Origin of the sequence: Clostridium sp. N3C (genome assembly GCF_900095445.1) — a bacterium.
GTDB lineage: Bacteria > Bacillota > Clostridia > Clostridiales > Clostridiaceae > Clostridium_AU.
Genome location: NZ_FMJL01000027.1, coordinates 1 through 49,406 on the forward strand (window position 1 = coordinate 1; position 49,406 = coordinate 49,406).

Consider the following 49,406-nt stretch of genomic DNA (forward strand, 5'->3'; position numbering starts at 1 on the left):
TGCCCTTTTGCCATTGTAGACACTTCCTTCCCTTTTTATATTTTAAGGTGTTCGGATTTTTGTGTCTACACTAATATACTAACACCAATGCACATTTTTCAAATAATTTTGATTGCTATGATTTTAGTACTTACTTATGGAATTATACTAGCAGTAAAAAGAGGTAAAACGGGAGCCATATATTGTCTCACTGGTGGGGGTATATTTTTTCTGGCAGTTTTCAATGACGTAATGTATGCTTCACAAATTATAGAAACACAAAATTTAGTATACATAGGCATGGTAGTCTTTGTGTTTTTACAGGCTATAGTATTGGCTAAAAAATTATCCAGTGACTACAATATGGTAGAAAAGTTTTCCGAAAAACTTATTAATCTAAACAATCTAAAGGATGAGTTTCTAGCTAATACCTCTCATGAGTTGAGAACACCTCTAAATGGAATTATTGGTATCTTAGAATCTATGTTAGATGGAGCAGTAGGAGAATTAAATGGACAGCAAAAATATAATTTATCCTTAGTGGTAGCTAGCGCAAAAAGGTTATCAAATTTAGTTAAAGATATTTTAGATTTTTCACGATTAAAAAATAAGGATATAACTCTTAATAAAAGAGCTGTAGATATAAAATCTATGGTGGATGTAGTTATTGAATTTATAAAAGCAGCTAATACAAATGATAATATTGTTTTCATTAATGAAATAAAAACAGAGGAAGCCTTGGTTTACGGTGATGAAAGTCGTATAGAGCAAATATTAATTAATTTAATTGATAACGCTGCAAAGTTCACAGATAAAGGTAAAATTACTATTTCTTCAAGGAAAAAAGGTAACTTTATTGAAATATCAGTGTGCGATGAAGGCATAGGTATACCTGAGGAAAAATTAGAGGATATCTTTAAATCTTTTGAACAAATAGATGGCACTATTGAAAGAAAATATGGTGGTACCGGATTAGGTTTAAGTATTACTAAGTCTTTAGTAGAACTTCACGGTGGTGAAATTTATGTAAGGTCTACTTTAGGTAAGGGGAGTGAGTTCTATTTTACTCTTCCAATATTTAAAGGAAATTCAAATAACCAAGTTATTAAGATTAAAGCTGAAGGAAGAAAAGAAAAAAACAAGACCTTAATTATGAGCTTACTGAAGTAGAAAGAACAATTGACTTTGAAAATAGTTTTAAAATATTAGTGGTTGACGATGAAGCTATTAATCTTCAAGTATTAGATAATCAGTTAACCATGAAGGGATATGCAGTAATTAAAGCTCGGAATGGAGAGGAAGCATTAAATATAATATTTAATGAAAATCAACCGGTAGATTTAATAATCTTGGATATAATGATGCCTATAATTTCTGGATTTGATGTATGTAAGAAAGTAAGAGAAAAGTATAGTGCAACAGAAATTCCTATTCTCATGCTTACGGCTAAGGACGATCCCAAGGATATAGATAGTGCTTTAAAATGTGGAGCAAATGATTTTATATCCAAGCCTTTTGAAAAAAACGAGTTAATTGTTAGAGTTGAGACTTTGATAAAGTTAAAATCTTCCATGGAGTTTTCTAAAATTAACGCTAGGCGATTGGAAAATGAATGGATTACAAGAGTAATGGCAGAAAAACTTAATGAGTTTACTCAGGAGCTTACTAGCAGTTTAGATGTTCAAGAGTTGGCGGATAAAGTGGTTGTTAATCTTAATAAGCTTATTCCTTTTGAGAAAGCAGTGGTTGTGGTTGAAAATAAAGGTGGGGTGTATATCTCCGCTTTGAAAAGTGATGGTAAAATAGCTAGGTATAATAGAAAAGTGTCCGGTATAAATGAAATCAAAATTTATGAATCGGTTGTTTTAAATAAAAAACCTATGTTTTTGGAAAGTGCTAATGGTAAGGTAAAACTTGTAATTCCAATAGTTTATAATAATAAGACTAAAGGAATAATAATTTTAAGAAATAAGGATAAAAACATTTATACAGACTACGTAGAAAAAATAGCTATAAACATAGCAGCTCAAACAGGAATAGCCTTTGAAAATGCTAGATTATTCTCTGGCTTGAGAGAATTAGCAGATGTTGATGGATTAACAGGACTTTATAATAGGAGACATTTCTTTGAATTAGCTCAATATGAATTTGATAAATGTAAAGCTAGTAATGAAAAAATTGCTTTAGTTATGATGGATATAGACCATTTTAAATCTATTAATGATACATATGGTCACAGTTTTGGCGATGAAGTATTAAAAGAGTTATGTAGTCGTTGCAAAAGGAATATTAGAAATAAGGATATCATAGGAAGATATGGAGGAGAGGAGTTTATTTTAATAATGCCACAGATTGAAGAAGATTCTTTAGTAGCTATTACAGGAGGCTTAAGAAGAGCAGTGGAAGAAAAAAACTTTGTCTATGATGATATTTCTGTAAAAGTAACAATGAGTGTTGGTGTAGCGTTAATACATGATAGCATAAGCAATCTAGAGCAACTAAACCAAATAGCAGATCAGGCTTTATATGAAGCTAAAAGGAATGGACGTAATCAAGTGGTTATAAAAAATCTTACAAATTAAAAGTGAAAATAGTCTGTGCAAACTTCAAGAAGGATATATTATAATAATCCAAAGGAGGTTGCACAGACTATTTTATATAAAAGTTATTGAAAATTATTCTTTTCTAGTTGTTGTCTAAATTCTTTTACGTTTTCTTCAATAGTGTTGTTTTTAAATATAGCAGAACCGGATACTAATATATCTGCACCGTAGGAAGCTACCCTTTGGCAGTTATAAACAGTAACTCCGCCGTCAACACTGATTTCGTATGTATAATTATGTTCTTCTTTAATCTTTTTTAATAAGGCTATTTTGCTTAATGTATACTCAATTAAACTTTGGCCTCCGAAACCTGGATTAACGCTCATTACTAGGACGAGATCTACTTTTGAAAGTATATGTTCCAGTGATGAGATTGGAGTGGCAGGATTAATTGCTATACCTGCTTTAACTTGGTAGCTTTTGATCTGATCTATTAATCTATCTATGTGTATTTCGCTTTCTTGGTGCACTGTTATGTAGTCTGCTCCAGCTTTTACAAAGTCTTCGATGTAGCGAGAAGGTTTCTCAATCATTAAGTGAACATCGAAAGGAATACTGCTATATTTTTTTATAGATTTTATTACGGGCAAGCCTATAGAAATGTTAGGTACAAAGTTTCCGTCCATAACATCTATGTGTAATAAATCAACCTTAGCTTTTTCTAGTACTTTTAATTGATCTCCTAAATATGCAAAGTCTGCAGATAAAATGGATGGTGCTAGTTTAATCATTTTAAATTCCTCCAAGTTAATAGTGTACTGTATTTCAATTAAGATTATAGTATATTATGCTTTTATAATACAAGATTTTAATTTATAATTAAAGGTATCCTTAAGAATGGTATATAATAAAAGCATATAGGAAAATAATAAACCAATGGATTATGGACAAAAAAAAGTTTCTTTAATACTATTGATATTTATAAGTAGGAAGGTGTGTTGAATTGACTTATGATGTGAATGATAGTAAAAAGATAAAAAATAAAGGTAGCTTTATTTCTGATTTTGTAATACCAGTGGTAGTAGCACTTATTTTAGCCTACATACTTAATAGATTTGTCATATATAAAATATATATACCTTCGGGCTCCATGTACCCAACTTTACAAATAGGGGATCAGTGTTTTGCTACAAAAGTTTTTAATAAAGAAAAAATACAAAGAGGAGATATATTAGTTTTTTATTCTGAAGAGTTGCAGAAAAGATTGATTAAGCGTGTAATTGGTCTTCCTGGAGAAACGGTAGAAATAAGAAGTGATGGTCAAGTGTACATAGAAGGAGTTAGGCTTGAAGAAGAATATGTAAAAAATCCCGGTGGTCCTGCAAGAGCTTTCAAAGTGCCAGAGGATCATTATCTTTTCTTAGGGGATAATAGAGCTGAGTCAAGGGATGCTCGTTCTTGGGAAGAACCGTACATAAGTAGGGATGATATAGAAGGTAAGCCTTTTATAAGAATATTTCCTTTAAAAAAGTTTGGGATAATAAAATAATTGGTCTATTTACTTTTAACAATGAATGGGGGTATTACTGTGAAGGAAAATGATATTCATAAGGAAAAGGAAGAGGCTATAAGTGAAAGTTTGCAGGAAGCCTATGAAAGAGCTTATGAAGAAGAAAGACTAGAATATTCTAAGGAAGTTATAAAGTCAGAAATTCTTAATTATATATCAAAAAGAAAGGAATTTACTCAGTATATATTAGATTATAGAAAGAATTTGCTTGATGAGTATAGGGATGATGAAGATAAGGTAGCAGAGTATTTTGATCATGAAAGATTCGTTAAGGAAGAGACTTTTAAAGTAATAGATAGAAGGCTAAAGGAACTATTAATTTTAGAGAATTCACCTTACTTTGGAAGAGTAGACTTTACTGAAGAGGATAGTGAAGATAAGGAAACTATATATGTAGGAAGGTTTGGTATGACTCCAGAGGGAAGCTATGAACCTTTAGTGGTAGACTGGAGAGCACCGGTGGCAGCTCTTTTTTATAGTGGAAAGTTAGGGAAAACTACCTATAGGGCACCAATGGGAGAAATAGAGGCAGATGTTAAACTTAAGCGTCAATTTATTATAAAGCGTGGTAAGCTAACCGGTATGTTTGACAGTGCAGTGGAAGTAAAAGACGATATTCTACAGATGGTATTAAGTGAGAATTCCTCTAAGAAGCTAAAGGATATAATCATGACTATACAGGAGGAACAGGATAATATCATAAGACAACCAAGAACTAAAACTGTAGTAGTAAATGGTGTGGCGGGAAGTGGTAAAACCACAATAGCTTTACATAGAGTGGCCTATTTATTATATAACTATAGGGATATATTACAGGATAAAGTTCTTATACTAGGACCTAACAGTATATTTATGGAGTATATTTCTATGGTGCTTCCAAGTCTTGGAGAAGTAGGCGTTAAGCAAAGAACCTTTAAGGATTATGCACTGGAAATTTTAAATATGGAAGACAGTGATCTTCTATCCTTTAAAGATTATATGGAAAAAGTAATGCAACAGGATGATGACTTTATAAAGGAAATAACATATAAAAATTCTGCAGAGTATGTGAAGGAACTAGATAATAAGATCAATGAGTTGGAAGAGCAATATTATAAAATTCAAGATGTTTATCTTTTAGATAAGTTGGTAATAGATTCAAAAGAAATAGAGGAACTATTTAGGATTCATTATAAAAATATGCCTCTATTTAGAAGAAGTAAAAAGATTAAAAGAATTATATTTAGCAAAATTAAAGATATTAGAGACAATATGATTAGAGAAATTCAAAGTTACTATAAAAAATTATTAAACTCTATGTCACCAGAACAGCTAAATATTAATGGTAGTCAAATAGATTTTATGAGGAGAAGCAAAATAAGAGAGGTTTTAAGAGCGTCATTAGATACAAAGGCTGCTATGAAATGGATAGATAATCCTTCTATAGTAGAGGTTTATAATGAAATTAATAGTGGAAAGAAATTTATTTACGATGATTTAGCACCCTTGTTATATTTGAGTTTAAAATTGAAAGGAAATCTAATAAAAGAAGATATTAGACATGTTGTAATAGATGAAGCTCAAGACTATAATGCTCTTCAATTTATGGTTATTAAAGAGCTTACAAAATGTTCATCTATGACTATAGTAGGAGATGTTAATCAAAGATTAGTACCTTACAAGGGTAATATAGCTATGACGGAATTGAGTCATATATATAAAGATTTTGATGTGGAGGATTTTTCACTAGAAAAGAGCTATAGATCTACTAAAGAAATTATGGAATTTGCCAATAGCTATCTTAAAGAAAATAAGGTTGTTCCTCTAGTTAGAGAGGGAGAAAAGGTGGATGTAATAAACTTTAATGATAATAGTGAATTAGAAGCTATAGTAGAGAAAAAACTTCAAGAATTTAAAGAAAAGGATTATGAAAGTATAGCTTTAATTGCTAAGGATATGAAAACTATTGACAAGATAGGTGCTACACTTAGAAATAATCTTAATATTAAAGTAGTGGAAGATGAGTATCAAATATTTAGTGGCGGCACAGTTATGATGCCTTCTTATTACGCAAAAGGTTTAGAGTTTGATGCAGTAATAATATTAGAGGATAGCAGTGAAGATAATAGTAATGATGAAAATATTAAATATGTTATGAGTACTAGAGCACTTCATAATTTAACGGTACTTAGAAAAGTTTAAATGCAAAAACACGGTTTAAGGGGGGCTTAAACCGTGTTTTTGTTGTTGGGGATTAATTTTTATTTTAAGTATAAGAAGTTCTCATAAAATGAATTGCTCCTTATTTAAATTAAATTTTACTATAATTAAAATTTAAATTCAACATCTTTTTTTAAAAATTAGTTTCTTATTATAAAAGAGTGTAAAATAATGTTGAAGATTTAAATAGATTTGATTTATAGTAAGGTTATATTATAATATAAAGAGTTGTAAAATACATAAGAAGAAAAGTTAGTAGTTAAGTTTTCATCTATATAACAATAAGTTTAGATAGTGAATATCAGTATAAATAAGTAGAATAAGAGGTGTATGTATATGTATCCGTTAAAATTTTATAGTATTTATTTTGAAAAAATTTGGGGTGGCCGTCAATTAGAAGCCTATAAGGATGATATGCCTGCTGGAAATATAGGAGAGAGTTGGGATGTTGCCTGTCATGAGGATGGTACCAGCATTATTGCCAATGGAAGTTATAAAGATATGCCCCTAGATAAGCTTATAGAAGAAAAGGGAAATGAAGTAGTAGGAACTAAAATAGATAAAGATAGATTTCCATTGCTTTTAAAACTTATAAATTCCAATGATAAGTTATCTATACAGGTGCATCCTGATGATGAGTATGGATATAGGGTTGAAAAGGACTCTGGTAAAACGGAAGCTTGGTATGTAGTTGATGCTAAAGAAGGAGCAGAACTTATAGTAGGAGTAAAGAGTGGCTGTACAAGGGAGCAATTTAAAAAGGCTATAGAAGAGGGAAACTTAGAGCAGTATATGAATAAGGTGAAAATTAAAAAGGGAGATACTTACTTCATAAAAAGTGGATTAATGCACGCTATATGTGAAGGGGCTATCATAGCAGAAATTCAGCAAAATTCCAATACTACTTACAGAGTATATGACTATAACAGAGGTAGAGAACTTCATGTAGATAAGGCCCTTGATGTAGTAGATTTTAATTTAAGAGGAAATAAAAGGGAAGGGTTAAAGGTAGAAAGAGAAGGTTATAGCAAAACATATCTATGCTTAGCAAAGGAATTTTCTCTTGAAAAGTATGAGGTAAGTAAAGAATTTACTGAAAGTAGCGATCTAGAAAGATTCTATATCTTTACTTGCGTGGAAGGTTATGGAACGTTAAGCTATAAAGATGGTTTTGAGAGTATTAAAAGAGGAGAAAGTGTATTGATTCCTGCAGCTTTGGGTGAATACTCCTTTAAGGGAAATATGGTACTATTGAAAAGTTATGTGCCAGATTTAGAAAAGGTTGAAAATGAGATACTTCAAGTTATTAAAGGATAAGATAAGTTCTAATAAAAAGTACTTAATGAATAAGGAGTAAGAGCATCAACTATTCATTAAGTACTTTTTCCATAGAATAAAATATGTTAAAATATACATGCGAATTTAGTTATTAAAAGTAATAAAATACATAATAGAAGCTATTTGGAAAAGATAGAATGAGGGATATATATGGAATACAAAGTGAAAAGCAATAAACCTATGGAGTTTATTGATATAACAAATATAGTAAGGGAAGCCGTTGCAAAGAGCGGGGTTATGGATGGTATTGTTGTAGTTTTTGTGCCTCATACCACAGCAGGAATTACAATAAATGAAAATACAGATCCTGATGTGTGCTTTGATTTTTTATCTGATATAAATAAAGTTTTTCCTGGAAAAATAGAACATAGACATTTAGAAGGTAATTCCCATGCCCATATTAAGGCTTCATTAGTTGGTTCTTCAGTTACGGTAATAATTGAGCAGGGAAAGTTGAAGCTTGGAACTTGGCAGGGAATATTTTTCTGTGAATTTGATGGTCCAAGAAACAGAAAAATTTATATAAAGACCATAAAATCAGAATAAGCGGCCTAAGCCGCTTATTTTTACCATTCAGAAAAATCTCTGTCCACTGTAATAATGCAATTGTATTTAGGATGTAGTTCTTGAACCTTTTTATTAATATCTTCCTTTAATTTAGCCTCATCTTTATGGGTGAGTTTACCATTGGTAGCTATCACTACGTCAAATATTATGTTTTTAACTTCTCCTTCACCTACAATTCTCAAGTCGTGTATGGATTTAATATTTGGTAGGCTATGTATGGCCTCCTCAATTTGATTTTTTGTTTTATTTACTTCTTCATCGTTAACATTAATAGGATCCATATGAATTACCAATACTATATTTAATTTTTCAGATATTTCCCTCTCTGCTTCGTCTATAATGTTATGTATTTTTACTATGTTAATATCGGATGGTACTTCAGCGTGTATAGAAGCTATGCATTTACCGGGGCCGTAATTGTGAATTATTAAATCATGAACTCCACTTATATATTCATAAGACATAAGGTTATCTTTTATAGCTGAAGCTAACTGCGGATCTGGAGCTTCTCCAAGTAAGGGATTTAAAGTTTCTTTAACTAACTTATATCCATTATATAGGATTAATAAGGCTACTACTATTCCAATATAACCATCTAGAGGAAAGGATGTCCACAAAGATAGCAAGAGGGAAAAGGCCACAACACTGGAGGTAACTACATCTCCTAAGGCATCAAAGGAAGAAGCCTTTAGTGCGGAGGAATTTATTTTATTTCCAATAGTTTTATTAAAGCTAGATAGCCAGATTTTAATTAATATGGATAAAAGCATTAAAACAAAAGGAACAGTTTCAAATACCACTTCTTGCGGATTTATAATTCTATTAAAGGAGGATTTAATAAATTGAATACCTACAAACATTACCATAAAGGAAACCAGTAATGCAGAAATATACTCAATTCTACCATGGCCGAAGGGATGTTCTTCGTCTGCTGGCGCTTTGGAAAGTTTAAAACCTATAATGGTAATTAGGGAGGAGGCACTATCTGTAAAATTGTTAAAGGCATCTGCCGTTACCGCTATACTTTTAGTAAAAAGGCCTACTAGGAGCTTTATAATAAAAAGAATTATGTTGGCAACAATACCAACTATTCCAGCTAATGCTCCGTAATGTGATCTTACTTTATCATTTTTTATATTATCACTGTTTTTAATAAAGGTCTTTATCAATAATTTAGTTAACATCTACTCACATCCTTTTATTAGCTATTGTTTAATTATATAATATTAGTATATCATAAAAGTTATATTATATATTTTGAAAATGTTGTGGAGGTGCTCATATGAAAACTAATGAGGAATATGCTAAAGAGCTACTGGAATTTATAAATGAAAGTCCTACGCCTTATCATGCAGTATTAACTACAGAAGGCAGATTAAAAAATAATAATTTTATAGAATTAAAGGATAGTGATAAATGGAACCTAACTAAGGGGGGAAAATATTATCTCAAGGTAAATGATTCCGCTATTTTTGCTTTTGTAGTTGGAGAAGGAGAAATTGAGGAAACTGGTTTTAAAATAATAAGTGCTCATACAGACTCACCGGGATTTAAAATAAAGCCGAAGGCTGAAATTATAACAGAAGGTAAGTATATAAGCTTAAACACAGAAGTTTATGGAGGTCCTATTCTTAACACTTGGATGGACAGACCTCTCTCTATAGCTGGAAGAGTTACGGTAAATAGCGATGGATTTTTACCAAAGAAATACTTTGTTAATATAAAAAAGCCTTTACTAGTTATTCCTAATTTAGCTATACATTTTAATCGTAGAGTAAACGAAGGAGTAGAATTAAATCCACAAAGGCATACCCTACCTTTACTTACGGTATCAAGAGATAAAGCAGAAGAAGGTTTTCTAAGAAAATTGTTAGCTAAGGAAATTGATGTTAAAGATGAAGATATACTAGATTATGATTTGTTTTTATACGAATATGAAAATGGTTCAATAATTGGAGCAGAGGATGAACTAATATCTTCTAGCCGATTGGATAATTTAGCTATGGTTCATGCAGGTTTAGAGGCTTTAATCCATAGCCCTAAAGGTGAAAGCACTAAAGTGGTAGCCTTCTTTGATAATGAAGAAATAGGAAGTGCTACAAGACAGGGGGCGGATTCAGAAATACTGGTACATTTACTAGAAAGAATTGTAATAGGCTTAGGAAAAGGAAGAGAGGAATTGTTTAGAGCCTATGCTAATTCCTTTATGATATCTGCAGATCTAGCTCATGCTGTTCATCCTATTTTATCAGAGAAATATGATCCGCTAAATAGGGCTGTAATTAATGGAGGACCAGTAATTAAAATCAGTGCAGCTCAAAAGTATACCTCTGACAGTGTTACAACAGGAGTTTTTGAAATGATATGTAAAAGGGCTGGTGTTCCTGTACAGAAATTTGTTAACCGTTCTGATGAAAGAGGAGGTTCAACTATAGGTCCTATATCATCAACTCATTTACCAATAAGATCAGTGGATATAGGAACACCTATACTAGCTATGCATTCCGTTAGAGAATTGGGAGGAGTAGATGACCAAGGATATGTAATTAGGGCCTTCTTAGAGTTTTACAAAAAATGAAAAAAACTGTTGCAGAATATGAAGGGTTTATGTTAATATAAATGTGTTAAGATACAGCAAAGGCGCTTCTTTGCTGTATTTTTGTTAATATGTCAAAATTTAGATAAATGAACATAGCACTGTTGCTAAGGATAATATATTAGTAGTGTGTCTGTGAATATTTATATTTTATCTAAGGGGGCAGAAATTCTATTGTTTACTATGTTAAATCTTGTATTTATGCTTAAAAACGAGGATGGGGGAATGTAAAATGAAGTTATTTGGTAATATGAAAATTGTAGACAATGAACTTACCATAGGCGGTATAAAATGTTCTGATCTTGCCAAGGAATATGGAACGCCTTTATATGTATATGATGAAGATCTTATCAGAGATATCTGTAGAAGATATATGAAAGCCTTTTGCGGTGAGAGTAGAAATAATAGAGTAGCTTATGCAGGAAAAGCTTTTCTAACAATGGCTATGTGTAATATTGTTAAAGAGGAAGGTTTGTGTCTAGATGTAGTTTCTGGAGGAGAACTCTATACTGCATATAAGAGTGGCTTTCCAATGGAAAAGATATATTATCATGGCAATAACAAAACTCTAGATGAGATCGATATGGGAGTAAAATTAGGAGTAGGTAGATTTGTAGTTGATGGTTTTTCTGAAATTGAGCATATAAATAAAGCTGCAGAAAAATATAATACAAAGCAAAAGGTATTGCTTAGAGTTACTCCAGGTATTGAGGCTCATACTCATGACTACATTAAGACAGGACAGATAGATTCAAAGTTTGGTTTTACTCTATTAAATGATAATGTACTAAATGTAGTTAAAGAAGTTATGAAGGCAGAAAATATCGAATTAGCAGGTTTCCATTGCCATATAGGTTCTCAAATATTTGATACACAACCTTATAAGGATGCAGTAGATGTGATGTTATCACTAATGCAAAATATTTATGATGAGACAGGATATATGCTTAAAGAATTAGACCTAGGTGGCGGTATTGGTATATATTACACCGAAGCAGATAAACCTCTTGAATTAGAAGAGTTCTGCGGTGCTATTATAGATGCTTATGATAGAAAGTGCAAGGATCTTAGCATTGAAGCTCCAATGCTTACTATTGAACCAGGAAGATCTATTGTAGCAAATGCAGGTATTACCTTGTATACCGTTGGATCAATAAAGGAAATACCTGGTGTAAGAAAATATATATCTGTAGATGGAGGAATGACAGATAATATTAGACCAGCTCTATATGGTGCTAAATACGATTGCCTATTAGCTAATAGAGTTGAAGATAGGGAAACAGAAGTGGTAACTATTGCTGGAAAGTGCTGTGAGTCCGGAGATATCCTTATAAAGGATGCTACTTTACCTGTTGCAAAATCTGGAGATTTACTAGCAATACTAACTACTGGAGCTTATGGTTTCTCCATGGCAAGTAACTATAATAAGATTCCTAAGGCTGCAGTAGTAATGGTGTCAGAAGGAAAATCTAGATTGGTCTATAAAAGAGAAAGCTATGAAGATCTAATAAAGAATGAGTTAATTTAGGGATGTTTTATTTCTATAAGGGATGGAAATAAAACATCCCTTTTTATTCCTAATAATTTTCTATTTCTTGGGCAATAATAATCAAAGTGAAAGGAAAATTATGACCAAGAAAGGGAGAAAGGTATGATATATGTATATTTAGCAGTTATTACACTTGCCTTAGCACTAATTATTTACCTATTTTTTAATGAAGAAGATAAAGATGAAAATATCATGGAAGATTTTCCTAATATATATGTTAACAGTGAGGAATTAGAGAGGCATGCTGTTCAAATATCTACACACTTTTCTGAGACAAAACGGATAAATTCAAAAAGAAAATTAATAAAAAGCCTTGATAAGAGTTTTGAAGCTATTATAACGGCTTATGAGTTTATTGAGAAAGAACTTGATCATAAACAGGACATGGTACCTGCAGCAGAATGGCTTCTCGATAATTTATATTTAATTCAAAAAGAATATAAGGACGTTAAATATAGTATGCCAGAAAGCTATTATAAGAACTTACCAGTGATTAGCAAAGGCATTATGAAAGGATACCCGAGAGTTTATCACATAGCAGTAGAAATAATATCTCATACTGATGGAATGATAGATGAAGAAAGAGTAGAAAGCTTTATAAAAGCCTACCAAAGGAATACTATATTAACCAGTGGAGAACTATGGGCCTTGCCTATAATGCTTAGAATTGCCTTGATTCAAAATATAAGTCACATAGTAGAAAAGATAGTTTATGCAATAAAAGAAAAAAGAAAAGGAGAACTCGTGGCAGACAGAATCATTAATGCCTTTGCAGAAAAAAAACTTAGTCAGGAGATAGAAGTGTTAAAAAACACACAATTTACATTTTCATCCCATTTTGTTGAAAGAATTATAAAGGTTATTAGGGATAACGGTGTAGATAGTGATGAGGTATATAAATGGCTTAATGAAAACTTAGAAGCTAATCAATCCAGCATAGAAAAAACTATTAACAGAGAGCATAGAAAGCAAGCTAACTATCAGATTTCTTTAGGGAATAGTATTTCTTCTATTAGAGCTTTATCAGGAATAAGTTGGAAGGATTCCTTTGAAAGGCTTAGCTACGTAGAGCAAATTTTAAAAAATGACCCTGCAGAAGTTTATTCAAATATGGATTTTGAGTCACGAGATAGTTATAGACATAGTTTGGAATTAATAGCTAGAAAGGCTAAGGTAGGAGAAGCCTTTGTAGCCAAAAAGGTGATAGAATGCGCCAAGGAAGCAAAGGAAAGAGGGGGAGAGGACTACCAAGCTCATGTAGGATACTATTTAATTGATGATGGTATTAAATATTTAAAGAAAAAAATAGATTATAAGCGGTCTTTGACAGATGCAATTACAGATGGGATAAAAAGTAAACCTTTATTATTCTACTTATTAGTAGTTATCTTAGGAATTGCATTAATTGAAGTAGTTGCTATATCTACAAGTTTATACAGAGATTTAAATAGGGACTTATGGAGATATATAGTTGCTGCAATAGCAGTGCTTATTCCTGCCAGTGAAATTGTTATATCCATATTAAATTGGAGTATAAACTCTTTAACCAGACCTAGCTTTATTCCTAAAATGGCATTGGAAGATGGTATACCAGAGGAATGTGCTACAGTAGTGGCAATTCCAACTTTAATAAATAGTGAAAAAAGGGCTCTAGAATTACTAGAGGATTTAGAAATATATTATCTATCCAATTCAGAAGATAATTTATATTTTGCTTTGCTAGGAGATTTTTGTGATAGTGATAAAGAGCAGGAAGAAAAAGATTCTCATATTATAAATGCTGCTTTAAAAAGAGTTAGGGAGTTAAATAAAAAGTATGGTAAAGATGGAGTAGATAAGTTTTATTTCTTATGTAGACGTAGGCTATATAACGAAAAACAAGGTTGTTGGATGGGTTGGGAGAGAAAAAGAGGAAAACTTATGGAGTTTAATGCTTTATTAAGGGGGGATAAAAATACCACATATAATGTAATTAGCGGGGATATCAGTAGACTACAAAGGGTTAAATATATAATAACCTTAGATAGTGATACTGTTTTGCCTAGAGAGGCTGCAAAACGAATGATTGGAGCCATGACCCATGTGCTGAACAGAGCAAAGGTTGATAAGGGAAAGAAGAAGGTTCTTAGAGGATATGGAATTATGCAGCCAAGAGTTAGTGTTGGTAATGTTAATGCTAATAAGACACCTTTTTCAAGAATATTCTCTGGAGAAACCGGTATAGACATATATACCACTGCCGTATCTGATGTATATCAGGATCTCTTTAAAGAAGGTATTTTCACTGGAAAGGGGATTTATGATATAGATGTATTTGAAGCAGTTTTGAAGGATGAAATTCCAGAAAATACAGTGCTTAGCCATGACTTACTAGAAGGTAGCTACGTAAGGACTGCATTAGTTACAGACATAGAATTGGTAGACGGATATCCAGCATACTATAATGCTAGTTGTAAGAGGCTACATAGATGGGTTCGAGGAGATTGGCAGTTGATTCCTTGGATTACTAAAAGGAGTCCTTTGAATAAATTATCTATTTGGAAAATATTAGATAACTTAAGAAGAAGTCTTTTAAGTCCATCTATAATTTTGCTTATAATTTTAGCTTTCACTGTGTTACCTAATTATGGACCTTGGATAATTATAGCTTTCCTCTCCATAATGTGCCCTGTATTTTTTGACGTTTCAGAAGTGGTTATGCTTCCTAGCAAAAGCATAAGCTTAACAGGAAAACTAAAAAACAGTCTAATGGCTGTAGAGCAAGTCTTTATGCTTTTTTGTTTCCTGCCTTATATGGCATACTTAATGTGTGATGCTATATTTAGAACCCTATACCGCTTATATATAAGTAAAAAAAATCTTTTAGAATGGCAAACAGCTGCCGATGCAGAAGCACAAAGCGGCAAGACTTTAAAGTCCTATATAAAAGGCATGTGGGTTGGAAGTACTTTAGCTGTGCTTATATTAGTATTGGCTTTTTTTAACTCCCCTTCCTGGGGCTTAATCATGCTTCCATCTACTATTCTTTGGTTTGTAAGTCCTTATATTGCTTACTATATTAGCCAAGAATATAGTAAGGAAGTTTATAACTATAATAAAGAAGATGAAAGGTTATTGAGAAGATTAAGTAGAGAAACTTGGGCTTATTTTGAGGATTTTGTTAATAAAGAGAACAATTGGCTACCGCCGGATAATTATCAAGAAAATCCTCCTAATGGGGTGGCTCATAGAACATCACCTACAAATATTGGTATGGGCATTACTAGCAATCTTTGTGCTCATGATCTAGGGTATATAACTTTAAGTGATACTATTGAAAGAATCGATAAAACTTTAACTGCTATTGAAAGTTTAGATAAATTTAAGGGGCATTTATATAATTGGTATGACACTAAAAGTAAAGAGCCACTTTATCCAAGATATGTATCCTCAGTAGATAGCGGTAATATGGTGGCATATTTATGGCTGGCAGCTAAAGCCCTTGAGGATTATATAAACGAACCATTATTAAAGGATAATTATAAATTTGGCATAGAAGATACTATAAGGTTAGCTTCTACAGAAATAAATGAAAAGACATCTATAAAAAATCCTTACGAAGATATTTTGAAGGATCTTGAAAAGATTGATATGAATATTAGCAGTTGGAAGAGCTTTTTAATGAAATTGTGGAGTAAAGTTATAGATATTGAAAAGAAAACCAATGATAAAGGACTGTATTGGAATGCTAAACTTAAAAGTAGCTGTAGCAAATACTTAGGAGAAATTCAAAGGTATGCTCCTTGGGTAGACATCTTAAAATCAGAGGAATTGATGGAAATTAATGAGCTTCATGAATTAGAAGCTATTCTAATCTCAGTTCCTTTTAGTAAAATGAATGATTATTTAAATAATATATATGAAAAAATCCAAGCTTTAAGTAAGGATACAGGGGGAAAGAAAGAAGCCATATTGGAGCTAATAGCTAATAGTAGAAAGGAAATATATGACCAATGTTTAAAGACTAAAAATATTATAGGTAGATTATATAACTTTGTTAAAGCTACAGATTTTAAAGTGCTCTATGATAAAAAAAGACAACTGTTTTCCATTGGCTATGATGTAGAAAAGGATACCTTAAATAATAGCTACTATGATTTGCTAGCCTCCGAGGCCCGTTGTGCAAGTTTTATATCAATAGCTAAAGGGGATATAGAACAAAAACATTGGTTTAAATTAGGACGTTCTATAACGGTAATGGGTAAATATAAAGGCTTGGTTTCTTGGAGTGGTACTATGTTTGAATATTTTATGCCGCTACTTATTATGAGAAGCTATCCAGATACTATTTTAGATGAAACCTATAGGGCTGTTATAGAAAGTCAAAAGAAATATTGCAAGGAAAGAAATGTACCTTGGGGAATATCGGAATCTGCCTTTTATTACTTTGACAAGGCTATGAATTATCAATATAAAGCTTTTGGTGTACCAGGGGTAGGATTAAAAAGAGGTCTTTCAAATGAACTGGTAGTAGCTCCTTATGCAAGCGTAATTACTTTGCAAAAAGATTTAAAGGGTAGTTTAAATAACATTAGAAGATTAATAAAGGAAGGTTTGGAAGGCAGATATGGACTTTATGAAGCTATAGATTTTACAAGGGATAGATTACCTAAGGGCAAAAGTAAAATGGTGGTAAGAAATTACATGGTTCACCATCAAGGCATGAGCTTAATGGCTTTAAATAATGTATTAAGAGAGGATGTGCTAGTTAGAAGATTTCATAGTATACCAGAAGTTAAAGCTACTGAGTTACTACTTCAAGAAAAGATGCCTAAGACTGTAGTTTATGATAGAAAGCTAAGCTTCAATACTTATGAAGGAACTAAGACTAAACCTAGTCTTTTTGTAAGGTCCTATAATACTGCTCTTACAGAAAGTCCTGAAACTCACATACTATCTAATGGAAGTTACAGCACTATGATAACCAACAGTGGTAGTGGTTATGGTAAAAGAGATGAAATGACTGTATATCGTTGGAGGGAAGATGCTACCGATGATAGTAATGGTATGTTTATCTTCGTAAAGAATCTTAATAATGGTCAGTACTGGAGTACCACTTATCAACCATGCAAAAGTGAGGGAGAAGAATATAATGTTATTTTCTCCATGGATAAGGTTGAGTTTAAGAGAAAGGATGACCAGATTGCTACTCATACAGAAATAACTGTAAGCGTTGAAGATAATGCAGAAATAAGAAAAGTGACTTTGACTAATCATAGCAATGATCAAGTGACCTTGGAGATTACTTCCTATTGTGAGGTTACCTTAGCTCCATATAATGCAGATGTGGTTCATCCTACCTTTAGTAATTTGTTTATAAGTACAGAATACGATGATTCTAATGGATGTATTTTAGCTAATAGGAGACCGAGAGCAAAGGGGCAAAAGCAACCGTGGATGATGCAGACTATTGCCTTGCAGGGAGAAGCGGTAGGAAATGTACAATATGAAACCAGTAGACTAAACTTCATAGGTAGAGGCAGAACCCTTTATAATCCTATAGCTATGGATAAGGATGCACCATTGCATAATACGGTAGGAGCTGTTTTAGATCCAATAATTAGTATGAGAAGGAGAGTGGTGCTAAATAGTGGTGAAAGTTGTAAGATAGCCTACACCATAGCGGTGGCAGATTCAAAAGAAGAGGTTATAGCTTTAGCAAAGAAGTATAGAGAATTCCCTAATATTAACAGGGCCTTTGAGCTAGCTTGGACTGAGAGTCAAGTACAAATGAAGTATATGGGCATTAAGTCCACTCAGGCTAACTTATATCAAATAATGGCTTCTAGAATATTGTTTATAAACGAGCAATTAATACAGAGACAGGACTATATTAGAAACATTAAGAAGCATCAAAAGGATTTATGGCCCTTTGGTATTTCTGGTGACTTACCAATAGTTTTACTGATAATAAGGCATGAAAATGATTTGGATTTTGTAAGGCAGCTTATTAGTGCTCATGAATACTGGGCAATGAAAGGACTGAAGGTAGATTTAGTAATACTAAATCTTGAGGAAGTCTCCTATTCACAGCCTTTGCAACATGCAGTAAGAGACTTATTGGCACTGACAAAAGGTAGTTCAAAGAACAAAGGGGGAGTTTTTGTCCATAACAGGGCTACCATGGATGATGCTACTATAGAATTCCTTATGGCAATAGCCAGATTAGTTATAGATTCTGAAAAGGGAAGTTTATCTCAACAAATTAATGACGGTTGGGATACTAAGGTTAATTTGATAAAAATTCAGAATCTGGACGATAATGAGCTAGACAAAGAAGCAGTTAGCTATATGAGAGGCAGGGCTGCAGAAAATAAGCCTATAAGAAAAAATGAATACGGAAATAAAGATAAAAAAGACTTAAGTAAAGATAGTATAGGTAAATTTAAGTGGAAGTTGAAGCAAGCTTATTCAGTAGAATTTAGTAGGGAAATCACAAGTCTTAACAGAAAAATTATGAAAAAATATTATGATCCTGAAGATCTATACTACTTTAATGGCTATGGAGGCTTTAATAAGGAAAACAATGCTTATGTTATAATTCTTGATGAATTTAAAAGTACACCAGCACCTTGGATAAATGTAATTTCAAATGACAAATTCGGATTCCATGTTTCTGAAAGTGGCTCTGCTTACACATGGAGTGAGAATAGTAGAGAAAATAAAATTACACCTTGGTCTAACGATGCTATAACAGATAGACCAGGAGAAGCTCTATTTATAAGAGATGAAGAAAGCGGAGATTATTGGAGCATAACTCCAAAGCCAATAAGGGATAATGGTAGGTATATTATAGAGCATGGTTTTGGTTACTCTAAATTTATACATGAAGCCTACGGCATTGAAGGTATTGAAACCATGTATACTCCTATGAATGAAAGGTGCAAAATAATAATTGTAACATTGAATAACGTTAGCGGAAGGAAAAGGAAATTATCTCTTACCTATTATGCTCAATTAGTTTTAGGTGTAGTGCCTGAAAATACGGCCCAATATATAAGCACTACTATTGATCAAGAGCATAAGTATATTTATGGTGAAAATTCTTACAGTGAGCATTTTGGAAAATTCAAAGCTTTTCTTCATATTTCTGGAGGCAAAGAAGAAAGCTTTACTGGTTCAAGAAAAGAATTCATTGGTAGAGGAAAAAGTATTTTCTCTCCTGAAGCAATGAGAAAGGAACAACTTTCCAATATAAGTGGAGCTGGAATAGATCCTTGCCTTTGCAAAAATATTAAAACAGATCTAGGTCCTGGTGAGGAAAAAAGCTTTATTGTAATTTTAGGCCAATATGAAAGCTTGGAGGAAATTGAAAGTTGTATAAAAAGTTTTGGTAATATTCAACAAGCTGCTGATAGTTTGGAGCAGACCTTAAATTACTGGCAGCAGTTCCTAGGACGTATAAAGGTGAACACACCGGATAAATCTATGGATCTATTACTAAATGGATGGCTTATGTACCAAACATTAGCTTGTAGGTATTGGGCTAGAACTGCTTTCTATCAGTCTGGAGGCGCTTATGGTTATAGGGATCAGCTTCAAGACTCTATGAACATAGGAATTATTGACAGCAAGGTTACAAGAGAGCAAATATTAAGAAGTGCTGAAAGACAGTTTACGGAAGGTGATGTTCAGCATTGGTGGCATCCTATTGTAGATAGTGGAATAAGAACAAGATTTTCCGATGACCTTCTTTGGTTGCCTTATGTAACAGCTAATTATATTAGCAGTACTGGTGATTATTCAATACTAGATGAAACCGCTGGATATCTGGAGGATGAACCCTTAAGAGAAGGTGAGGACGAGAGATATACAGTAGCTAGAAATAGTCCGAAGGTAGGAAGCATATATGAACATTGCCTAAAGGCCATAGACAGAGCTTTGAAATTTGGACCTCATAATATTCCACTAATGGGTAGCGGTGATTGGAATGATGGAATGAGCACCGTAGGAAATGAAGGAAAAGGAGAAAGTGTATGGCTAGGATGGTTCTTGTACAGCATTCTCCATAGTTTTAAAGAAATATGTAAGTATAAAAAGGATGAAGCTAAATACGAAGAATACAAAAATCAAGCAGAGTTTATTAGAAGAAATATAGAAGAAAATGCTTGGGATGGTAGCTGGTATAGAAGAGCTTATTTTGATGATGGTACTCCTTTAGGATCTATTGAAAATGATGAATGTCAAATAGACTCCATTGCTCAGTCTTGGTCTATTATTAGCGGTGCCGGTGATCCTAATAGGGTAAAACAGGCAATGTCTTCTGCGGAAAAGTATTTAGTAAAAGAGGATAAGGGTATGATCTTGCTCTTAACTCCAGCTTTTAATAATTCTTCTTTAGAGCCTGGTTATATAAAGGGCTATGTACCTGGAGTTAGGGAAAATGGTGCCCAATATACCCATGCGGCGGTTTGGTTCATATTAGCTGAAGCTCTACAAGGAAATGGAGATAAAGCTTGGACCTATTTTAATATGATTAATCCAATAAACCACTCAGAAACTACTTTAGAATGTGAACAGTACAAGGTGGAACCCTATGTAATGTGCGCAGATGTATATAACAGAGAACCTCATTATGGAAGAGGCGGTTGGAGCTGGTATACTGGAGCTTCTGGCTGGATGTATAGGGTGGGAATAGAGGCTATCCTAGGTTTAAAATTAAAGGGTCAAAAAGGCTTTGTAGTAGAGCCAGCCATACCCTATAGTTGGGAAGAGTATAGTATTGAATTTACAAGAGAAAATTGTAAATACTATATAAAAGTAAAGAGGGCTGAAGATAAATATGTTAGCTTGGATGGTAAAAAACTTCCAGATACTATTATTCCATGGTTAGATGAAGGGGAGCATCAAGTTTTAGTTATGATTTAAGAAGTATATTAATATAGTTTTTTGTAAATATTAATAAAGGTATTTACAAAGATTGTCCTATTGAGGTAAAATATAATAAAAGATATCTACAAAAAATAATTATCTATAATATAAGGAGGTTATTATATGTCAGCAAAACATGAAATATATAAATGTGAGGTATGTAAAAATATTATAGAGGTAATTAATAATGGTGATGGACCATTATATTGCTGTGATCAGCCTATGAAGGCTTTAAAAGAAAATACAGTGGATGCAGCTACAGAAAAGCATATTCCTGTAGTTGAAAAGGTTGATGGTGGAGTTAAGGTTACTGTTGGTTCTGTTGAACATCCAATGACTGAAGAACATTACATCATGTGGATAGAAGTTATCACAGATACTAAGACTTATAGAAAGGACTTAACACCTGCTGATAAACCAGAGGCATTCTTCCAAATTGATGAAGAAGTTAGAACTGTTAGAGAATACTGCAATTTACATGGACTTTGGAAAGCTTAATCCCCTTCTATCTATTGACAGAAAGAACATAAAGTTATAATATTTTTATAAAGAGTATATTTCTAAAATCGGTGAAGAGAAGCAAGTAGATTTATAAACAGACTTAAAGAGAGTCACGGTTGGTGGAAAGTGATAGTTATGTATAAATCGAATGGGTCTCTGAGATTTAAGATGAACTTTAAGTAGTCTCATACGGTGCTCCCGTTACAGAGTGTGGAATTTCTATTCCGAAAGAGGAGAAGTTTAACTTCTTGAATTAGGTGGTACCGCGATAATTCGCCCTATGGATTTTCCATAGGGCTTTTATTCTTAATAAAATACAGGAGGGATTTAAGTGGACGAAAGAAAAAAAATAATATTTAGTGGAATACAGCCATCAGGATCTCTAACTCTTGGAAATTATATTGGAGCTATTAAAAATTGGGTCAAGTTACAGGATGATTATGAATGTCTATATTGTGTTGTAGATTTACACGCTATAACTGTAAAGCAGGATCCTAAAGAGTTAAGACAAAGAACCTTGGAGGTATTAGCTATTTATATTGCTTCTGGCTTAGATCCGGAAAAAAATACTTTATTTATACAATCTCATGTGCCAACTCATTGTGAAGCAGCTTGGCTTTTAAACTGCTTTACTTACATGGGTGAGCTAAGCAGAATGACACAGTTTAAGGATAAGTCTCAAAGATATGGAGATAGCATAAGTGCTGGTTTGCTAAATTATCCAGTATTAATGGCAGCGGATATTCTATTATATAATGCAGACTTGGTACCAGTAGGAAAGGATCAAAAGCAGCATATTGAGTTAGCTAGAGATATAGCTAATAGATTTAATAATTTATATAGTCCTACTTTTACAATTCCAGAGCCTTATATAGCAAGCACAGGGCAAAAGATTATGGATCTTCAGAATCCTAACAAAAAGATGTCTAAATCAGAAGAAAATCCAAATGGTTATATTCTAATTATGGATCCTCCAGAGGTAATTAGAAAGAAAATAAACCGTGCAGTAACAGATAGCATAGGTGAAGTTAGATATAGTGATGATCAGCCAGGAGTTAAAAACCTTATGAATATTTTGATATCTTTAACAGGGGTAACTCCAGAGGAAATAGAAAAGAAATATACAGGCAAGGGTTACGCAGAGTTTAAAAAGGATGTAGCGGAGGCTATAGTGGCTGAGTTAGAACCTATTCAAAATAGAGTAAGAGAGATCTTGGCAGACAAGACTTACCTTGAAAATATATATAAGGCAGGAGCGGAAAAAGCATATCATATGTCTATTAAAACCCTCAGAAAGATGCAAAGAAAAATTGGCTTTATACCTCCAGCTAGATAGAAAGCCAAAAGAAAAAAGCAGCAGTTTTTATTCTGCTGTCTTTTCTTTTGGCTCTTTGTTTATTTTAATATATATAAGAAAACCTAACCATAATAGTATTCCTATTATGCTAACTAATTGAGCTACTCTGAAGGGGCCCAACCATAAACTGTCTGTTCTCAATGCTTCTATAAAGTATCGTGCTATAGAATAAAGTCCCATATAGGAGAATATTACGATACCTTTTCTTTTGCTTTTTTTCAAAAGTATTAGTAATATGATACAAACCAATAGGTTCCAAAGAGATTCATATAAGAAGGTAGGGTGGTAGTAAGAGCCATTGATGTACATTCCTTTTTGAATAAATGCTGGGAACTTGCTTATAAATTCTTTAGTTACTTCTCCTCCATGAGCTTCGCCGTTCATAAAGTTGCCCCAGCGTCCAATGGCTTGAGCTAAAATAATGCATGGAGCAGCAACATCTGCCATAGCCCAAAAGTCATATTTTTTGTGTCTAGTGTAGAGGTAGGTTGTAAGTATAGCAAGTATTAGTCCACCGTGTATAGCTAGACCACCCTGTCTTATATTAAAAATATCCCAAAGATTATCTTTGTATTGTTCAAATTCCATAATTACATAATATAATCTAGCACCAATTATTCCAAAAGGGAGAGCTAGGATAACTACATCAAATAAGGAATCAAAGTCTACATCTCTCCATTTACAGGTGAAGGATGAAAGATATACAGCCGCAATCATTCCTATGGAAATTAAAATACCATACCAGCGAATGTCTATGCCGAAAATAGTAAAGGCCACTGGGTTCATATATATCAACTCCTAATATTTTTTACCTATATACTATAATAACCGATTTTGTAGAGTTAATGAAGAAATAAAGAAAAATATTAGTTTTAAATTTTACTTACCTAGTATGAATTTTTCTATAACTTCAGCAACACCATCGTCATTATTGCTTGATGTTATATAATCGGCAGCTTCTTTTACCTGTGGAAAAGCATTGTCCATGGCTACACCAAGACCAGCGTATTTAATCATTGCTATATCATTATCTGCATCTCCAACAGCAATTATTTCTTCCTTAGCAATATTTAAATGTTCACTAAGAACAGATAAGCCTATACTTTTATTAATTCCTGGTTTTAAAAATTCAAGAAAAATAGATGCGCTTCTCATAATGGAATAATCAGCAGAATATTCCTTTGGCATATTTTTTTCTAACTTATCTAATTTCTCTGGTTCATCTACAATCATTACTTTTATAATTTTATCATCATATTTGATATTATTAAAATCCTCAACCTGTACTTGGATTTTATTGATTTCTGCTTCTACATCGGTGTATTTATTTGCTTTAGGGGTTATTAGTCGTCCATTCTTATCGAAGGCGTGAATGTTCAGATCATGTTCCTGACTTAATTTATATATTCTATGAAGGTCTTTACCAGTCATAAATTTTTGAAAAAGCATATTACCAGATTTACCAGTTTGAACTGCGGAACCATTAAAGGTTATAGCATATTCATCATCTTCATTCAGACCTAAATAATCAAGATAATTACGTATACCCATAACTGGTCTACCTGTAGATAATACTACTTTTACGCCACGCTCTCTAGCTGCTTGTAATGCGTTAAAAGTTCTTTCAGAAATTGTTTTATCCTTTCTAAGTAAGGTACCATCCATATCTAAGGCAATTAGTTTGTACATCATTATATCCTCCTAAAAATGCAGTTGTATAATTTTCATGAAACTGTTATAATTTATAAGGTTTATAAATAACATTTTATAAATCATAATGGGATTATATCAAATTTAATATATCTTTTAAAGTGTAGATAGTAAATAGATTAATTGGTAAATATATAAAATAAGTATAGATATAAAGCTTTCTATTAAAAATCAATTTGAAGAAAGAGGAGATACACTATGGTATTATGTCCAGTTTGATATATTAAAAGTGTATATAGTAACTAGATTGATTGGTATATATAGCATAAATGTAGATATGAAAGCTTTCTACTAAGAAAATCAATTAAAGAAAGAGGAGAGAAACTGTGGAGGATTTGAAAAGAGAAATAGAGAGAAGAAGAACCTTTGCCATAATATCTCACCCCGATGCTGGTAAGACAACACTTACAGAAAAGTTCCTTTTGTATGGAGGAGCTATAAGATTGGCTGGTTCTGTTAAGGCACGAAAAGCGTCAAGACATGCGGTTTCTGACTGGATGGAAATAGAAAAGCAAAGAGGTATATCTGTAACTTCATCAGTTATGCAGTTTAACTATGATGGCTATTGCATAAATATATTAGATACACCAGGACACCAAGATTTTAGTGAAGATACTTATAGAACTTTAATGGCAGCAGATAGTGCTGTAATGGTTATAGATGCAGCTAAAGGTGTGGAGGAGCAAACTAAAAAGCTGTTCCATGTTTGTAGCTTAAGAGGAATACCGGTATTTACCTTCATTAATAAGATGGATAGAGAAAGTAGAGATCCTTTTGAGTTGCTAGAGGAAATTGAAAATGTTCTAGGAATTAAATCTTATCCAATGAATTGGCCAATCGGTTCCGGTTCAAACTTTAGAGGAGTCTTTGAAAGACAGGAAAATACTATTCAAGTTTTCGATGGTGGAAATCATGGTCAAGTAGCCGTTGAATCTGTAAAAGGTAATGTAGAGGACGAAGTATTTAAGGATTTGTTAGGAGAAGAACTTCACAATAAGCTTATGGAAGATATTGAGTTATTAGATATAGCTGGTGATGAATTTGATCTAGAAAAGGTATCTGTTGGAGAATTGACACCTGTATTTTTTGGTAGTGCTTTAACTAATTTTGGTGTAGAACCATTTTTACGTCACTTCTTAAAGATGACTAAGCCACCTTTGCCAAGGAAGACTTCTGAAGGTGAGATTGATGTATTTAGCGATAAGTTTTCTGCTTTTGTCTTTAAAATACAGGCAAATATGAATCCTGCTCATAGAGACAGAATCGCTTTTATGAGAATCTGTTCTGGAAAGTTTAGAAAGGGTATGGAAGTTAATCATATTCAAGGTGGTAATAAAATAAGATTGACTCAACCACAGCAATTTATGGCTCAAGATAGAGAAGTAGTAGAAGAAGCCTATGCAGGGGATATTATTGGTGTATTTGATCCGGGGATCTTTAGTATTGGAGATACTTTGACAGAAGGAGAAAAATTTAAGTTTGAAGGTATACCAACCTTTGCCCCAGAGCATTTTGCAAGAGTAAGGCCGGTAGATACTATGAAAAGAAAACAATTTGTTAAAGGGATAACTCAAATATCACAAGAAGGAGCTATCCAGGTTTTCAAAGAATTGTTCATAGGAATGGAAGAAGTTATCGTAGGAGTGGTAGGTATACTTCAATTGGAAGTATTGGAATATAGATTAAAACACGAATATGGTGTGGATATAAGAATAGATAGACTACCCTATAGATACATTAGATGGATTGAAAATGAAGATATTGATATGGACACTTTGAATATCACCAGCGATACTAAAAAGGTAACTGATTTAAAAGACAGAAATCTATTAATATTCCAGAATGAATGGGGTATAAATTGGGTGTTAGAACATAATAAAGGAATTATATTATCTGACGTAGGTAAAAATAATGACTAGTATTAATTTAGGCTTTTCCCATTGAATTTAGGAAAAGCCTTTTTTAAATTATATGTTCCTGTAATTAATTATTATTTATTAATATAGTTAAAAAACACTATTTAGATTTGTTCCGTCCAAATATAACATCCACTATGAAAATTACTGCAGCTACTACTAATAGTATGTTGATTAAAGAACCGCCAATTTTGAATAATAAACCAAGCAACCAAAAAAATACTACAAAGCCACCTATCCATCTTAGTATGGTCATGTTTTTTCCTCCTCGTATTTTCTTTTGCAAATAATTGTTAAATCAACCTTAACTACTAATAGTATTAGCAGATGAAAGTAAAATATTAATTTTTTCAAAATTAAAAAGAGAGGTATACAAACCTCTCGGAAAATTCTTAGAATCTTCTTTCTCTGTTATTTCTTGCAGCTTTTCTAGCTTTTCTGCATTCAGGGCATCTAACAGGATCATTTTCAAAACCCTTTTCTTTGTAAAAAGCCTGTTCTCCTTCTGTGAATACGAATTCCTTTCCGCAATCTTTGCAAATAATGTTTTTGTCAGCCATGATTATACCTCCTAAAATAGGGACAATAATACTTGGACTAAATACATTCCCTAATTTTAAGGAAGTATAGTCTAAATAAATTTTCCCAATAAATATCTTACGTTATCATTATAACAAAATAATATTAAAAATTCAAGATTTAAGCAGATATCTTTTTTTAAGTTTATATATAGTAAGAGTGATAAAGGGCATAACTACAAAGATTATAAAACTTATATTTCCATATAAATGCAGTACTACATCTAAATATTTAGATTCGTTAGATATCATTATGGATACAACAGTTACAATAAAGGTAACAAAATAAACAATAATGTTTCCATCTATGTGAAAAGCTTTTATAAGTTCTCTAAGAGCAAAAAAGCTAATTATGTATTTAACAAACCAGCCTCCAACGATTTGGAAAAGTACAAATAATTCTCCGCTTTCTAAAAAACCTAAAAGAGTTATTTCTTGGATTTGAATTAGTTTTGGAAAAAGTAAATTGGAGGCTCTTATAGGACCAAAGGTTGCAATAGTGCTTATAGAAGAAACTATATGCATTTGAATAACGAAAAGAAATCCTATAAATGAATATTTAGTTAGTTTATTTTTATCATGTACATATTTATAAAAGGGGAAAACTAAAAATAAGCTTCCGTAAAAGCCCAAAGATAAAATAATTGCATCGATGAATTTTATATTAAGGTTATCCGCCATAATTGGTAATAGGTGACGATAATCTTTGTAAGGAGCTGTTAGTGCAACTAAAATTATACCGGATAAGATTGCACCACATATAACTAAAATGGTAACAACAGCCAAAGGGGGAAGCCCTTTTTTTACTGTATAGATAGCTGGTATAGTAAAAAATATAATAAGATACCAGGATGGTGTTTCTATAAAGAGATTTGAATGCATTGAAACGGCCTCTATGGTAGCGCACTCAATCAAGGTTAATATAATTTCTATCATTGTAACACATAAAAATAGATTTCCTAATATATTTCCTAAGGCTTCTCTATAGATTTGAGCAATATTGAAACTGTTTGTCCTTTGCATGATTTTTGTGATGTAAATTAGATAAAAGGTAGCAATAATTGATGCTATTGCGATTGCTATCCAAACATCACGGCCTGCTAGGGATAGGAGAACAGAGATATTAGTTTTTATTGATATTATGGTAATTCCCCAAATAATAAACATTATATGTCTTGAATTTAATCTATCCATATAGATTCCTCACTTTGAAAATTATGATCATTCCTTAATTTATTATTAGCAAAGTTAAGAATATTAAACCATAAAGAAAGAATAATAAAAGTAAGGGCTGAAAAGGAAAGCAAAGGGGTGAGGAATATGGAGAATTTTTTAAATGATATCGAAAATCAATTTAGTGATAGTTTTGATGTAAAATATCGAACTATTAATGTTTCAAACCTAAAAGCTCATCTAATATATATTGACAATATATGTGACTCAAAATATATAAGTGAGTTCATTATACAGCCCTTAATTGATTGTAACAGGATTATAGACTCTGTAGATACATTGATAGAAGGGGTTTTACATTCTAATAATGTTGGTGTAGTGTCAAACTCTGAAGAAGCAATTATGCAGATATTAAGAGGTTGCGTAGTTATTGTAATAGATACCTTTGAAAAAGCTATTTTTTGTGAAGCTAAAAATGTTGCTAAAAGGAATGTAGCTATACCTCAAACAGAGGCAGTTTTAAAAGGACCAAGAGAAGGGTTTAATGATAATATTGTTGACAATATTTCTCTCCTTAGGCGAAGGATTAATAATCAAAATTTAAAGTTTGAAAGTTCTGTTATGGGGGAAAAAAGCAATACTACTGTAGTGTTAGCTTATATTAAGGATACTGTAGATGAGAAGGTTTTAAATTATGTAAAAGAGAGAATTGATAGTGTGAAATATGATTATATTATGGACACTAATTATATTGAATCGGTTTTAAAGGAAAAGAACACACTTTTTGATGTAATTGGTCATAGTGAAAAACCAGATAAAGTAGCTTCCCAATTATTAGAGGGAAAAGTAGCTATACTGGTAGAAGGATCCCCTAATGTAGCAACGGTTCCATATTTTTTTATTGAGAACTTTCAAACTGGCGATGATTATTATATAAATAGGTATTATGCTAATTTTTCAAGAGGTATTAGATGGATAGCTTTCATCATAGCTATCTTTTTATCAGCTATATATATAGCTGTAACTACTTATCATTTTTCTTTAATACCAATTGTATTTGTTTTTAGATTAGCAGTTTCAAGATCTGGTGTGCCATTTCCTACCTTTTTAGAAGTACTTTTAATGTTTCTATTTTTTCAACTTATAAAGGAAGCGGGTATAAGATTGCCTCAACCTATAGGTCAGGCCATGAGCATTGTTGGCGCTTTAATTTTAGGAGATGCTGCTGTAGGAGCTGGCATTACTTCTCAGAGTACAGTATTAATAGTGGCCTTATCTTCTATTTGTTATTTTTTAATACCTAAATTATATGGGGGAATAACTTTATGGTCTTTACTTTTAATTTTCTTTGCTAGCTGCAATGGATTGCCAGGATTTTATGTGGGCTTTTTTATGCTGATAACACATTTAAGTAGTTTAAAAACCTGTCAATATCCTTATCTACATCCCTTGCTTAGCTATAAAAAATTAAAATTAAAGGATACGATTTATAGAAAGAAATTATCGACTATATCCAGAGGATTGTTAAAAAGGAAGGATAATTAATGAAATTTAGATTAATAGCTATAATTTTGGTGATTATTTTTACTTTTACAGGATGTTTTAGTTATCGAGATATAAATAGGGTACTTTTTGATTTAGCAATATTAATTGATATAGACGACAATGGTAATATAATTCTATATACAGAATGTTTTAAAGCCTTTAAAGGAGTTTCGCAAGGGATAGAACAAGGAGTAAGAATTGTAAATAGGGTAGAAGGCAAAACTATCTTTGAAGCTGTAAGAAATTCAAATTTGGATTCTGGTTACAAGCATAATTATACTCAAAATAAAGCTATTATTTTTACAGAAAGAGCAGCACGAAGGGGCTTAAAGGATGTATTAGATTTTTTGGATAGGGATCAACAATTTTTAATAAGATCCTATGTGTTTGTGTATATGGGCGATGTAGACCAATTAATTCATATAAATATTAAAGATGAGGAGTATGTGGGAACTTATCTGTATAGTTTAATACAAAATATAGGTACAGCTTCTAGAGCAGTAATAGTAAATTTAAATGAGTTTTTAAACCGTAGATATATGCTAAGTTCCACAGAGGTAGTATCAGTATTAAGAGTTAAAGAGAAGGCTGTAATGGATAGAATTCAATTAGATGGTGGAGCAGTAATTCAAAATGATAGAATGGTAGATTATATTCCAATAGAACAAAGTCAAGCCTATAACTTTTTAAGAAATGAAGTTGATAGTGGAACTTTGGAGGTCACCAATCCTTCCTACCAAGATGGGTATGTAACTTTGGAAATAGTAAAAAGTAGAACAAAAACTCGTATAAAATATGATGGCAGAAAAATAAAACTCTATAAGTTTATAAAGGTTAACACAAGCATAGGAGAAGCTCAGTATAAATTTGAAATGACCGAGGACGTTATTAAAAAAATAGAAGAGGAAGCGGAGAGAAATATTAAAAAGTATTGCAAGGAACTATTTGAAGAGTATAAGATGAAAAAAATTGATATTTTTGAAATTGCAGATGAACTACATAGATACTATCCAAAGGTAAAGATTGAAAATCCTATTGAAATCACAGAATTAAATATAGTTGTAGATGTTAATGTAGAAGGAAGTAGTAAGAAGCTGGATTTTCGCTAATTAATTTTTTCAATATTTATATTTAGCCACTTAAGTGGCTTTTTTGTTTGTCATTTATAGACATAACATACTATAATATAATATAAGCATAAGATATATTAAGCTTCAATTGTAAATTTATAAGCAATGAAAATCTATTAAAATTCCATAGGTTGATTACTTATAAATTAGGCTTGTTTAAGGATATCTACAGTGAAGGGGTAAGAAAATGGATGTAAAGAAGCTCATGAATCTAATTAAAAAAAATGAGGGCCGCAAATTGGATTTTAAATTAAGGCTTGATATAGATTCAGAATCTGGTAAAAAGGAATTTGTTAAGGATGTATGTGCTATAGCTAATTCGAGAGGAGGAAGAGGTTATATAATAGTTGGGGTAGAGGACAAGACCCATAATATAGTAGGAGTAGATATATCAAGTTTCCCAACAGAAGAGCAATTGCAGCAAGTTGTTAGTTCTCGTTGTGAACCTCCAATACCTATTGTAGTAGAAACAGTATACTTAGAAGGAAAGCAAGTTGTAGTTATAACTATCTTAAATGGAGAACAAAGACCATATCAAGTAAGAGAGCATGGATCTTTTTATATAAGACGTGGTTCTACCACCGACACTATGAGAAAGCAAGAAATAGTTTCCGCCCTACAAGAAGGACTTAACTTGAATGTGGAAACCTGTCCTATAATAAGAAGCTCAACTAAGAGTTTAAATATAAGCTTAGTTGATAGATACTTCAAATCTAAAGGAGTAGAATGTAACGATGAAAATCGTGATTTTTTAATGGAAAGTGCATCTATTACTATTAAAGAAAAGGAATCTTATAAGACTGTAGTCACTTTAGGTGGATTATTAGTTTTTTCTGATATTAATAGTATATATATACCTCATAATATGGTTAGAATTGTGAATAACGTAAATCTAAGCAAGCCTACTATATCTATAGTACAAGGAAACTTGATGAGTATTATAGACAAATGTGAAAAGTTAATAAAAGAAATTTTGCCAGCTAGTTATCCCAGTAACGCAATTTTAGAAGGAATAAAAAATGCTGTATTATATAGAGACTATACTGCTTTTTATGGAGTTATAGAGGTATATCTTGGCTATAATAGCGTTACTGTAGTAAGCCCTGGTAATCTAATAAAAGATCAGATAAATCCAATGTACTCCGGCGAGTATTTTAAGAGAAATATGTGGATTTATGAAAAGATGATAACTTTAGATGAAAAAAATAGATTCTTACAAGGTGGCCATGGATTCAAAATAATGAAAAAGGCTTTTAAAAATTATGGAAGAGTTAAATTTGTTAATTCTTATGAATTAAATAGCTTTAAAGTAATATATCCAGGAGTGAAATTATTTGAATAAAAAAGTAATTGTTAACAATATGAAAACATCTACACAAAAAGTAGTTTAGTCATTGAATGAATTTTCAGAATATTATATAATTTATATATATATTTATAAATACCTAAAAATTTTAAAGGGGTGTTTATCATGATTCAAGTATTTTGTGGTAAAAGAGGTTCTGGAAAATCAAAAAATCTCATCGCAATGGCAAACGAATGTGTAAACAATATTAAGGGAAATGTGGTATACGTTGACGATGACAAAAGACCAATGCTTGAATTGGATAGAAGAATAAGATTTATTTCAACAGATGATTTCAACTTAACAAACTGTCATAACATCTATGGATTTTTGTGCGGCATGCTTTCTCAGGATTACGATATAGAAGCCATTTTTATTGATGGACTGTTTAATATTGTTTCCGGTAATTCTAGTGATGCTGCACATTTATTTTTTGAACTAGAAAAGTTAATGGAAAAATTTGATTTAAGGATTTATATCAATATAAACAATGAATGTGACGAGGTACCTGAGTTTATTAAAAAGTATGCTGCTTAAATAATATATGAGTTTGAAAATAAATGGGTGAATAGGTTTTATCAGCTTTTATCAAACCTATTAGAAAGACCCTTAAGTAATAAAAGTGCTAAAGAGATTGCTTTTTAAGCTCTTTAGCATTTTTATTATTGATAAATTCATGCATAAATGTTGATAATTCGTAATTTAAAATATATACTATAAATGTTGCTTATATAATTTTTGAAAGTGAACGGAGGGAAAAGTATGTCGAGTGTTTTTGATGTTCTTCAAGAAAGAGGATACATAAAGCAGCTTACTCACGAAGACGAAATAAGGGAATTATTAGAAAAGGAAAAAGTAACTTTTTACATAGGTTTTGATCCTACTGCAGACAGTTTACATGTTGGACATTTCATGCAAATGATGGTAATGGCTCATATGCAAAGAGCAGGTCATTTTCCAATTGCCTTGATTGGTGGGGGAACTGCTATGATAGGGGACCCTTCTGGAAAGACTGATATGAGAAGAATGATGACAAGAGAAGAAATTGATCATAATGTAAATTGTTTTAAAGAACAGATGTCTCGATTCATAGATTTTTCAGAAGGTAAGGCTTTGATTGTAAATAATGCAGACTGGTTATTGGATTTAAATTATGTAAATTTCATCAGAGAAATAGGTGTTCATTTCTCTGTAAATAAGATGCTTACAGCAGAATGTTTTAAGCAGAGACTAGAAAGGGGACTATCCTTCCTAGAATTTAACTACATGCTAATGCAAGGTTATGATTTCTTGGAATTGAATAGAAAATATGGTTGTGTTATGGAGCTTGGCGGTGACGATCAGTGGTCCAACATATTAGCTGGAGTGGATTTAATTAGAAGAAAAGAAGGAAAACCTGCTTATGGTATGACCTTTACATTACTAACAAATAGTGAAGGTAAGAAAATGGGTAAGACTGAAAAAGGTGCTGTTTGGTTGGATAAGGAAAAAACTTCACCTTATGAGTTTTATCAGTACTGGAGAAATATAAATGATGCAGATGTCGAAAAATGTCTTGCATTATTAACCTTCCTTCCAATGGATGAGGTTAGAAGGCTAGGAGCTCTTCAAGGAGCAGAAATAAATGAAGCTAAAAAGGTACTAGCTTACGAAGTTACAAAGATTATTCATGGAGAAGAAGAAGCTGAAAAGGCAAGATCAGCTGCAGAGGCACTATTTAGTGGAGCAGGTAATCTAGAAAATGTACCAACTAGCACTATTACTAAAGATTCTCTTAACAAGCCTGTACTTGATGTCTTAGTTGAACTTAAAATACTACCTTCAAAGGGAGAAGGAAGAAGACTTATACAACAAAATGGTCTTAGCATTAATGATACAAAAATAACTGATATTAATAGAACTCTAATGGAAGAAGACTTCAAAGATGGCTATGCTCTTATAAGAAGGGGTAAGAAAAACTATAATAGAATAGTTGTTGAATAATTAAGTAAGCTTGCCTTAGGGCAGGCTTATTTTTTACTCTACAATTTAATTAATTAAACTTATGATCCATCATATTTCAATAGGAATAGACTTAATTTATATAGATAAGTTACGATAATTATATTATAGAGTAAAGGATAGTTTATTAGGTAAGTGTGGTTGGGGGTGAAAAAGTGGCCGGTATAAGAGATGTTTCGCAAATTTATAATTCTACTAATAGAAAAATAACAGGTAAACTTAGCTTCAATGTAGGGGATAGCTTTTCTGCTAAAATTTTGAATAGCAGTGAAGATGGAAAGGAAGTAACGGTTAGAACTATAGATGGATGGCAGTTTCCTGCTATTCTAGAAGAGCCTTTAGACTTGTTGCCAGAATCATTGGTTAAATTTCAGGTTCTTGGCTATGATAAGGGAGAAATAAAACTTAAGTTAGTTCCAAAGGAGCAAGGTGAAAAAACTAGTGAAGAGGAGTCCTTGTTACAGATAGCCAAAAATAATAATTTAGGAGAAGAGGATATAAGAATATTAAAAAGTATGACTACTTTTTCTATTCCTTTAGATAGAGAAAATATATCTAAAGTAAAATCCCTTGTAGATTTTCAAAATAAGATAAACAAGGATCCTGATGAAATAGATCAATTTATATTAAAGTATCTGAAAAGTAATCAAATTAGCAGTGAAAGCAAGGAAGGTATAGAAATTACTAATACTTTGCGTAGTTTTTTTGAAGAGTTTAAGGAAATGTCTTTAGAAGAAATTCTTTTTTTCCAAGAGAATGGAATTGAACTGACAGAGGATAATATTAAGAGTTATAGGGACTTATTTGAAAAACCTCAGGGCATGAATAACAGCCTAAAGAATATTATAGATACAATTAATAGCTCTCAACAGGAAAAATCCTATAATGCAAAAATAGAGGCTAATGGATTTACTAAGTCAGAATTATTTATGGACAAGGACTTAAGTAATGAGTTTTTACAGGTTTATTACAAAGATGTAGAAGTAGAAAGAGAAATTAATGACAATTATAGAGATATAAATAAAGATAGTAACAAGGAAATAAATCGGGATAATCATCAGGACATTAGCAAAGACAATTATAAAGAAGTAAATAAAGATAACTACAAAGAAATAATCCAAGGTAATTACGAAGAACTAAGTAATGATAATTACAAGGAAATAGGTAAAGAAAATTTTAAAGAGATAAATATAGACGATTACAAAGAAATAAACCATAAAGAAATAAATAAAGACAACTATAAAGAGACTTTAAGCAAAATTAATAATAATCAGTTGGGGGGGCAAGGTGAGAGTAAGGTAAAATCATCCCTATCAAAGGATTTAGATGAAAAGCTTAATCAAGTTATAATGGAAGAGGTTGCTGTTCCATTAAAGGAAAGTGAAGAAGAGGTTAAATTTATAATAAAAGAAAAAATAGTGTCTAAAATTCTTGAAAAAATTGAAGAAAGTATCCAAACCAAGGGCAAGGTTGAAGGAAAGGAAATAATTAATTTTATAAAGGATGATTTTAAAAATACACCTGAGTTGAAAGGCTTCTTAAAGGAAAAGGACGTAGAGAACATGCTTTTAAGATTAAGTAATAATAAAGAATTAAATGAGTTAATGGATCTTAAAAGAAATGACAATATCAGCAAGATGGTTTTGAACCAAGTTAAAGATAAAATTGAAGAATTAAAGACTATGGTAAAAAATGTTATAGATGCCAAGTCAGAATTAGATCCTAAAACCTGGAATGGAATACTTAATAGTGTGAAAGCTAATATTAATGATATTAAGATTTTTAATACAATTTCCGGTGAGTATTATTATATTGATATTCCTGTGAAATTCATGGAGGATGACTATCCTTGTAAGCTAATAATAAAGGATGACAGGAAGAAAGGTAAGCGAATAGATTCAAACAATGTAAAAATGGCAGTAAGCGTTTCAACTATTAAGATGGGTAAAATTGATATATATATAGATCTTAAAGAAAGAAATATGAAGCTGGATTTTAAATGTGAAGAGCAGTGGGTAAAAGTACTGGATGCGTCAAAGGAAAGATTATATAAAATATTGGTCAGTAATAACTATAATGTGTCTATTAATGTTTCTGAAAGAGAAAAAGAAATGAACTTTGCAAATTGTAGAGAATTTTTCCAGGATACTCATAACTCAAATATAAATGTTGTAGTTTAAAAGGTGAAAGATATGGAAAAAAGAAGGAAAGCGGCAGCTTTAAAATATGAGCAAAATTATGATGCTCCAATAGTAACGGCGGCGGGCGTTGGATTTATAGCAGATAAGATCATTGAAAGTGCAAAGGAAAATGAAGTCCCCATAGTAGAAAACAAGGAGTTAGCAGATTTGTTAAACAATGTAGATGTAAATAGTGCTATTCCTGTAGAATTATATGAGTCTGTAGCTGAAATCATAGCTTTTGTAATTGATTTAGATAAGGAATTATAGAGTCTATTAGCTAATATTAAAAAAGAGGGTTGGTGATTAAATGGCTCTTTATGCAATATCAGATCTGCATTTATCCTTAAGCCTTGATAAGCCTATGGATATATTTGGGGATAATTGGTATATGCACCATGAAAAAATCAAAGATAATTGGCTAAAAGTTGTTAAAGAGGATGATACGGTATTAATTGCTGGAGATCTATCCTGGTCTATGAAAATGGAAGATGGACAAAAAGAACTCCATTGGATTCATCAATTACCCGGTAAGAAAATTATGATAAAGGGTAATCATGATTATTGGTGGGGGAGCATTTCTAAATTGAATAGCCTCTATGAAGATATGCATTTTATTCAAAACAATCATTTTTCTTATAAAAATTATGCTATATGTGGAACTAGAGGATGGATTTGTCCTGGTACAGATAAATTTGAAGAGAAGGATTTAAAGATTTATAATAGGGAATTAAATAGATTAAGACTTTCTCTAGATAGCGCTAAAAAAGATGGTTATAGCAAGATTATAGCAATGCTTCATTATCCTCCTACCAATGAGAAATTTGAAGATTCAGGCTTCACTGATATCTTAAAAGAATATTCAGTAGAGAAGGTTATATATGGGCACCTTCATGGCCCTTTTCATTATAACTTATTAAATGGTGAAAGAGATGGTATTGAATACTTGCTTACATCCTGTGATTATCTTGATTTTAAATTAATAAGATTGATGTAAAGGAATGTGTAAATATAACTATAGGAAGTGGCTTTTTAGCCACTTTTTTGGTTATTTTTATTAAATTGTGAAATACTATAAGTATCTCTAATATAAATATTGAAGAATAATTATTTGACAAATAAATCGCTATATCGTAATATATGAATATATAAATAATATATTATTTAAAAGAGGTTTTTATTATGGATCATAATTACAAGGAATTAGAAGAAGTTAGTGAATTATTAAAGGTGTTAGCTCATCCTGTTAGGTTGTGTATAGTAAAAGGGCTTCTAAACAATGGTGGATGCAATGTAAGTTTCATGCAACAATGCCTTGATGTCCCTCAATCTACTGTATCTCAGCACTTGCAAAAACTAAAGAGTGCTGGAATTATTCAAGGGGAAAGAAAGGGGCTAGAGATAACTTATAGGGTTATAGATGAGAGAGCAGCAAAAATAATTAAGTTTTTAACTGAGGATAAGGAGTAATCTAATTATTAACTTGGAGGTTTTAACATGGGAAAAAAGATCTTAATAGTAGGTGGAGTAGCTGGAGGAGCTTCAGCTGCTGCAAGAATTAGAAGATTGGATGAAAGTGCAGAAATAATTATGTTTGAAAGGGATGAATATATATCCTTTGCAAACTGCGGTTTGCCCTATTATATAGGAGGCAGTATCAAAGAAAGAGAAAAGCTACTGGTACAGACTCCAGAAGCAATGAAGAGAAGATTTAAAATAGATGTTAGAATAAACAGTGAGGTAATTTCTGTAAATACAGAGGAAAAGACTGTTAAGGTTAAAACAAAAGATGGGGAAGAATATGAGGAAAGTTATGATTATATTTTGTTATCTCCAGGGGCAAAGTCATTAAAACCTCCAATTCCGGGAATAGAAAATAAAAAAATATTTACATTAAGAAATGTGGCAGATACGGATAAAATTAAGGCTGTTGTTGATAGTAAAAATATAAGAAAAGCAGTGGTAATAGGCGGTGGATACATAGGCGTTGAAATGGCTGAAAATCTTATTGATGGAGGCTTAGAGGTAACGCTAATTGAAGCTGCAGAGCATATTCTTGCTCCCTTTGATGATGAAATGTCTGCTATGGCGGAAAAGGAATTGGTGGAGCATGGAGTAAACTTAATTTTAAAGGATGGAGTAAAGGCCTTTCAGGAAAAGGAAGGATCCCTAGAAGTAACATTGTCTAGTGGTACAATTGTAAAGGCAGATATGGCTATATTAGCCATTGGAGTAATGCCAGATACAGCCTTTTTAAAGAACAGTGGAATACAGTTAAATGAGAGGGGTCATATAATTACTGATGAGCATATGAGAACTAATGTTGATGGGGTTTATGCCGTTGGGGATGCGGTTGTGGTGAAGGATTTTGTCACCGGTGAAAAGGCTGCTATACCTTTAGCTGGTCCTGCAAACAGACAGGGGAGAATAGCAGCGGACAATATATGTGGTCTTGATACTACATATAAAGGTTCCCAGGGCACTTCCATAATAAAGATTTTTGATATGACAGCAGCAAGCACTGGTGCAAATGAAAGAACCTTAAAAAAATATAATATTCCTTATAAGGTTATATATGTTCATCCTAATTCTCATGCATCATATTACCCGGGAGCTAGCCAATTAACTATAAAATTAATATTTAATGATGAAGGAAGAATTTTAGGAGCTCAAGTTATAGGTTATGATGGGGTAGATAAGACCATAGATGTATTTGCAACGGTTATGAGGCTTAAGGGTACTATATACGATTTGACAGAGTTAGAGTTAGCCTATGCACCACCATACTCCTCTGCAAAATCTCCAGCTAATATGGCAGGATTTGTAGCTGAAAATTTGTTACAGGGAAGAATGGAAGTATTTAGATGGGAAGATATAGATGGTGAGTTAAATGATAATTTCCAACTAATAGATGTAAGAACTGAAATAGAATATGAAAATGGACATTTAGACAATGCTATTCTTATGCCTGTAGATGATTTGAGAAATAGGTTGCAGCAATTAGATAAGGATAAGGAGACATATCTTTACTGTCAAGTAGGATTAAGAGGATATATTGCTACAAGAATATTAGAGCAAAATGGTTTTAAAGTAAAAAACATGACTGGAGGTTATAGAACCTATTCTAGCAGTGAGTTTAAACCGGATCTTAAAGGTAAGAATACTAATAAAGGTGATGATGACAAAATGATGGGAAATACTGAAGAGGAAAAGGTAAATAAAGAAGATAGTAAAATCTCTAAGGAATTAGATGCCACTGGCCTATGTTGCCCAGGTCCCATAATGTCTGTAAAATCTAGTTTAGATAGTTTAAAGGAAGGTGAAATAATTAGGGTTACTGCTTCAGATCCAGGTTTTTATGAGGATATAAAATCTTGGTGTAGTAAAACTGGCAATGAGCTTTTAGAGCTTAATAAAGAGGCGGGAAAAATAACTGCCATAATTAAAAAGGGAAAAGAAGGAGAAAAGGTTACTATTGGTTCTGGCGCTACGAGGGATAATAAGACTATGATTGTATTTAGCGGAGATTTAGATAAGGCTATAGCTTCCTTTATTATAGCTAATGGGGCAGCAAGTATGGGAAAAAAGGTAACAATGTTCTTTACCTTCTGGGGAATTAATATTTTAAGAAAGCATGATAAGGTAAAGACTGATAAAGGATTTGTTGAGAAAGTCTTTGGAGTTATGATGCCAAGAGGAAGCAAGAAATTGAAGCTTTCTAAAATGAATATGGCAGGAATAGGTCCTAAAATGATAAGAGGAATTATGAAGAAAAATAATGTAAATTCCCTTGAAGAACTAATTAAGTCCGCTATAGATAATGGTGTAGAAATAGTTGCTTGTCAAATGTCTATGGATCTTCTAGGCTTGAAGAAGGAAGAGCTTATAGATGGTGTTAAAATAGGTGGAGTAGGTTATTATCTAGGAGAGGCTGAAGAATCAAATGTTAACTTGTTTATATAAATAATTAAAGCTTGTTCTTAGCAAAAAAGCTATGAACAAGCTTTATTTTTGATGATCTACTTTTGATGATTAGATTTTAATCCTTTGAAAAGTGATTTGAAAAAACCAGTTTTTTTATTGGAGTTATTATTTTCTTCAACGATTGGTTCATCTTTTTTAGCTTCCTTAATCAAATCTTTTTGATCTCGGGCTAAGTCTTTGAGTTTAGGAGATACTGAAGGGGTAGTAATAACTTTACTAAACCATTGCATTGCTTTGTCAAAGTCTCCTACTCTTCTGCTAAGTTCTCCTATTAAATACATGGTTGTGAATCTATCCATACCATATATAGGGAAGTTTTCCTCTGAGTAAGCATGTTCTAATCCTTCTAAAGCTTGCTTTAAAAATTGCATTTCATTGCTTTCATCACCTTTAAGCCTATACATCCAAGCAATTTTCAAGCAATTCATAGCCTTGCTACTGTATTTTGCGTTTATTGCTACATAATTTAGCAGGGATAATTTGTATCGTTCTATGGCTATATTTACATCATATACTTGAGGGTAGATTTTGCCCTTCCACCTACTAGTTATTTGCTTCTTTACATTTTCAATCTGATAATCTTTAATATTAGGAAAATCTTTTTTCATTGCAGCATATCCGCAGCTATTGCAAAGCCAAACATCATAAAAGTAAGGGTTTATATTTGAATATCTTATAAAAAGATCAGAATCTTTTTTTACAATTCTAGGTGCTGAAATTTTTACTGCTCTTGCTGAAAATAAATTACCACAAACTGGACACTCAATTTTTTTATTATATAATAATTCACTTTCCTTCTTTATTAATGCTTCTTCTGAAGTTTTTTTATCCTCCTTCTTTTCTTCTTCTTCTTGTTGATAAAGATTTAAATCTTTAATGTCTTCAAAACCTAGTTCTTCCATATCAGAAAAAAGGTTCTTAGATTCATTACTCATATTTTCACTCCTAGCTGCAAATGAAATCGTATAATATATACTATATGACTTTATTATAAAGGATAAAAAGCTTTAAAATCAAATTTAATAATATAATTATGCTTTGGTATTTTTTTTGGTATAATATAAGGTACAGTAACAGTAGAGGTGGTTAATATGGCTATTAAGGAATGGAAAGTTTTTTTGACTCCATATGAACAAGCTGTAGAAGAGTTAAAAATAAAGTTTAGGAGTATAAGAAAAGAATATAGAAGAAGAAATGAATATTCACCTATTGAATTTGTCACTGGAAGAGTTAAAGAGGTAGCTTCCATATTAGAAAAGGCAAATAAGTTTAATATACCTTTAGATAGAATTCAATATGAGATGGAAGATATAGCAGGCATTAGGATTATGTGCCAATTTGTTGATGATATAAATAAAGTGGTAGAACTCATTAGAAAACGAAAGGATATGACCCTACTTTACGAAAAGGATTATGTTACTAATGTTAAGCCTAGTGGTTACAGAAGTTACCATATTGTAATAAAATATCAAGTTAATATGGCAGATGGACCTCATGATATTCTTGCTGAATTTCAAATAAGAACCTTAGCAATGAATTTTTGGGCCACTACAGAGCATTCTTTAAATTATAAGTATAAGCATAACATTCCTGAAGACATTCGTTTAAAATTAAAATCAGCAGCAGATTCTGCTTTTTTATTAGATGAACAAATGCTTGAAATTAAGGATGAAATTAAAGATGCACAAAAGCTCTTTGAAATAAAATCTGATTTGATTTCAGATATAATGAATAATATACTAACGTTGTCATCTATGGGTAAAATAGCAGAATTTACAAGATATCAAAATACATTAAATAGACTTATAGAAGAAGGGGAAGTATCAGAATTAAATAACCTACTAGAAGCTACACAAAAAAGTATAGAAAAATACAAGGAAAGCTAATAATAGGGTAAAAGTGAAATATCAAGATTTATCACAAAGAAAAGTTGACGAGTAATTAAATGGATAAGTTTTTAAAAACAACTCCCAATAATTATTCGTCAACTTTTTTAGAAACAAAGGATTATTTAAATTAATGACATCCAGGACAAGAACTGCAGCCGCCTTCGTCACCACCAATTAAAGGTTTCAAAGAAAGGCCTCTGTAGTTATTTTCTTCAGAAGATAGTATTATAAAACCAGCAAATTCTTCTTGAATTCCTTTATTGCAAATAAAGGTTATGTCATTAACTTTTTCAACAACATCATCTTCTTTTGGAGTATCTATACTGATATTAAAAATCGGGCCACTGCAGGCAACACCAGCAAAGTTAATTCTTATGTTGTAGTCTTCAATATCATTTTCATCCAAAAATTCTTTAAATTCCTTGTAAGCTTCCTCACTAATATCTATAAGTTTCATTAAATCACCTCATTGAAAATAATTATTAATTAAAAATACTATAATATAGTTATATACCTTATTGGGGTATTTTGCAATAGTTTTGTAAAAAAAGCACCTTGAGAGGTGCTTTTTTTATTTTACTACGATATTAACAAGACGACCTTTGATTACTATAACTTTAACTATAGTTTTTCCTTCTATTATAGTTTTTATACTTGAATCTTCTAGAGCAGCGGTCTTTATTTCTTCTTCGCTTAGATCTGCAGCAATCATAATCTTGTTTTTAATTTTACCGTTTACCTGTATAGCAATCTCTACTTCATCTTTAACTAAAGCAGAAGGATCAAATGCAGGCCATTTTGTATTGAATACGGAATAATTTTTGTCATCCTCGCTTGGATTTAGAGTATTCCACATTTCTTCACAGAAGTGAGGAGCAAAAGGAGCTAATACCTTAATATAATCTTCTACAGTTTCCTTTAAGAAGTTAGTGTTTTTATTTTCTATTGCTAAATATTTTGAAAGGGCATTGGTAAATTCCATTATTCTAGCTATAGCAGTGTTGAATTGAAGTTTATTTGCGTCTTCTGTTACGCCCTTTATAGTATTATGTCTCCAGTAGTTTAATTCTTTTTCAGCCTTATCTATAGTGGTTTTTGAACCGCCAGCCTTTATAGCTTCAATAGCGTTGTCTAGTAATCTTTCTGCTCTGTCCACGAATCTAGCTATAGACTTTATTCCGTCATCGCTCCAAGCACCACCTTCTTCGTAGGCAAAACCAAACATTAAATATAGTCTGAAAACATCAGAACCATACTGAGATATATAATCATCAGGTGATATAGTATTTCCTTTTGATTTACTCATTTTTTGTCCATCAGGACCTAGGATCAATCCTTGATGAGTTAAGGAAAGGAAAGGTTCATCAAAGTTTAAATATCCCATATCCCTTAAGGCCTTGGTTACAAATCTTGCATATAGCAAGTGCATGCAGGCATGTTCTGGACCTCCAACATACTTATCCACAGGAAGCATTTTGTTAATTATATCTGGATCAAAGGCCTTCTCACTATTTTTATTATCTGCATATCTTAAATAATACCAGGATGAGCAAACGAAAGTATCAAGAGTATCAGGGTCTCTTAAAGCATCTCCACCGCATTTAGGACAAGTAGTATGCATAAAGGAATCGCACTTAGCCAGTGGAGATTTACCATCTGGTGTAAATTCTACATCATAAGGAAGTTCTACAGGCAATTGGTCTTCTGGCACTGGTACAGTTCCACATTTTTCACAATGAACTATTGGAATAGGAGCTCCCCAATATCTTTGTCTAGATACCAACCAGTCTCTTAAACGGTAATTAACCTTCTTTCTACCTAAATTCATTTTCTCAAGCTTTGCTACTATAGCTTCTCTAGCTTCTGCTGAGGTTAGACCGTTAAATTCACCGCTATTAACTAAAATACCATCTTCTGTGAATAGCTCTTTTGTTCCACCATCTATAACTTTTTCTATAGGTAAATTGAATTTAGTAGCAAAAGCATAATCTCTTTCATCATGGGCTGGTACTGCCATTACTGCTCCTGTACCGTAAGTAGCTAAAACATAGTCTCCTACCCAAATAGGCACTTGCTTTCCGTTAACTGGATTTATAGCGTAGGAACCAGTGAACACACCAGTTTTTTCTCTAGTGAGGGATTGTCTTTCTATTTCTGATTGCTTTTTAGCAGCCTCTTTATAAGCTTCTACAGCTTCCTTATACTCTTCAGTTGTAATTTCATCTACTAAAGGATTTTCAGGTGCCAATACTACGTATGTAACACCATAAAGAGTATCTACTCTTGTAGTGAATACATTAAAACTTAAATCTTTATCTGCTACCTTAAAGGTTACCTCTGAACCAGTGGATTTTCCAATCCAATGTCTTTGCATAGCTTTTGTTTTTTCTGGCCAATCTAAATCGTCTAGTTTTTCCAATAATTCATCAGCATAATCAGTGATTTTTAAGAACCATTGAGTAAGATCTTTCTTAGTAACGGTTGTACCGCATCTTTCACAAGCTTCATCAACTACTTGTTCATTAGCTAAAACGGTATTACAACTAGGACACCAGTTAACAGGAGCTTTTTTTCTATAAGCCAAACCTTTTTCGTAAAGCTTTAAGAAAACCCATTGAGTCCATTTATAGTATTCAGGTAAACAGGTAATAACCTCGTTTTCCCAATTGAACATAGCTCCCATAGCTTTAAGCTGAGCTTCCATAGTTTCAATATTCTTTAAGGTAGAATCCTTTGGATGAATACCAGTTTTGATAGCGTAATTTTCTGCTGGCAAGCCAAAGGCATCAAATCCCATAGGCTGGAAAACATTAAAACCTTGCATTCTCTTCATTCTAGCCCAAGAGTCTACAGGACCGTAGTTAAACCAATGACCGGCATGAAGTTTACTGCCAGAGGGATATGAAAACATCTCTAAAACATAAAGTTTTTCCCCAGGGTTATTTGGATTAAAGTCGTATATTTTGGTTTCTTCCCATTTTTTTTGCCACTTTTTATCTATACTTGTGCTATATCTGGCCATTTTTTATCCTCCTTAGATAATTTATTTAAATTTATATGAGTTTACTTGCAGAAGTTTAAAGGTTTTATGTAAAATAAAAAAGTCTTTCGCCTCATAAGAGACGAAAGACAACTTCCGCGGTACCACTCTAATTAGGCTTAAAGCCTCACTTTGAGCTAATAACGGGCTTGCCCGTGATCGACTAAATCTCTCTAAAAAAGGGGAGGTTCATCAATCAATACTCCAAGGCGAGTTCATATAAGGTCTACACTGTCTCTCACCAACCGACAGCTCTCTAAAGTAGCCATTATACTACTACTCCTTATCAAAGTAAGTAAAATATGAAATTTTATTTTATTATATGTTAAAGAATGGTTTACGTCAATAGATTCTAACTATACATTGACATATTTTAGATAAATAAAAAAAGATTTGATTGCTCAAATCTTTTTTCTTGGCTGCCCAGGCTGGATTCGAACCAACACAGTGCCTGCTCCAGAGGCAGGTGCCTTACCCTTTGGCGACTGGGCATCACCGACAATATGTATTATATCATGTTCAAGGTAAGAGTCAATATCTTTTTTGAATTTTTTTTAGAAATTTTGTATTGTGTCGATAAATGACGAAAAACCTAGGTGCTACAAAATAATTTGATTAAAAAGCTATAAATCCTTTCTGATGCCCCTATCTTTTAGAATTTCAAATATAGACTTAGAAGTTGTATCTGACATTTGATAGCCTAATAATTGAACAATTTCTATTAATTCCTCTTCTTTTTCTGTTTCTATTTCTATATAGGGGAAGGGGCAAAAACTTTTATCGTTTATATCGATTTCTACTAGGGAGTTTTTATACTTATAACTTTCTCGATATTTTTTTATAGTTTGAACAAGCTCCAAGCCTAAAGAGTAGAAAATATTTTCAGCCATAGATGGGTTATCTACCAAAACTTCGTTTTCCTCCATAACCTTATATTTCTCTTGACTTATCATTTTCTTCGTAGTCATATAGCAAAATTGTTTATTATTCAGTGTATCTTCTACTATACGTACTCTAGCATAGCCTTTTTTGTTTAAAAGCCTTCTATCAGGAAAATCAAATATTTTATTTACTTGGTTTTCAGCTTTAACCTTGAAAGCGCCTATCTTTAACATGGTTTCTCTTATGAAGTCTACGTCTACATCTAATATTCTAGTTTCTATTTCTTTCATATTTAACTCCTTCTAACGATTTTGATATAATTTAAAACTTTGACTATAAAAGATAACTTCTGTTATAATAATATAGCATTATATACCTAATGACAATAATTTGCTATATAAAAGTTAAAGGATAGAAAGGGTTGAGTAATATGGATAATTATTATGAGCAATTAGTAACTTCTAAAGAAACTCCTAAGTATATTGTTTCCAGGATAGGAATGATTGTTGCAACTATAACTGCTGTTTTTTATTTATTAATTAATCAGTTGGTGTTTTTCTTGATTTTTGCCCTTATAGCAATAATTTTATTTTTTATAAAGAAAAGATCCTATGTAGAGTATGAGTATACTATTACAAATGGAGATATAGATGTTGATATTATCTATGAGCAGAAAAAGAGAAAAAGAGTATTTAATTTTAATGTTAAGGATGTAGAATTGCTAGCACCTGTTGATAGTGACGAGATTAAGAATTTTTCAGGTATACAGGGCAAGGTGGTTAAGTTTTATCCTTCCACATCAAATGATAGAATTTATGCTGCTATGTTAAATAAGGGTGGCAAAAAGTTTAAGGTTTTATTTGTGCCTAATGAAAAGTTTATTGGACTTTGCTTCAAACATAATCCAAAGGCAGTAAAGAAGAATCTATAGGAGTATCCAATTTCAAAGGTTAAAAACTTTGAAATTGGATATTTATAATATTATTTGTATTTTGAGGTGACTGTTATGGATTACGTAAGTGAGATAAAGATTATGGAAGCTATAGTTCATGTACTGGATCGTAATTCTGATGAACCTATATTAAATGAATTTCCTTTGGAGCTAAATGATGATCTTTATAAATTTGTGTTAAAGCACGTGGAAAGAGCTTTAAAGGATGAAGAACTTAAGCTTGCCCGTTTTAATTCTGATGATGGTGTAGTTAAAAAAGTAGTAGATGGATTTTTAGAAGGACAACATTCTTTAATAGAAGTTTCTCAAGAATTAGCAAGATTATTATTTGCTATTATGAAGAGCAATGAGGAGATTCAATCCTGCGATTTGATGGTAGTTTCTCTTTCTACTGAATTTGGTCCTATGGTAGCCTTATTTAAAATGGATTATGTTAAAAATTATATACATAAAATAGAGTTTGTAGATAATAAAATGAGTATAAAGATTATACCTCAAACTACAGGATTACCAGTGAGTTCTCAAAAAATTCAAAAATGTGCCTTTATAAAGGCCTGGACTGAGAATATGGATTATGATCTTTTGGTAATAGATAAGCAGGGGAAAAAGTCATCGGAAGAGGAAAGTGCATCAAAATTTTTTATAAATGACTTTTTAAACTGTACCATTATAGATAGTAGTAGGGATCTTACTAAAAGATTTCTAAATGCTACAGAAACATGGACTAGAGCAAATACAGTAAATGATGCCGCTAAAGCTGAGGAAATAAGATCTACCATAAAGAAAACATTGATGGAAGAAGATAATATAGACATAAAGGAACTATCAAATAATATTTTTCAAAATGAATCTGAAAAACAGGCCTTTGTGGATTTTGTTGCAGCCCAGGGCATAGAGGAAAAGCTGCCTGTAGATAAGCAATGGGTAGAGAAGAAGCTTAAGAGGGTAAGATTAAAAATAGATAAGGAAATAGATTTATATATAGATTCATCAGTTTATCATGATAACAGCAAGTTTGAGATCATTAGAAATGGCGATGGTAGCATTAATATGATTATAAAACATATAAAAAATTATATTGAAAAATAAGGATCCATGGAGATTTAACCTCCATGGATTTTAATTTATAATTTTTAGGATTTTGAGATAAGCTATGTATAAAGACTGGATAAAGGAAGTGGAAATAGTGAAAAGGCTTCAAGATATAATATTATTAATTTCCGTAATAGCTTTAGTAATGACAACTTCTTTTAATAAGGGTGGTGTAAGTGCTAGCATTTCCTCTGGGGGAAATATAGTGGATAAAAGCATTGGAAATGAGCCTGTAAGCCATCAACAGTCTAAGGCCCAAGTTGCTTTCTTTCAACAAGTGGTAGATGAATTTGGACCTTCTAGCTTAGAAGAGCTTATAAGATTATGGACTAAGGGGGATGCTATGCGAAATGGTGTATACAAATACGCAGTATCTTGTAAGGAACTCAAGGAAGAGATTGTTAAAAAGTGGGGAAAGGCTGAAGAGAATTACTGGATAATTGGAGGATCTAGTCCTTGGCTTGCTAAATATGAAGTATTAGAAAAGAAAAAGATAGATAAAAATAATTATGAAGTGAAAATAAAATATTACTGGGAAACCTCTGCAGGTCCAAGTGATAGCACAGAAGAAGTTTTGCTAATATCCAAGATCAATGACAAGTGGTGTGTAAAGGATATAAAAGAAGCTAATAGGATTACTTTTAGAGATTAAAAATTAAAAATTAGATATTATGGATAATTATACTCAGTGCTGAATATAAAAAAATCCCCTAACGGGGACTCTCAATAGAGTGGCGATAGCCACTCTATTGCTTTTCACTGTCACCAGTAAAATAAAAATCTGCATTACAACAAGGGCATACCAAAACAGGCATTCCCTTTTTTTTACACTCACTATCATCCTGAAGAACCTCGTCCATGTAGCCAATCTCATCTACCA

The 49,406-nt window shown here is 32.0% G+C and carries 37 protein-coding genes, 1 tRNA gene and 2 other annotated features; of the genes, 26 read left to right on the forward strand and 12 right to left on the reverse strand.

The window, feature by feature from the left end; all coding sequences use genetic code 11:
• Together N3C_RS08690 and N3C_RS08695 are read left to right on the forward strand one after the other, a co-directional pair.
• Positions 1-1,149 (forward strand): sensor histidine kinase (locus N3C_RS08690; RefSeq protein WP_143312635.1); only part of this gene is annotated, 1,149 nt, incomplete at its 5' end.
• A 38-nt stretch (positions 1,150-1,187) separates the two neighbouring features.
• The gene (locus N3C_RS08695) at positions 1,188-2,561 is read left to right on the forward strand and encodes a diguanylate cyclase (protein WP_074365643.1); all 1,374 of its coding nucleotides are present in this window, start codon (positions 1,188-1,190) and stop codon (positions 2,559-2,561) included.
• 83 nt (positions 2,562-2,644) lie between these two features.
• On the opposite strand, the gene rpe is transcribed toward N3C_RS08695, so the two are convergent.
• Complete coding sequence (rpe, locus tag N3C_RS08700) at positions 2,645-3,313, reverse strand: ribulose-phosphate 3-epimerase (protein ID WP_074365644.1); 669 nt, start codon at positions 3,311-3,313, stop codon at positions 2,645-2,647.
• A gap of 224 nt (positions 3,314-3,537) precedes the next feature.
• On the opposite strand from rpe, the gene lepB reads away from it, so the two are divergent.
• From lepB to N3C_RS08720, 4 genes are all read left to right on the forward strand, one after another.
• Entirely contained in the window at positions 3,538-4,071 is a 534-nt protein-coding gene (gene lepB, locus N3C_RS08705) for a signal peptidase I (protein WP_074365677.1), read from the forward strand.
• Positions 4,072-4,092: 21 nt separating this feature from the next.
• Complete coding sequence (locus tag N3C_RS08710) at positions 4,093-6,273, forward strand: HelD family protein (protein ID WP_083604489.1); 2,181 nt, start codon at positions 4,093-4,095, stop codon at positions 6,271-6,273.
• A gap of 354 nt (positions 6,274-6,627) precedes the next feature.
• Entirely contained in the window at positions 6,628-7,608 is a 981-nt protein-coding gene (locus N3C_RS08715; protein ID WP_074365646.1) for a type I phosphomannose isomerase catalytic subunit, read from the forward strand.
• A gap of 171 nt (positions 7,609-7,779) precedes the next feature.
• On the forward strand, positions 7,780-8,175 hold the full coding sequence (locus N3C_RS08720; protein ID WP_074365647.1) for a secondary thiamine-phosphate synthase enzyme YjbQ: 396 nt from the start codon (positions 7,780-7,782) through the stop codon (positions 8,173-8,175).
• Between the two features lie 20 nt (positions 8,176-8,195).
• On the opposite strand, the gene N3C_RS08725 is transcribed toward N3C_RS08720, so the two are convergent.
• Positions 8,196-9,380: a cation diffusion facilitator family transporter gene (locus tag N3C_RS08725; RefSeq protein ID WP_074365648.1), complete on the reverse strand. Its 1,185-nt coding sequence runs from the start codon at positions 9,378-9,380 to the stop codon at positions 8,196-8,198.
• Between the two features lie 98 nt (positions 9,381-9,478).
• Between N3C_RS08725 and N3C_RS08730 the strand changes: the two genes are divergently transcribed.
• The 5 genes from N3C_RS08730 (at position 9,479) to trpS (ending at position 23,088) form a co-directional block, all read left to right on the forward strand.
• A complete protein-coding gene (locus N3C_RS08730) occupies positions 9,479-10,774 on the forward strand; it encodes a M18 family aminopeptidase (RefSeq protein ID WP_074365649.1) in 1,296 nt (431 codons plus the stop codon).
• A gap of 250 nt (positions 10,775-11,024) precedes the next feature.
• Positions 11,025-12,320 carry a diaminopimelate decarboxylase gene (lysA, locus tag N3C_RS08735; protein WP_074365650.1) on the forward strand — a complete coding sequence of 432 codons (1,296 nt, stop codon included), beginning with the start codon at positions 11,025-11,027 and terminating at the stop codon, positions 12,318-12,320.
• 123 nt (positions 12,321-12,443) lie between these two features.
• A complete protein-coding gene (locus N3C_RS08740) occupies positions 12,444-21,248 on the forward strand; it encodes a glycoside hydrolase family 94 protein (protein ID WP_074365651.1) in 8,805 nt (2,934 codons plus the stop codon).
• Between the two features lie 126 nt (positions 21,249-21,374).
• Positions 21,375-21,749: a desulfoferrodoxin gene (locus N3C_RS08745; protein ID WP_074365652.1), complete on the forward strand. Its 375-nt coding sequence runs from the start codon at positions 21,375-21,377 to the stop codon at positions 21,747-21,749.
• Between the two features lie 62 nt (positions 21,750-21,811).
• Positions 21,812-22,036 (forward strand) — a binding site (T-box leader).
• Positions 22,037-22,083: 47 nt separating this feature from the next.
• Positions 22,084-23,088, forward strand: a complete 1,005-nt coding sequence (gene trpS / locus N3C_RS08750) for a tryptophan--tRNA ligase (protein WP_074365653.1) — start codon at positions 22,084-22,086, stop codon at positions 23,086-23,088.
• A gap of 27 nt (positions 23,089-23,115) precedes the next feature.
• Here trpS and lgt read toward each other — a convergent pair whose 3' ends face one another.
• The gene (gene lgt / locus N3C_RS08755) at positions 23,116-23,895 is read right to left on the reverse strand and encodes a prolipoprotein diacylglyceryl transferase (RefSeq protein ID WP_074365654.1); all 780 of its coding nucleotides are present in this window, start codon (positions 23,893-23,895) and stop codon (positions 23,116-23,118) included.
• Positions 23,896-23,988: 93 nt separating this feature from the next.
• Complete coding sequence (gene yidA, locus N3C_RS08760; protein WP_074365655.1) at positions 23,989-24,798, reverse strand: sugar-phosphatase; 810 nt, start codon at positions 24,796-24,798, stop codon at positions 23,989-23,991.
• A gap of 347 nt (positions 24,799-25,145) precedes the next feature.
• Here yidA and N3C_RS08765 point away from each other — a divergent pair, with 347 nt between their 5' ends.
• On the forward strand, positions 25,146-26,738 hold the full coding sequence (locus N3C_RS08765) for a peptide chain release factor 3 (RefSeq protein WP_074365656.1): 1,593 nt from the start codon (positions 25,146-25,148) through the stop codon (positions 26,736-26,738).
• Positions 26,739-26,835: 97 nt separating this feature from the next.
• On the opposite strand, the gene N3C_RS14850 is transcribed toward N3C_RS08765, so the two are convergent.
• The 3 genes from N3C_RS14850 to N3C_RS08775 form a co-directional block, all read right to left on the reverse strand.
• The gene (locus N3C_RS14850) at positions 26,836-26,991 is read right to left on the reverse strand and encodes a lmo0937 family membrane protein (RefSeq protein ID WP_143312637.1); all 156 of its coding nucleotides are present in this window, start codon (positions 26,989-26,991) and stop codon (positions 26,836-26,838) included.
• Positions 26,992-27,127: 136 nt separating this feature from the next.
• On the reverse strand, positions 27,128-27,295 hold the full coding sequence (locus N3C_RS08770; RefSeq protein ID WP_074365657.1) for a zinc-ribbon domain-containing protein: 168 nt from the start codon (positions 27,293-27,295) through the stop codon (positions 27,128-27,130).
• Between the two features lie 132 nt (positions 27,296-27,427).
• Positions 27,428-28,507 (reverse strand): GerAB/ArcD/ProY family transporter, encoded by a 1,080-nt coding sequence (locus N3C_RS08775; protein WP_074365658.1) that lies wholly within the window; start codon positions 28,505-28,507, stop codon positions 27,428-27,430.
• Between the two features lie 126 nt (positions 28,508-28,633).
• On the opposite strand from N3C_RS08775, the gene N3C_RS08780 reads away from it, so the two are divergent.
• From N3C_RS08780 to N3C_RS08825, 10 genes are all read left to right on the forward strand, one after another.
• Positions 28,634-30,031: a spore germination protein gene (locus N3C_RS08780; RefSeq protein WP_074365659.1), complete on the forward strand. Its 1,398-nt coding sequence runs from the start codon at positions 28,634-28,636 to the stop codon at positions 30,029-30,031.
• A complete protein-coding gene (locus N3C_RS08785; protein WP_074365660.1) occupies positions 30,031-31,140 on the forward strand; it encodes a Ger(x)C family spore germination protein in 1,110 nt (369 codons plus the stop codon). The genes N3C_RS08780 and N3C_RS08785 overlap by 1 nt, the downstream gene beginning before the upstream one ends.
• Before the next feature lie 208 nt (positions 31,141-31,348).
• Positions 31,349-32,503: an AlbA family DNA-binding domain-containing protein gene (locus N3C_RS08790; protein ID WP_074365661.1), complete on the forward strand. Its 1,155-nt coding sequence runs from the start codon at positions 31,349-31,351 to the stop codon at positions 32,501-32,503.
• A 129-nt stretch (positions 32,504-32,632) separates the two neighbouring features.
• Positions 32,633-33,043, forward strand: a complete 411-nt coding sequence (locus N3C_RS08795; RefSeq protein WP_074365662.1) for a hypothetical protein — start codon at positions 32,633-32,635, stop codon at positions 33,041-33,043.
• A gap of 225 nt (positions 33,044-33,268) precedes the next feature.
• Positions 33,269-34,489: a tyrosine--tRNA ligase gene (gene tyrS, locus N3C_RS08800; RefSeq protein WP_074365663.1), complete on the forward strand. Its 1,221-nt coding sequence runs from the start codon at positions 33,269-33,271 to the stop codon at positions 34,487-34,489.
• A gap of 173 nt (positions 34,490-34,662) precedes the next feature.
• Positions 34,663-36,687 carry a hypothetical protein gene (locus N3C_RS08805; RefSeq protein WP_074365664.1) on the forward strand — a complete coding sequence of 675 codons (2,025 nt, stop codon included), beginning with the start codon at positions 34,663-34,665 and terminating at the stop codon, positions 36,685-36,687.
• A gap of 12 nt (positions 36,688-36,699) precedes the next feature.
• Positions 36,700-36,957: an EscU/YscU/HrcU family type III secretion system export apparatus switch protein gene (locus N3C_RS08810; protein ID WP_074365665.1), complete on the forward strand. Its 258-nt coding sequence runs from the start codon at positions 36,700-36,702 to the stop codon at positions 36,955-36,957.
• A 40-nt stretch (positions 36,958-36,997) separates the two neighbouring features.
• Positions 36,998-37,684: a metallophosphoesterase gene (locus N3C_RS08815; RefSeq protein ID WP_074365666.1), complete on the forward strand. Its 687-nt coding sequence runs from the start codon at positions 36,998-37,000 to the stop codon at positions 37,682-37,684.
• 185 nt (positions 37,685-37,869) lie between these two features.
• Positions 37,870-38,157, forward strand: a complete 288-nt coding sequence (locus N3C_RS08820; protein WP_074365667.1) for an ArsR/SmtB family transcription factor — start codon at positions 37,870-37,872, stop codon at positions 38,155-38,157.
• Between the two features lie 27 nt (positions 38,158-38,184).
• Positions 38,185-40,650, forward strand: a complete 2,466-nt coding sequence (locus tag N3C_RS08825) for an FAD-dependent oxidoreductase (RefSeq protein WP_074365668.1) — start codon at positions 38,185-38,187, stop codon at positions 40,648-40,650.
• 56 nt (positions 40,651-40,706) lie between these two features.
• Here N3C_RS08825 and N3C_RS08830 read toward each other — a convergent pair whose 3' ends face one another.
• A complete protein-coding gene (locus tag N3C_RS08830) occupies positions 40,707-41,606 on the reverse strand; it encodes a DUF2225 domain-containing protein (protein WP_074365669.1) in 900 nt (299 codons plus the stop codon).
• Positions 41,607-41,762: 156 nt separating this feature from the next.
• On the opposite strand from N3C_RS08830, the gene N3C_RS08835 reads away from it, so the two are divergent.
• Complete coding sequence (locus tag N3C_RS08835; RefSeq protein ID WP_074365670.1) at positions 41,763-42,557, forward strand: GTP diphosphokinase; 795 nt, start codon at positions 41,763-41,765, stop codon at positions 42,555-42,557.
• A 130-nt stretch (positions 42,558-42,687) separates the two neighbouring features.
• On the opposite strand, the gene N3C_RS08840 is transcribed toward N3C_RS08835, so the two are convergent.
• The 4 genes from N3C_RS08840 to N3C_RS08855 form a co-directional block, all read right to left on the reverse strand.
• Positions 42,688-43,017 carry a HesB-like protein gene (locus tag N3C_RS08840; protein ID WP_074365671.1) on the reverse strand — a complete coding sequence of 110 codons (330 nt, stop codon included), beginning with the start codon at positions 43,015-43,017 and terminating at the stop codon, positions 42,688-42,690.
• A 114-nt stretch (positions 43,018-43,131) separates the two neighbouring features.
• Positions 43,132-45,582, reverse strand: coding sequence for a leucine--tRNA ligase (leuS, locus tag N3C_RS08845; protein WP_074365672.1), 2,451 nt, complete (start codon positions 45,580-45,582; stop codon positions 43,132-43,134).
• Between the two features lie 93 nt (positions 45,583-45,675).
• Positions 45,676-45,899: a binding site (T-box leader), on the reverse strand.
• A gap of 117 nt (positions 45,900-46,016) precedes the next feature.
• Positions 46,017-46,092: transfer RNA gene (locus N3C_RS08850), tRNA-Gln, on the reverse strand.
• A gap of 131 nt (positions 46,093-46,223) precedes the next feature.
• Complete coding sequence (locus N3C_RS08855) at positions 46,224-46,772, reverse strand: class IV adenylate cyclase (RefSeq protein WP_074365673.1); 549 nt, start codon at positions 46,770-46,772, stop codon at positions 46,224-46,226.
• 140 nt (positions 46,773-46,912) lie between these two features.
• Between N3C_RS08855 and N3C_RS08860 the strand changes: the two genes are divergently transcribed.
• The 3 genes from N3C_RS08860 to N3C_RS08870 all read left to right on the forward strand — a co-directional run bounded on the left by N3C_RS08860 (position 46,913) and on the right by N3C_RS08870 (position 49,178).
• Complete coding sequence (locus tag N3C_RS08860; RefSeq protein WP_074365674.1) at positions 46,913-47,413, forward strand: DUF6106 family protein; 501 nt, start codon at positions 46,913-46,915, stop codon at positions 47,411-47,413.
• Positions 47,414-47,488: 75 nt separating this feature from the next.
• Positions 47,489-48,523, forward strand: coding sequence for a nucleoid-associated protein (locus N3C_RS08865; protein ID WP_074365675.1), 1,035 nt, complete (start codon positions 47,489-47,491; stop codon positions 48,521-48,523).
• 64 nt (positions 48,524-48,587) lie between these two features.
• The gene (locus tag N3C_RS08870; protein WP_074365676.1) at positions 48,588-49,178 is read left to right on the forward strand and encodes a hypothetical protein; all 591 of its coding nucleotides are present in this window, start codon (positions 48,588-48,590) and stop codon (positions 49,176-49,178) included.
• Positions 49,179-49,406 lie beyond the last annotated feature (228 nt).

Excerpts from the sequence above, each read along its gene's own strand:
- rpe (WP_074365644.1), bottom strand. The coding sequence starts at position 3,313 with ATGATTAAACTAGCACCATCCATTTTATCTGCAGACTTTGCATATTTA.
- N3C_RS08710 (WP_083604489.1), top strand. The coding sequence starts at position 4,093 with ATGAATGGGGGTATTACTGTGAAGGAAAATGATATTCATAAGGAAAAG.
- N3C_RS08715 (WP_074365646.1), top strand. The coding sequence starts at position 6,628 with ATGTATCCGTTAAAATTTTATAGTATTTATTTTGAAAAAATTTGGGGT.
- N3C_RS08720 (WP_074365647.1), top strand. The coding sequence starts at position 7,780 with ATGGAATACAAAGTGAAAAGCAATAAACCTATGGAGTTTATTGATATA.
- N3C_RS08725 (WP_074365648.1), bottom strand. The coding sequence starts at position 9,380 with ATGTTAACTAAATTATTGATAAAGACCTTTATTAAAAACAGTGATAAT.
- N3C_RS08730 (WP_074365649.1), top strand. The coding sequence starts at position 9,479 with ATGAAAACTAATGAGGAATATGCTAAAGAGCTACTGGAATTTATAAAT.
- lysA (WP_074365650.1), top strand. The coding sequence starts at position 11,025 with ATGAAGTTATTTGGTAATATGAAAATTGTAGACAATGAACTTACCATA.
- N3C_RS08740 (WP_074365651.1), top strand. The coding sequence starts at position 12,444 with ATGATATATGTATATTTAGCAGTTATTACACTTGCCTTAGCACTAATT.
- N3C_RS08745 (WP_074365652.1), top strand. The coding sequence starts at position 21,375 with ATGTCAGCAAAACATGAAATATATAAATGTGAGGTATGTAAAAATATT.
- lgt (WP_074365654.1), bottom strand. The coding sequence starts at position 23,895 with ATGAACCCAGTGGCCTTTACTATTTTCGGCATAGACATTCGCTGGTAT.
- yidA (WP_074365655.1), bottom strand. The coding sequence starts at position 24,798 with ATGTACAAACTAATTGCCTTAGATATGGATGGTACCTTACTTAGAAAG.
- N3C_RS14850 (WP_143312637.1), bottom strand. The coding sequence starts at position 26,991 with ATGACCATACTAAGATGGATAGGTGGCTTTGTAGTATTTTTTTGGTTG.
- N3C_RS08770 (WP_074365657.1), bottom strand. The coding sequence starts at position 27,295 with ATGGCTGACAAAAACATTATTTGCAAAGATTGCGGAAAGGAATTCGTA.
- N3C_RS08775 (WP_074365658.1), bottom strand. The coding sequence starts at position 28,507 with ATGGATAGATTAAATTCAAGACATATAATGTTTATTATTTGGGGAATT.
- N3C_RS08780 (WP_074365659.1), top strand. The coding sequence starts at position 28,634 with ATGGAGAATTTTTTAAATGATATCGAAAATCAATTTAGTGATAGTTTT.
- N3C_RS08785 (WP_074365660.1), top strand. The coding sequence starts at position 30,031 with ATGAAATTTAGATTAATAGCTATAATTTTGGTGATTATTTTTACTTTT.
- N3C_RS08790 (WP_074365661.1), top strand. The coding sequence starts at position 31,349 with ATGGATGTAAAGAAGCTCATGAATCTAATTAAAAAAAATGAGGGCCGC.
- N3C_RS08795 (WP_074365662.1), top strand. The coding sequence starts at position 32,633 with ATGATTCAAGTATTTTGTGGTAAAAGAGGTTCTGGAAAATCAAAAAAT.
- tyrS (WP_074365663.1), top strand. The coding sequence starts at position 33,269 with ATGTCGAGTGTTTTTGATGTTCTTCAAGAAAGAGGATACATAAAGCAG.
- N3C_RS08810 (WP_074365665.1), top strand. The coding sequence starts at position 36,700 with ATGGAAAAAAGAAGGAAAGCGGCAGCTTTAAAATATGAGCAAAATTAT.
- N3C_RS08815 (WP_074365666.1), top strand. The coding sequence starts at position 36,998 with ATGGCTCTTTATGCAATATCAGATCTGCATTTATCCTTAAGCCTTGAT.
- N3C_RS08820 (WP_074365667.1), top strand. The coding sequence starts at position 37,870 with ATGGATCATAATTACAAGGAATTAGAAGAAGTTAGTGAATTATTAAAG.
- N3C_RS08825 (WP_074365668.1), top strand. The coding sequence starts at position 38,185 with ATGGGAAAAAAGATCTTAATAGTAGGTGGAGTAGCTGGAGGAGCTTCA.
- N3C_RS08830 (WP_074365669.1), bottom strand. The coding sequence starts at position 41,606 with ATGAGTAATGAATCTAAGAACCTTTTTTCTGATATGGAAGAACTAGGT.
- N3C_RS08835 (WP_074365670.1), top strand. The coding sequence starts at position 41,763 with ATGGCTATTAAGGAATGGAAAGTTTTTTTGACTCCATATGAACAAGCT.
- N3C_RS08840 (WP_074365671.1), bottom strand. The coding sequence starts at position 43,017 with ATGAAACTTATAGATATTAGTGAGGAAGCTTACAAGGAATTTAAAGAA.
- leuS (WP_074365672.1), bottom strand. The coding sequence starts at position 45,582 with ATGGCCAGATATAGCACAAGTATAGATAAAAAGTGGCAAAAAAAATGG.
- N3C_RS08855 (WP_074365673.1), bottom strand. The coding sequence starts at position 46,772 with ATGAAAGAAATAGAAACTAGAATATTAGATGTAGACGTAGACTTCATA.
- N3C_RS08860 (WP_074365674.1), top strand. The coding sequence starts at position 46,913 with ATGGATAATTATTATGAGCAATTAGTAACTTCTAAAGAAACTCCTAAG.
- N3C_RS08865 (WP_074365675.1), top strand. The coding sequence starts at position 47,489 with ATGGATTACGTAAGTGAGATAAAGATTATGGAAGCTATAGTTCATGTA.
- N3C_RS08870 (WP_074365676.1), top strand. The coding sequence starts at position 48,588 with ATGTATAAAGACTGGATAAAGGAAGTGGAAATAGTGAAAAGGCTTCAA.